A 55,668-nucleotide genomic window follows, 5' to 3' on the forward strand; every position below is an offset into this window, starting at 1 on the left:
GGAGGGGCGCACCGGCACCTCGCCGATGTAGACGCTCCCGGTGGTGCCGTCGATCGAGATGACCTCCCCCTCGGCGATCACCCGACCGTCCACAGTGAACTTCTTGCCACGAGTGTCCACTTCGAGCGTGTCGGCACCACACACGCACGTCTTTCCCATGCCGCGTGCCACCACCGCCGCGTGGCTCGTCTTGCCGCCGCGCGAGGTGAGGATGCCCTGCGCCGCGATCATGCCGGGCAGGTCGTCGGGGTTGGTCTCCCGGCGTACCAGGATGACCGGCTCGCCCTCCTTGGCCAGCTCGACGGCCCGCTTGGCGTCGAAGACCGCCTTGCCCACGGCCGCTCCCGGCGAGGCGCCCACGCCCTTGGCCAACGCCTTCGGCTCGTCGGAGAGGTCGAAGCGGGGGAACATGAGCTGCCCGAGCTGCGCCCCGTTGACCCGCCGCACAGCCTCGTCGAGGTCGATGAGCCCTTCGTCGACCAGTTGGCCGGCGATGATGAACGCCGCCGCCGCGGTGCGCTTGCCCACTCGGGTCTGGAGCATCCACAGCTTGCCCTGCTCGATCGTGAACTCGATGTCGCAGAGGTCGCGGTAGTGACTCTCCAGTTTGGACATGATGCCGAGCAGCTCGTCGTACGACTTCTTGTCCAGCCGCTCCAGCTCCTGCAACGGGATCGTGTTGCGGATGCCGGCGACCACGTCCTCGCCCTGCGCGTTGGCGAGGTAGTCGCCGTAGATGCCCTGCGTGCCCGAGGCGGGGTCGCGGGTGAAGGCGACACCGGTGCCGGAGTCGGGGCCGAGGTTGCCGAAGACCATGGCGACCACGTTCACCGCCGTGCCGAGGTCGGCGGGGATCCGCTCCTGGCGGCGGTAGAGGATCGCGCGCTCGGCGTGCCAGGACTCGAAGACCGCGCAGATCGCGAGGTTCAACTGCTCGCGGGCGTCCTGGGGGAACTCCCGCCCGGTGTGCTTGGTGAAGATCTTCTTGTACGAGTCGACCAGCGCCCGCAGGTCGTCCGCGCCGAGATCGAGGTCGTTGTGGGTGTCTCGGGCCCGCTTGGCCTCTTCGAGCGCGTGCTCGAACTCCTCGCCCGGCACCTCGCACACCGTCTTGCCGAACATCTGGATGAGCCGCCGGTACGAGTCCCACGCGAAGCGCTCGTCACCGCCCGCCTGCGCGGCGAGCCCGCTCACGCTCTCGTCGTTGAGCCCGACGTTGAGGACGGTCTCCATCATGCCCGGCATCGAGAAGCGGGCGCCCGACCGTACCGACACCAGCAGCGGGTCGGCGGCGTCGCCGAGGCGCTTGCCCCGCGCCTCTTCGAGGGCCGCCAGGTGCGCGTCGATCTGCTCGGCCAGCCCGTCCGGCTCCCGCCCCGTGGCCAGGTACGCCCGGCACGCCTCCGTGGTGATCGTGAAGCCCGGTGGTACGGGCAGTCCGAGGTTCGTCATCTCGGCGAGGTTGGCACCCTTGCCGCCGAGGAGGTCCGCCATGTCCTTGTTGCCTTCGGCGAAGTCGTACACGTAGACGTCATTCGCTGCCACCTGAGGCCTCCTGACCACCGCGTTCACCGTTGAACGAGGGTTTAGTACCCAATGGTGGGCGAAGGTTAAGCGAGATCCGCCACGTCTCGGGAGGGTTCGGTGACGATACGCACACCCCGCGGCCATGTGAGGTTCGTTGCGTTGCCTGGGAACGGTCCCATGCGCAGCTTCGCGCGCTCAGCCGCCGGAGTCGTCGTGCTCGGCGTCATCCGGCACGGATTCGGAGTCTCGATCGGCGAGCCAGCCGTAGGGCAGCACCACCTTGGCAGGGGCATTGGTGCGGCCGCGGGGCTGGCCGAGGATGTCGGTGGGAAAGGGCGTGTCGCCGTCGAGCTTGCCGAGCAGGTCGTCCAGCTCGGCCAGTGACGAGGACATCGCCATCGCCCGGCGCAGCTCGGCGCCGACCGGAAAGCCCTTGAGGTACCAGGCGACGTGCTTGCGGAAGTCGGTGACCGCCTCGCGCTCCGCGCCCCACCAGTCGACCAGCAGCTCGGCGTGGCGGCGCATGATCCGGGCCACATCGCCGAGCGGGGGCAGCACGCGCTCGGGCCGCCCCGCGAAACCGGCCGCCAGGTCGGCGAAGAGCCACGGCCGCCCCAGGCAGCCGCGTCCCACCACGACCCCGTCACAGCCGGTCTCGGCCACCATGCGCAGGGCGTCGTCGGCCTCCCAGATGTCTCCGTTGCCCAGTACCGGGATGTCCAATGCCCGCTTGAGCGCCGCGATGGCGGCCCAGTCGGCGGCGCCGGAGTAGCGCTGCGCGGCGGTGCGGGCGTGCAGGGCGACCCAGGCGACGCCGGCCTCCTGCGCGATCAGCCCGGCCTCGATGTAGGTCAGGTGGTCGTCGTCGATGCCCTTGCGCATCTTGACAGTGACTGGCAGGCCGGCGGCGTTGTCGACGGCGGCGCGCACGATCGCCCCGAAAAGGCGGCGCTTCCACGGGATCGCCGACCCGCCGCCCTTGCTGGTGATCTTCTTTACGCTGCAACCGAAGTTGAGGTCGATGTGGTCGGCCAGCCCCTCGTCGACCACGCGCCGCACAGCCTTCGCGGTGATCTCCGGGTCGACGCCGTAGAGCTGCATGCTGCGCGGGTACTCGTTGGCGCCGAACTGGATCAGCCGCTCGGTCTTCGGGTTGCGGTGGTGCAGGGCCACCGTCGTGATCATCTCGCAGACGTAGAGGCCGGCGCCGTACTCCCGGCAGAGCTGGCGGAACGCCACATTGGTGATGCCGGCCATCGGGGCCAGCACCACCGGCGGGTCGATCCCGTGCCGACCCAGCATCAACGTCCCACTCACGGCAACCAGAGTAGTTTGGGGTGGTGACCACATCCGATCCGGCGTGCGACACGGCCCACGGCGGCCACTCGCCCGATCACGGCCCGCGCACGCTCGTCGTCGTCTTCGAGACGCCCGTCGCCGAGCATCTGATCCGCTTCGCCGCCGACGTGGGCTATCGCACCGTGCTGGTGGAGCCCCAGCCGAGGCTGCTGGCCGGCACGCCCAAGCCCCACGGCGACCAGACGGTCTCCAGCGTGGGCGCCGCGGGTCCGGACGAGCACACCGACCTCGTCGTCACCGACCACAACCGTCCCGAGCTCGGCTCGATGCTGCGCGACGCGCTCGACAGCGAGGCACGCTGGATCGGCGTGATGGGCGCGAAGCGGCACACCGCGCCACACATCGAGGCCCTGCGCAAGCTGGGGGTCGACGACGCCACGATCGCCCGCGTGCACCGGCCGATCGGGCTCAACATCGGCTCCCGCACCCCCGCCGAGATCGCCCTGGCCACTCTCGCCGGCCTGATCGCCGACCGCAACGGCCGCCCCGGCGGCTTCGTCTTCTAACCGCCGCGGGCCGATCCTCGGCGTCCGAGAGGCTTTGGCTCCAACATCCAGAGATCTTTCGCGGTCGAAGTCCGCGACGGAAACGCGAACCTCGACCGCGAATGATCTCTAGATCTCGAATCTCTCCGCGCCTTGGCGCGACCAAGTCGAGCGGCACCGAGGTGCCCGGCGGCCTTCGACCGCCGGGCAGTGGTCGCGGAGCTGGATCGGGTCAGCAGCCGGGCAGGCGGTCGATCAGGTAGCGCTCGACCTCGGCCAGCGGGACGCGCTCCTGCTGCATCGTGTCGCGGTCGCGCACGGTCACGGCGTCGTCCTGCAAGGTGTCGAAGTCGACCGTCACGCAGAAGGGCGTGCCGATCTCGTCCTGCCGGCGGTAGCGGCGGCCGATCGCCTGCGAGTCGTCAAACTCGACGATCCACCGCTTGCGCAGCGTCGCGGCCAGCTCGCGAGCCTTGGGCGACAGCTCCGGGTTGCGGGAGAGCGGCAGCACCGCCACCTTGATCGGCGCCAACCGCGGGTCGAAGCGCATGACCGTCCGCTTGTCGACGCCGCCCTTGGTGTTGGGCGCCTCGTCCTCGTCGTACGCCTCGAGCAGGAAGGCCAGCACCGCACGCGTGAGGCCGGCTGCCGGCTCGATCACGTACGGTACCCAGCGCTCCTTTTTCTCCTGGTCGAAGAAGGACAGGTCGACGCCGGAGTGCTTGCTGTGCGTGGTGAGGTCGAAGTCGGTGCGGTTGGCGATGCCCTCGAGCTCGGAAAACTCGGTGCCGCCGAACTGGAAGCGGTATTCGATGTCGACCGTCCGCTTCGAGTAGTGCGACAGCTTCTCCTTGGGGTGCTCGTAGAAGCGCAGGTTTTCCGGCGAGAGACCAAGGTCGATGTACCAGTTCCAGCGCTCCTGGAGCCAGTACTCGTGCCACTCCTCGTCGGTGCCCGGCTCGACGAAAAACTCCATCTCCATCTGCTCGAACTCGCGCGTGCGGAAGATGAAGTTGCCCGGCGTGATCTCGTTGCGGAACGACTTGCCGACCTGCGCGATGCCGAACGGCGGCTTCTTGCGGGCGGAACTCTCGACGTTGCGGTAGTTGACGAAGATGCCCTGCGCGGTCTCGGGCCGCAGGTAGTGCAGGCCCTCCTCGCTCTCGACCGGGCCGAGGTAGGTCTTCATCAGGCCGTTGAACATGCGCGGCGCGGTGAAGGTGCCCTTGTTGCCGCAGTTGGGGCAGTTGATCTCGGAGAGGTCGGCCGGCGGGCGGTTGTGCTTCGCCTCGAACGCCTCCTCCAGGTGGTCGGCGCGGAAGCGCTTGTGGCAGGAGAGGCACTCGGTCAGCGGGTCGACGAACGCGTCGAGGTGGCCCGAGGCGGCCCACACGTCCTTGGCCAGGATCACCGCGGAGTCGATGCCCACGATGTCGTCACGCTGCTGCACCATCGTGCGCCACCACTGGCGGCGGACGTTTTCCTTCAGCTCCACGCCGAGGGGGCCGTAGTCCCAGGCCGACCGGGTGCCTCCGTAGATCTCGCTGGAGGGGAAGACGAAGCCTCGGCGCTTGGCGAGGCTGACAACGGCGTCGATGCGGTCGGCTGGCATGATTTTTCCTCCTGCGCCGGCTGGCGGTCGGCGGGGACCAAAAGCGACTGGTGACTACGGACGGGATTTACAACGGCTACCGCCACCGTACGGTTACCGGCGGCCCAAACCCCAGCAGATTACCCTGCGATGCCACACACCTCGAACTGGCCGGTGCTCGAATCCTGGGCCAAGCTGATCTCCAGCCGATCCTGCCCACCGCCCGCGTACGTCACGTCGGCCGGCACGGTGAGGCGGGTCAACGAGACCTCCCCGACGCGGTACGACGTGATCCGCGGCTCGGCGGCGACCCGGGCGGCGAACTCGTTGGGCGACTCGTCCTCCCGCACGTCGTCGCAGAGCAGGTTGTACGCGTCCTGGTACTTCCCCTCGGCGATCGAGTCGAAGTAGTCGCCGACGACCGTCCGCGCCTGCTCGTTGAACGCCTCCGTCTGGGTCACCACCAGCCCGAACAGGGCCGCGCCGCCGGCACCGCAGCAGAGCACCACGGCGAGGCCGGCCACGCCCAGCCCCAGCCACAGACGTGCGTTTCGCCCCTCCACGGGCGGCGCGGCGAAGGGCGGCGTCACGCCCGGGCCCGGAGGCGGCGGTGGCACGTCGGTCGGCGAGGGGGCGCCGGCTGCCAGCGTCATGACGGCAAGGGTAGTGCGCGCTCGCCCCTCATCGCCCAGGATCGGCCGCACGGTCGCTGGCCGAGGTGCTGACCTGGCCACCGGGAGCCGCCTCGGCCAGCGCCTCGTACGCCGACGGCTCGTCCAGCGACTCGGCCAGCAGCGGCGTGGCGTACACCTTCACGTCGAAGTCGCCGAGCGCCCGCCGGTACGTGCCGACCGACTCCCACTCGGTGACCAGGCACCAGTGCGAGGGCTCGTCGAGCGAGCGGGTGAGCTGCCCTCGCTGGTAGCCGGGGCGGGCGGCCAGAGCGGCGAGCGCGGCGTGGGCCCGGCCGGTGAACGACTCGGCCGCGTCCTCCTCGACCACGAACCGGTTCATGACCAGCACGCGCGCCTCCTTAGAGTGGAATCCCATGAAGGGTACGCGTGACGCCCGGCTGGCCCGGGTCAACCCGACCGCGGCGTTCCTGGGGGCGCTGGCCGTCGTGCTCGTGGGCCTCTTCGCGCCCGGTGTGATCGGCGGAGCGGTGCTGCTGGCGCTGGCCGCGGGCATGATCTACCTGATGCGTCGCACGTGGCCGGTGACCGCGCCGCGGACCCGGGCGATCCGCGTGATCATGCTCGGCCTCCTGGTCATGGCGGCCCTCATCAAGATCATGTAGACGCATGCGCTTTTGACAATCATTGTCATCTCGGCGGAGAGTGGGGCTATGCGTAACCGCCCCACCCCTCGGGCTCTCCTCGCCGCAGTCGCCGGCGCCCTCGCGGTCGGTGCCCTGACCGCCTGCGGCGACGACGCTCCGAGCGCCGGCGCCGGCCCGGACCAGTTGGACATCGTGGCCGCTTTCTACCCGCTCCAGTTCGTCGCCGAGAAGGTCGGCGGTGAGGCGGTGCACGTCACCAACCTCGCCAAGCCCGGCGCCGAGCCACACGACCTCGAACTCAACGCCGACCAGGTGGCGCGGATCGTGGACGCCAAGGTCATCGTCTACCTCGCGGGCTTCCAGCCGGCCGTCGACGAGGCGATCGAGCAGCAGGGCGGCGATCGCGCGTTCGACGTGGCGACAGCCGTGCCGCTGCTGGACGCCACCGACGCCGGCCACTCGCACGAGGGCGAGGAGGCCCCCGACGAGCACGAGGAGGAGGCGGGCGCCAAGGACCCGCACGTCTGGCTCGACGCCACGCGCCTGGCCACCGTCGGCGACAAGCTCGCCGAGCGGCTCGGGCAGGCCGACCCGGACAACGCCGCGGGCTACACGAGCCGCGCGGCCAGCCTCCGGTCCGAGTTGGACGCGCTCGACAAGGAGTACGCCGCCGGCCTCCAGAACTGCGAACGGCGGGAGATCGTGACCAGCCACTCCGCGTTCGGATACCTCGCCGACCGGTACGACCTGGAGCAGATCGGCATCACCGGCCTGACCCCCGAGGACGAGCCCTCGCCGCAGCGGCTGGCCGAGGTGGCGACCGAGGCGCGCGAGCACAAGGCGACCACGATCTTCTTCGAGACGCTGGTCAGCCCCAAGGTCGCCGAGACCATCGCGAGCGAGGTGGGCGCCAAGACGGCTGTTCTCGATCCCATCGAAGGGCTACAACCAGGGACTTCGGACGACTACTTTTCGGTGATGCGGAAGAATCTTGCCGTCCTGAAGCCCGCGCTCGGCTGCACATGAGCGCATGTGGAGCCGCCCGCCCACCCGCGGCGAAGCGAGGAGGGGCGTGAGCGACAGCACCGTCGTGGAGATGGCGCACGGGGTGGTCGCGTACGGCGACCGCCCCGTCCTGCGTGACGTCTCCCTCCGCGTCGCGTCCGGCGAGGTCGTGGCGATCCTGGGCGCCAACGGCTCGGGCAAGTCCACGCTGATCCGCGCGGTCCTCGGGCTCAACCCGCTCCGCGCCGGGAGCATCGCGCTCTTCGGTACGCCGCTGCGGCGCTTCCGGCAGTGGCACCGGATCGGGTACGTGCCGCAGCGGATCGGGGCCGGCAGCGGCGTACCCGCCACCGTGCGCGAGGTGGTCGCCTCCGGCCGCCTGGCCCGGCGCGGGCTGTTCCGCCCGCCGGGCGCGACCGACCGGGCGGTCGTGATGGCCGCCCTGCACGCGGTGGGCCTCGCCGACCGGGCCGGCGACCCGGTGGCCACGCTGTCGGGCGGGCAGCAGCAGCGCACGCTCATCGCCCGCGCGCTGGCCGGCCAGCCCGAGCTGCTGGTGCTGGACGAGCCGACGGCCGGGGTCGACGCCGCCAGCCAGGACGCGTTCGCGGAGGCACTGCACGGCTTCGTGACCGGCGGCGGCACCGTGCTGCTCGTCGCGCACGAGCTGGGGCCGCTCCAGCCGCTGGTGGGGCGGGCCGTGGTCGTACACGATGGACGGATCGCGCACGACGGCGCGTGCCCGCCGCCGGCGGGCCATCATGCCCTTCCGGGCCATGACCACGTCCATCCGCACGAGCATTCGGCACCGGGCGGGGTCCTCCACTCATGAGCATGTTCGAGTACGACTTCATGATCCGCGCGCTGATCGGCGCACTGGTGATCGGGCTGTCCGCGCCCGCGCTCGGCATCTACCTGGTGCAGCGGCGGATGTCCCTGATCGGCGACGGCATCGGCCACGTGGCGCTCACCGGCGTCGGCGTGGGGCTGCTGCTCGACCGCTCCCCCGTGCTCACCGCCGTGATCGTCGCCACCGCCGGCGCGGTCGCCATCGAGCTGCTCCGCGAGCGCGGCCGCACCTCCGGCGACCAGGCGCTCGCCCTCCTCTTCTACGGCGGCATCGCGGGCGGCGTCATGCTCGTCGGCCTCTCCAGCAACCGCAGCAACGCCAACCTAATGGCGTACCTCTTCGGCTCGCTCACCACCACCTCGCGCGACGACCTCGTGGTGATCGTCGTGCTGGGCGCGGCCGTGGTCGCCGCCATGCTCCTGCTGCGGCCGGCGCTCTTCGCGATCTGCCACGACGAGGAGTACGCCCGCGTCTCCGGCCTGCCCGTACGCACCCTCAACGTGCTGATCGCGGTGACCGCCGCGGTGACCGTCACGATCGCCATGCGCACGGTCGGGCTGCTGCTGGTCAGCGCGCTCATGGTCGTACCGGTGGCGGCCGCGCAGCAGGTGACCCGGGGCTTCCGCGCCACGATGACGCTGGCGATGGGGCTGGGCCTGCTGGCCGCCGGCTCCGGCGTGTGGCTGGCCGGCACGGTGAACACCGCGGCCGGCGCCACCATCGTCGTACTCGCCATCGGGGCCTTCATCGCGATCTCCACCGGGGCTGCGGTCTGGCGCCTCCTGCGCCGCCGGGTCCAGGCGTTCCCCCACACCGCCGACGTCGAACCACCGGACGTGGTCCTCGAGCGCTGACCGCCTCCCGATTTGGTCTACGGTTGCGGGGTGACCACGACGACCGGATACGAGGCGTACGAAGGTGCGGGCGAGTTGCTCCGCGCCCTCTCCGCGCCCATCCGCGTCGCGATCGTCACCGAGCTGGCCGGCGGCGAGCGCTGCGTGCACGAGCTGGTCGACAAGCTCGGTGCCCCGCAGCCGCTCGTCTCGCAGCATCTGCGCGTCCTTCGGGGCGCCGGCGTGGTGCGCGGCGCCCGGCGCGGCCGTGAGATCGCTTACACGCTGGTCGACGAGCACATCGCGCACATCGTGGCCGACGCCGTCAGCCACGCACGGGAGGTACACGTGAGGGAGCGTGGCCCGGCGGCGTCGGCACACGGCGACGGTGAGCGAGCGATCAAGGAGACACGGTGAGCATCGACGAGGGGACCGGGGCGGCGGTCCGCAACACGCGCCAGCGCACCGCCGTGAGCGCGCTGCTCGGCGAGGTGGAAGGCTTCCACAGCGCCCAGGAGCTGCACGCCATGCTCCGCGATCGGGGTGAGCGGGTCGGCCTGACCACGGTCTACCGCACGCTCCAGGGCCTGGCCGACTCCGGCGAGGTCGACGTCATGCGACCGCCGGGCGGCGAGCACCTCTACCGCCGGTGCAGCGAGGGCCACCATCACCACCTGGTCTGCCGCTCCTGCGGCCGCACGGTCGAGGTGGAGGGTCCGGCGGTGGAGAGCTGGGCCGACCGGGTCGCCGCGCAGCACGGCTACGTGAGTGTGAGCCACACGCTGGAAATCTTCGGCACCTGCCCGGAGTGCGCCCGCCGCGTGGGCTGAGGCCACCACACGGGCTGACCTCGCACGGGCCGAGGCCACCACACCAGCCGACCTCGCGCGGGCTGACGCCACCACACGGGCTGACCTGGCACAGGCTGGGGCGACCATGCCCGCTGAGCCCGCCGCGGGCTGAGGCGCCGCCGCGCGGGCGCGACCCCTACCGCGTGATCTTGGTCATCCTGGGGGACGCTGATCCGCGTGAGAATCTACGCCGACCGCGCCCCCGTCGCCGCCCGCCAGCTCATCACCGACCTGCTCGTCGTCGCCTGGGTGTACGTCGCCATCCGGGCCGCGATGTGGCTGCACGACCTGGTCCAGAAGCTCGCCATACCGGGCCAGCGCCTGGAGGGGGCGGGCAACGGGCTCGCCGACGGCCTGTCCGACGTGGGCGGTCGCATCGACGGCGTACCGGGCGTGGGCGACGAGCTGGCCGCCCCCTTCCAGGGCGCCGCCGACGCCGCCCGCTCGCTCGCCGGCGCCGGCCAGGAGCAGCAGGACGTGGTGGGCGACCTCGCGCTGGTGCTCTCCCTCGGCCTGCTGGTGTTTCCGCTGGGGCTCGTGCTCTTCGTGTGGCTGCCGTTGCGGCTGCGCTGGATGCGCCGTGCCGGTGCGGCGGCCAGCCTCCGCGACGCGCCGGCCGGCCGCGACCTGCTCGCCCTGCGCGCACTCGCCACGCAGCCGCTGCGCAAGCTGGCCCGCATCGACCCGGACGTCGCCCAGGCCTGGCGCCGCGGCGACGAGGAGGCGGTCGACGCCCTGGCCGCGCTCGAACTGCGCGCGCTCGGCCTGCGCGGCTGACCCACACCCTCTCGGGTGAGGGGGTCGTGCGTGGCGAAAAATTGCCCCAATAGAGCCTGTTGCAAAATCGTCAGATTCGCGCGAACTGAGGGTCGCGCTAACCCTCGCTGGCCGCCGTTCGACGGCCAGCGACCGATACAGCCGTGTTCTTCTCGACACCCACTGCGATCGAGCAATTTTGCAACAGGCTCAATAGGAGCAAGAAATCGCCACGGACGCACAGCGCCCTCCCGCCAACGGCCGCGAGCGGGATCGCGGAGGGCGAGGCTGCGGGAGCAACGGTCTGGACCACGACGGGCGTCGCGGTAGCCCAGATACTGGAGCCCTGGGCGTGTGGGCGCGTTGGCACCGACCCGGGCTGTCGCGGGGCGGCGCAACCGCCCGGACCAGGGCGCGTCAGGCCGGAGGTGGGATGCGGCGGCGGACGTCTTCCGCGGTGGACGGGCCCGGCTCCCATGTGGAGACCCACGCCGCGTCCGACGGCGGGGTCACGACGCCCTCCTCCAGGAAGGTGTAGCGGCCCTCCAGCACACGGCGGGCCACCTTCGCGTCGAGCGTGTCGGTGTTGTCCCACAGTGCGGCGAAAAGCGCCTCCGCGCGCAGCCGCGCCTGGCGGCAGAAGAGGTCGGCCAGCTCTACGCCCTCCGGCCGGGACGAGCGCTCGGCGCGGGCCCGCACGCACACCGCCGACATCGCGAAGAGTTCCGCTCCGATGTCGACGATCCGCCCGAGGAAGCCCTGCTTGCGCTCCAGCTTTCCCTGCCAGCGGGACATCGCGTAGAACGTCGAGCGGGCCAGCTTGCGGGAGGCGCGCTCGACGTACCGCAGGTGGCTGGCGAGCGGGCCGAACTCGCCGTATCCGGTCGGCACCTGCCCGCGCCCCACGGCGAGCGTGGGCAGCCACTTGGCGTAGAAGGCGCCCGCCTTCGCGCCCGCGCGGGCCTTGCGGCCGAGCCCGGCCTCCGGGTCTATGATGTCGCCGGCGACCGAGAGGTGGGCGTCGACCGCCTCGCGGGCAATCAGCAGGTGCATGATCTCGGTGGAGCCCTCGAAGATGCGGTTGATCCGCAGGTCACGGAGGATCTGCTCGACCTCCACCGCGCGCTCGCCCCGGGCGGCCAGCGAGTCGGCCGTCTCGTAGCCCCGGCCGCCGCGGATCTGCACCAGCTCGTCGGCCACCTGCCACGCCATCTCGCTGGCGAAGAGCTTGACCAGCGCCGCCTCGATGCGGATGTCGTTGCGGTCGTCGTCGGCGATGAGGCAGCAGAGGTCCAACATGGACTCCATCGCGTACGTGGTCGCGGCGATGAACGCGATCTTCTTGGCGACCGCCTCGTGCTGCCCGACCGGCCGCCCCCACTGGACCCGCTCGGCGGACCACTGCCGGGCCACGTTGAGCGACCACTTGCCGGCGCCGACACACATGGCCGGGAGCGAGAGCCGGCCGGTGTTGAGCGTGGTGAGCGCGATCTTCAGCCCTTTGCCGAGGCCGCCGATGACGTTCTCCTCCGGCACGAACACGCCGTGGAAGCGGGTCACGCTGTTTTCCAGCCCGCGCAGCCCGAGGAACGCGTTGCGCCGCTCGATCGTGATGCCCTCGGCGTCGCCCTCCACCACGAACGCGGTGATGCCCTTCTCCGGCACGCGCGCCATCACGACGAGCAGCGTGGCGACGGTGCCGTTGGTGGCCCACAGCTTGACGCCGTTGAGCTTGTAGCCGCCCTCGACCGGCTCGGCGATGGTGCCGAGGCGGGCCGGGTCGGAGCCGACGTCCGGCTCGGTGAGCAGGAACGCGGAGACCTCGCCGCCGGCGAGCCGGGGCAGGTACTTCCGCTTCTGATCCTCGGTGCCGAAGATCTTGAGTGGCTGCGGCACGCCGATCGACTGGTGCGCGGAGAGGAGCGCGCCGATCGAGGGGTTGACCGAGCCGGCGAGCGTGAGCGCCTTGCAGTAGTGCAAATTGGACAGCCCGAGCCCGCCGTACTTCTTGTCGATCTTCATGCCGAAGGCGCCGAGCCTGGCCAGCCCGTGGAAGACCTCGTCGGGGATGCTCGCCTCCCGCTCGATCCGCGCACCGTCTACATCAGACCGCACGTACGCGTCGAGCCTCGCCATGAACTCCTCGGCGTCGGCCACGGACTCCGGCGACGCGGCCGGCCACGGATCGATCAGATCGAGCCGGAACCGCCCCAGGAACAACTCCTTGCCGAAGCTCGGCTTGCGCCACTCCGACTCGCGCGCGGCCTCGGCGACCTGCCTGGCCTGCTTTTCCGAAACGGTCGCGGTCACGGCATACCCCCTTGACGAGGACGGCTTACTGCCACGCTACCCGTAGGTATTACCCGACGGTAGGGTTCTCGTCCGGCCCGTCCCGGTCGTCCCGTCGCAGCAGAGGGAACAGGCCCCACAGCATCAGGAACCACACGGCGGTGATGCCGCTCAACAGCCACGCGACCCAGCGTTCGAGGATGAAGTCGGTGATCAGCAGCACCGCGCTCACCATCGCCACCAGCATGAACGCCAGCCCGCCGGTGGCCATGCGGTGCGCCGAGCGGACCAACTCGGGCTTGCGGCCGCGCTGGAAGAGCATCCGGTGGTACGCCACGGGCGCGATGAGCATCGCGGCCGCACCGGCTGCGGCGAGCAGCGCGACGACGTACACGTCCTTCTGGAACTGGCTCACCTTCTCGAAGCCGACGCTGAACGGCAGGGTCAGCAGGAAGGCGAACAGGATCTGCACACCGGTCTGCGCGACGCGAAGCTCCTGTAGCAGATCGGCGAAGTTACGCTCGTAGCGTTCCTTGTCGGTCTCCGGCACGCCGCCGACAGTGCCCGCCCGGCTTCAAGATCAAACCCAGCTACGCGCCGCGCCGGATCCGCCCCGCGTATCGGGCTTCCAGCGCGTGGTTGTGCTCGTCGCCGCCGGGGATGTTGGCGGAGAGATAGACCGGCGGCACCTCGCCCGCGTCGACCATCCGCCGCACCACCTCGGCCACGACCTGCTGGGCCAGCAACGCCGCGGTGATCGAGGAGATCGCGCCGACCGCGCCGCCGCCGGGCAGCGGGAGGGTCGCGTCGCCGTACGGCGCGCCGTTGTCGAGCACCACGTCGGCGATGTCGGCCAGCTTGCGCCCGGACGGATGGCGCGAGTCGACGCCCGCCGAGTGGGCCAGCGAGGTGACCGCCACCAGCCCGTGCCCGCGCTCCTTGACCAGCGTCGCGAACTCCACGATGGAGCCGTTGACGCCCGAGTTGGAGGCGAGGACGAAGACGTCGGCGGGCTGGACCGGCGCCAGCGCGTACAGCCGGTGCGCCACCGACGGGTCGCGCTCCAGCATCGGCCCGAGCACGCTGGGCGGCTCGCCGCCGAAGAGCACCAGGTCGCGCAGCGCGATCCGGTTGGTGGGCACCAGCCCGCCGGCCCGCCCGGCGACCTCCATCGCGAAGGCCTCGGAGTGCCCACTGCCGAACGCGTGCACCACTCCCCCGGCCCGCACCGCCGCCACGATCAGCTCGGCGGCCCGATCGACTCCCGCACGCTGGCCGGCCGCCACGCGCTCCATCGTGGACACCGCCACGCGCAGGTAGCTCTCCGCGCTCAGCTCACTCATACTGCTGCTTCGGCGGGTCGATCTCGGTCCATGTCTCCACCTCGATGAAGGGGATCGTCTCCTCGTTGACCGGGTCGCTCATGGTCTGCTCGGTGTACTTGCCGACCACCTCGACCCAGGCGTCGTTGGCCAGCGCGGCCGGCGCGTTGCCGGACATGCCCAGCTTGATCGGGCGGCCGTCGGCGGCGCAGCAGCTCAGGATGATCCGGGCCAGGATCGGCTCGCCGTTGGGCCCACGCGCGATGAAGCCGGTCAGCTGCACCCTGCGGTCGCCGAGCGAGACGCCCTTGTCGAACACCGCCCGGGAGGCGTAGTCGAGCACGCTGATCTTGGCGGGATCGCCGGCCGGGAGCGGCGGGTAGTCGGAGATCTGCTGGCTGGAGAGGGCGGTGCCGGACTGTCCCGCCGCGTACGACCCGAGCGCCGGCGGGGCGACCAGCAGCAGCCCCAGCACCGGCAGGAGGAGCAGCCAGCCGACCCACGGCTCGCGGTGCGGCTTGCCGTCACCGTGGTCGTGGCCGTGGTCGTGCGCGCCGGCGTGGGCCTCGGGGTCGTGCTGGCCGCCCCCCGCTCCCCCCGCGAGGCGCCCAGCGAGCCGGCGCCATCCGCCCTCGCCGCCCCGCTCCTCGGCTTGGCCGTTGCCTCCCGAGGGGCGCAGCACCTCGTGGACGAGCGTCATCACCGCCGCCGCGATCAGCGCGACTCCGGCCGCGATGAGGAACGGCTGGAGCGACTCCTTCACGTACCGCAGGTACATGTCGGTCACGCTGGCCCGCACGATCGCGCCGCCGAGCAGCAGCATCACGACAGCCTGAGCCTGCCGGTTCACCGGACCACCGCCCCTCGCGTCGCCAAGAACCCGAACGCGCCAACTCGTTCGTTCACAGTGCTTGCTGGGTTCGCTCGCTCGTGCGGCGCCAAAGGCGACGCCTTCCCTCGCAGGCCCGAAACCCCGACTCCGTCGGCGGGCCCGCTCAGTCCAGACGCCGCCGCGCCAACTCGCTCGCTCACAGGATCACCGCCCCCACACCGACGGCGACGAGGATCGCGATCGCGAACGTCGCCGGCGCGAACCGGAACGCGAACCGGCGGCCGAACACGCCGGTCTGCATCGAGATCAGCTTGAGGTCGACCATCGGGCCGACGACCAGGAAGACCAGCCGAGAGGTGAGCGAGAACTGGGAGAGCGAGGCGGCCACGAACGCGTCCGCCTCGGAGCAGATCGAGAGCAGCACGGCGAGCACGGCCAGCGCCAGCACCGAGAGCACCGGATTGTCGGCGAGGGTCTGGAGCCACCGCTCGGGCACCACGACGTTGATGGTGGCGGCGGCCATCGCACCGATGACGAGAAAGCCGCCGGCGTGCACCACGTCATGGCGCACCGAAGCCCAGAAGGCCCGCCCCTTGGGCATGCCGTCGACGTCGGGGCGGTGCGGCAGCCGGATCCACTCGGCCTTGCCCAGCCGCAGCCAGAGCCAGCCCATGATCATGGCGACGACCAGGCTGGCCACGCCGCGGGCGACCACCATCTCGGGGTTGTTGGGGAAGGCGACCGCCGTGGCGGCCAGCACGATCGGGTTGATCGCCGGGGCGGCGAGCAGGAACGCCAGCGCCGCCGCCGGCGTGACCCCGCGGCGCATCAGCGAGCCCGCGATCGGCACCGCGCCGCACTCGCAGCCCGGCAGCACGACACCGGCGCAGCTCGCCACCGGTACGGCGAGCGCGGGATGGCGGGGCAGCGCGCGGGCCCAGAAGGAGCGGGGCACGTACACGGCGATGATGGCGGAGAGCATCACGCCGAACACCAGGAACGGCACCGCCTGCACCATCACCGACACGAAGACGGTGGTCCAGGTCTGGAGGCGGGGGTCGGAGATGGCGTCGGCGACCGGCCCCCGGAAGACCACGAGGAGCACGAGCAGCACCGCGAGGATCTCGACCGATCCGATGCGGTCGCCGAAGATCCGCCGGCGAGGCTCGGTGGGCGGTGGCTCGTCCGGGGCGGCTGGCGAGGTCCAGTCGATCTCGTCGCCGTCCGGCTGCGCGTTACGCGCGGTAGCGCGGTCTGCGGCGGTCACAGCAGGCGAATCCCTTCGGTGCGGCATCCGGCGAAAACGCTCCGCAGCGCTCCACGTCTCCGCGGTGCCCCCACGCACGGCGCCGCCTCAGGGTAGCCCATGTGTGAGCTGCAAACCATTTTCAATCACCTCTTGACGTCTGTCTTGGCAGGTGACAGGCGCCACCGCGCCATTCAAATCGAGAAACCTTCGGTGTTAACGTGAGCGGAAACAACCGACAGGGGAGCGCACAGCGCTGAGAGTGTGGTTGCCGCGAGGCGGTCGCAGACCCTCGAACCTGATCTGGGTAATGCCAGCGCAGGGAGTCGATTCTCAGGCTCGCCGATGGCCGGCGTGCGTCTTCTCCTGGTTCGCGAGGACTGGGAGGTTCCACATGAACAACAACCGTTGGCGCACCGTCGACGTCGTGGTCGCGGCCGTGCTGGGCGTCGCGTTCGGCGTCATCTTCTGGGCGTGGAGCCTGCTGTGGGATGGTCCGGCCAGTGCCATCCCGCTGCCCGGGCGGGCGCTCATCTACGGCATCTGGCTGGTGCCGGCGGTGCTCGGCCCGCTGGTCATCCGCAAGCCGGGCGCGGGCGTGTTCACCGAGTTCGTGGCGGCGACCGTCTCCACCTTCTTCGGCTCGCCGTGGGGCCTGATCACGCTGCTGTACGGCCTGTTCCAGGGCATCGCCGGCGAGTTCGCGTTCGCCGCGACCGGCTACCGCCAGTGGCGCCTGCCCACCGCGATCGTCGGCGGCGCGCTGGCCGGCGGCGCGGCCACGCTGCTCGACCTGATCAACTACTACCCCGAGACGAGCGCCGGCTGGAAGTGGGGGTACACCGGTCTCCTGGTGCTCAGCTCCGCCATCATCGCCGGCGTCGGCGGCTGGCTGCTCACCCGCGCGCTCGCCCAGACCGGTGTGCTCGACCGGTTCCCGGCCGGCCGCGACCGGGTCGCGGTGTGAGCCGGGTCGCTTGATCCGGGCGAAGGGCTTCGGCTGGCGGCACGCGGGCCGCAAGGCGTGGGCGGTCCGCGGCCTCGACCTGCGCGTCGAGCGGGGCGAGCGGGTCCTGCTGCTCGGCCCGTCCGGCGCGGGCAAGAGCACGCTGCTCGCCGGGCTGGCCGGGCTGCTCGCCGCCGACTCCGGCGAGCGGGAGGGCACGGTCGAGGTCGACGGCCGGGTCGGCATCGTCTTCCAGGACCCGGAGACCCAGCTGGTGATGGCGCGGGCCGGCGACGACGTGGCGTTCGGGCTGGAAAACCACGGCGTGCCGGCCGCCGAGATCTGGCCGAGGGTCGACGCGGCGCTGGCCAGGGTCGGCTTCCCGTACGGCCGGGACCGCTCCACCGCCGCCCTCTCCGGGGGCGAGCAGCAGCGCCTGGCGCTGGCCGGCGCGCTCGCCCTCCGCCCGGAGGTGCTGCTGCTCGACGAGCCCACCGCCAACCTCGACCCCGCCGGCGCCGACCTCGTACGCACCGCGCTCCGCGAGGCGGTCGACCCCGGCACCACCGTCGTCCTCGTCGAACACCGCGTCGCCGAGGCACTCCCGCTCGTCGACCGGGTCGTCGTGCTCGATCCGGGCGGCGGCCTCCGCGCCGACGGACCGCCCGACGAGGTGTTCGCCGCGCACGGCGACCGGCTCGCCGAGGAGGGCGTGTGGGTCCCGGGCCGCGAGGTGCCGCCCCGGCGCGCGAGCGCGCCGCCGGGAGACGCACTGCTCTCCGCCGAACGGGCCACCATCCGCGACCGGTTGGCCGCCGTCGATCTTCTGGTACGAGCCGGGGAGGCACTCGCCATCCTCGGTCCGAACGGCACGGGGAAATCCACGCTGGCGCTGCTGCTCGGCGGACTGCTCAAACCGGACGGTGGGCGGATCACCGCCACGCCAGCGCTCGCCGGTGCCGACGCCGCCACTCCCCCGCACCGCTGGCGGGCACCGGCGCTCGCCCGGCGGATCGGGTCGGTCTTCCAGGACCCGGAGCACCAGTTCGTGACCTCCACTGTGTACGACGAGCTGGCGCTCGGCCCCCGCCGCACCGGCGTGCCCGAGGCGGCGGTCGCCTCCACAGTGGATGAGCTGCTGGCGCGGCTGCGGCTGGACCGGCTGGCCGGCGCCAACCCGTACACCCTCTCCGGTGGCGAGGCGCGGCGGCTGAGCGTGGCGACGGCGCTGGCGGCAGCCCCGGCGCTGCTGGTCCTGGACGAGCCGACGTTCGGGCAGGACCGGCGCACGTGGATCGAGCTGGTCGACCTGCTCGCCGGCCTGCGCGAGGAGGGGCGCGGCATCGTCACCGTGACCCACGACCCCGCCTTCGTCACGGCCCTCGCCGACCGGACGGTGCACCTGTGAACGAGCGAGCCGACGCCCCCGGCGCCGCAGTGCGCGCGCCCTTCGCGCGGCGCAATCCGGTCGCGAAGCTGGCCGCCGCGCTGGTCTTCACGGTCGCGCTGGTCACCACGCTCGACCCGGTGCCGCCCGCCGTGGCGATCGCGGTCGAGCTGGCCCTGGCGCCGCTCTTCGGTGTCCGGTACGGCACGCTCGCCCGCCGGGCCTGGCCGCTGCTGATCAGCGCCGCCGGCGTCGCGCTGACGATGGTGCTCTTCGCCGCCAACCGCACCGGCGACCTGCTCCTGAGCATCGGGCCGGTCGACCTCACCACGAGCGTGCTCAGCAGCGCGCTCGGGCTGTCGTTGCGGGTGATCGCGATCGCACTTCCCGGCGTGCTCGTCTTCGCCTCCACCGACCCGACCGACCTCGCGGACGCGCTGGTTCAGAACGTACGCGCGCCGTACCGCTTCGCGATCGGCACGCTCGCCGCGTTCCGGCTCGTACCGCTGCTCAGCCAGGAGTGGCAACTGCTCCGGCTCGCCCGGCGGGCCCGCGGTGTGGATGCCGGCGGCAATCCGGTCGCCGCGCTGCGGATCTTCGTCTCCACCGCGTTCGGGTTGCTGGTGGGGGCGATCCGGCGGGGTACCCGACTGGCGGTGGCGATGGACGCGCGCGGCTTCGACCGGACCGGGCCGCGCACGCGCGCCCGCGAGCAACGCTTCCGCCCCGCCGACGCGGTCTTCGTGGCCGGCGCGCTGCTGCTCGCCGCGGCCGTGCTGCTGACGGGCGCCGCGACATAGGCACCAACCATGCTGGATCGAGAGTTCCCCAACCCCACGCCCTGCTGTGGCGGCGCACACTGACGGTCGCCCCGCCGCCTGGCACCATCGACTGATGCGCCTGGTCATGTGGGACATCGACTACACGCTGCTGTCCGCCGGGAGCGTCGCCCGGCTGGCGTACGCTCCCGCCTTCACCGCGGTCACCGGCGTCACCTGGCGGCAGATGGCACAGCCGGGCGGGCGCACCGACCGCGACATCGCGGTGGAGACCTTCGCGATGCACGGCATCGACGACTGCGAGCCGCATCTGGAGCGGTTCTTCACGATGTTCGCGGCCGAGTTCGCCGCCCGCCGCGAGCTGCTGCTCCAGGAGGGCCGCGTGCTGCCCGGCGCCCGCGAGATCCTGGTCGAGCTGAGCACGCGCCCGCACATCGTGCAGACGCTGGTGACCGGCAACATCCGCGCGGTGGCGCTGGACAAGCTCTCGGCCTTCGACCTGGCCGGGCTGGTCGACTTCGACATCGGCGGCTTCGGCACCGAAGACGTCGTGCGCGCGACACTGGTGCGGCGCTCGCTCGAGCGGGCCGCGGCCAAGCACGGCCGCCCGTTCGAGCCGTCCGAGGTGCTGGTGGTCGGCGACACCGTGCACGACGTCAACGCCGCGCTGGCCAACGGGGTGACCGCGGTGGCCGTGGCGACCGGCGGCACCGACGCGGCGACGCTGGCGGCGGCCGGGGCCCACGTGGTGCTCGACGACATGAGCGACATCGACGCTGTGGTCGCGCTACTCGCTGGCGTGCACTGACCGGAGAGGCCTCGGGTCGGAAACCCCTTGGGGGGCCTGTGCGCCCTGTGGGAGCGGTTCCAGAATCTGGTAGCAATCCAGGTTGGCCGATATATGGCCCGTTCTCACAACGCTCCGGCAAGGCGGCACCCCGTTCTTCGGCTTCATCTTCGATCCGGCCGGCGAAGGACAGGCCGACCCCGTGGACCTACGCGGTGGTGCCCGCGCTCCGCGCAGGTTCGTGGGCTGGCAGACGTTCTTCGACTTCGGCGACGACCAGACCCAGCACGTACGCCCCAACAAGCGGATCGACACCAAGATCTCGACTCCGCTCTTCAACCTGCCGCTCGGCGCCATCGCCAGCGGTGACCCGCCGACCTCGCTGGCGACCCGCAACCTGTTGCGCACCATGACCTGGGGCGTACCGGCCGGGCAGCTCATCGCCCAGCGGATGGGGTATCCGCAGCTCATGCTCCAGGAGCTGGCCGGCTACGGCGTAGCGTTGGAAAACCACACCCCGCTCTGGTACTACGTGCTGGCCGAGGCGGAGCGGACCACCAACGGTGTCACGCTCGGCCTCTGCGGCGGGCGGATCGTGGCCGAGGTCTTCATCGGCCTGCTCCAGCTCGACTCCGCCGGCTACCTGCGACTCCAGCCCAACTGGACGCCTACGCTGCCGTCCGCCACGCCCGGCACGTTCCGGATGGCCGACCTGCTCAGGTGGGCGCGGGTCGACCCGGCGAGTCGGGGCCAGTAGCTCGCGCCCCCCGGCGGGGCGCGGGGCACAGGAAACGTGGGTGCGCTCGGCGTGGGGCCGGGCGCACCCGCCTCCAGCCCATCAGCCGAGCAGCCGCCGCACGTGGGCGTCGAGAAGATCTCCGCCGTAGCGGACAACCCCGTCCCGATGCACCACCCCGCAGGTCGCCCGGTCGAACTGGACCACCATGGTCTCGCTGCCGCCCATCAGCACAAGCTCCAGAAACGGCCCTCGCTCAGACCCGCAGTCGCCGGTCGACTTCGTCGCCGGGAGTGAGTTGAGCCGTTCGACGAGTGCGGCGGACGAGTCGCCGTCGAGGACCCGCGCTGGTCCCCGGCCGTCCTTCTCGACGGCCTCGCCGCAGAGTCGCACCGTCAGGTATCTCGTCTCCGGCACCAGCGGACCCGACCGCGTGCCCTCCACAATCGCGGGCATGGCTGATGAAGGTGGACACGGGACAGTGCCCGTGTCCACCTCGCCCAACCGGCCCGGTCTCGGCAACCACGCGGTCACCGCGACCACGGCGACCACACCCAGTGCCGTAATCGCCACAGCGCCTGCGATCATCCAGCGTCCACGCGCACCCGACACCGCATGAGGCTTGACCTTCGTCGCCGGTTTGCGCATTTACTCAGCTTACCTCCTACTAACTTCCTACGAAACAATGAGCGATCCACCAAAGGCGCTCAGGATCCGTGGCGTCTCCGTCCAGTAGACATATTCGTAGCCACCGTCCACTTCGCCCGATGCGGCGCTCAAAATGCCTCGGCTCTCCAGCACTCCGTCACTACCGGTACGCCATACCGGCCCGCCGCTGTCACCGTGGTCACCGATGGCGCAGCCATCGCAACGCCAACCGACCGCGCCTCGCCGCAAATTTCCCTCGAGCGTGTACTCGAAGTCGTCCTCGACGACCTGCCACTATTTGTGCGGCTGCTTCATATCCGTCGCGTACACCACGAGTGCATTTTTCGCCGGATACACCTGCAGCCCGGCGAAGGTGTCCTGGTAGCTTGTCCGGCCCAGCTCTCCGACCGCCGCTGCCAATTGGTCAACGGCAGGTCCAGCCGGGAAGTTGTGCCCAGTTGGCACCTTGGGATCCTCAGCCCAGGCCGGAGCGACCGGGACAAGGACACTGGCGCCTACAACAAAGACCGAAAGTGCGACCGAGATCTTAAGGCGTAATCTCACGAAAAGCCTTTCCCTCGATCGATTGTCTGGCCCCGCGTCGATGCGGAACCTAGGACGAGAATCCAGCTCGGGCACCCGCGCGTCGTCCCTCAATCAGCCATATTCCGCACAGCGGACCTCAATCGAAGGACTTATTCAAGTATCCGGCTGCCACTTACGCTCGTGAATCCGCCCACGCGGAGTGCGCAGCATCTGAAGAACGCCTTTCGCCCCCTTGCTGAACCTTGCGTCCCGCGGTAGTGGGCCCTCCGAACATTCACGATGCCCGGCGGTCGATGTCCCCCGGTATCACCCGGTACCAGGGGCCTGTCGCGGCTCTACACCACGCGGATAAGGCACCCCTCGCGAGTCCTGGGTGTCGATCATGTTTGGATGGGTGTATGCCCAACCCCGAGCGCCGTGACCTGCCGGCTCGTCGTCGTGGGGCACGCGACCGGTGGGTGCCGGTGGCGGAGCTCTCGACGATGGCGCGCGCGTTGCTCAGCGACGATCTCGGCGGCCGCGACGTCGTGCCCGAACACGTCGCCGACCGGGTCACCGAGCGGGCCGACGAGTGGCTCGCGCACGGGTTCACCGTCGAGACCGTCCGGGCCTGGCAGGACCTGCCGCCGGCCGCCGCTGCGTACCTGGCCGAGCGAGGCGTCGAGCCCCGCGTGCTCGACCTGCCGGTGGACGCCTTCCCCGGCGCCGCCGCCCCCGTGCCGCTGCGGATCGCGATCAGCACCGAGCGGATCCCGGTCGAGCGGGCGTACGAGTTGCTTGTCCTCACCGGCGAGCACCAACCCGCGGCACCACCGCCGGCGCCACCACCCCCACCTCCCCCGCCCCCGTCCGACCGGCCAGCGCCGCGCCCGGTCGCGCCGGTCCTCTTCTCCCACGCCCGTCCAGAGGAGGACCATAAACGACCGTGAGTATCGTCGATGCCCTGCTGCGTTCGGAGGAGCCCACCATCCGGTGGAAGGTGCGCACGCGGGTGCTCGGTGAGGCCACGGACGGCCCGACCGCGCGCAAGCTGCGCGAGGCGATCCGCCAGTCACCGCGCGTGCGGCGCCTGCTCGCCGCCCGCGACGCGGATGGGCGGATCACCAACCCCAAGCAGGTGTACGCCAAGTGGCACGGCGCCCACTGGGTCCTCGCCGCCCTGGCCGACCTCGGCTACCCGCCCGGCGACGAGTCCCTGTACCCGCTGCGCGACCAGGTGCTGCGCCGGTGGCTGCGCGACGTCGAGGTGCCCCAGGTCCAGGGGCGCTACCGCCACTGCGCCTCCCAGCAGGGCAACGCGCTGCGCTACCTGACCGCGCTCGGGATCCTCGACGGCGGCGACGCCCGTACGCTCACCGAGCGCCTCGTGCGGTGGCAGTGGCCCGACGGCGGATGGAACTGCGACCGCAACCCCACCGCGCAGACCTCGTCGTTCATGGAGACGCTGCTGCCGATGCGCGGCCTGGCCCGGCACGACCGCGCCGCCGCCACGCGCGCCGCCGAGGTCTTCCTGCTTCGCAGGCTGGCCTGGCGGCGGGCCGACGGCGCGCTCGTCCATCCCGACTTCGCCCGGCTGCACCATCCGCTGTACTGGCACTACGACGCGCTCGGCGGCCTGGTGGGCATGGTCGAGGCGGGCACGATCGGCGATCCCCGGTGCGCCGACGCGCTCGACCTGCTCGAGTCGAAGCGACTGCCCGACGGCGGCTGGCCGGCCGAGAAGGCGTTCACCACCAAGGCCGGCGACCCGCTCGACTGGGGTCCCACCGGCACCGGCCGCGCCAACGAGTGGGTCACCGCCGACGCGCTCGCGGTGCTGGCCGCCGCCGGCCGCTTCAGACCGTAGGGGCGACCGGGTTGGGCAGCGCACCGCCGAAGCGCCGGTCGCGCTGGGCGTAGAGCTCGCAGGCGTACCAGAGGTGGCGCCGGTCGAAGTCGGGCCAGAGCGTGTCGAGGAAGACCATCTCCGCGTACGCCGACTGCCACAGCAGGAAGTTGGACGTGCGCTGCTCGCCGGAAGGGCGCAGGAAGAGGTCTACCTCGGGCACCTCGGGGTGGTAGAGGTATCGCGCGATGGTCTTCTCGTTGACCTTGTCGGGCGAGATCTTGCCGGCCGCGACGTCACGGGCGATCGCGGCGGCCGCGTCGGCGATCTCCGCCTGCCCCCCGTAGTTGACGCAGAACTGGAGCGTCAGCGTCGAGTTGCCCCGGGACATCTCCTCGGCGGTGACCAGCTCGGAGATCACGCTCTTCCACAGCCGGCCGGCCCGACCGGACCACACCACGCGGACGCCCAGGTCGACGAGCTGGTCGCGACGCCGGCGGATCACATCGCGGTTGAAGCCCATGAGGAAGCGGATCTCCTCGGGCGAGCGCCGCCAGTTTTCGGTCGAGAAGGCGTACGCCGAGAGGTACGGGATGCCCAGCTCGATCGCGCCCTCGACCGTGTCGAAGAGCGAGTATTCGCCCTGCTCGTGCCCCTTTGTCCGAGCCAGGCCGCGCTCCTTGGCCCACCGCCCGTTGCCGTCCATCACGATCGCGATGTGCCGCGGCAGGCTCTCCTTGGGCAGCGCGGGCGGGCGCGCCCCGGAAGGATGCGGCGTCGGCGCCATCGGCGGCCGGCGTCGAAACGATCGAACCACTGTCATTAACCCCTATCCACCAGCGGCAGCGAGCGTAGCGCGCGCTCGAGGTGCCACTGCAAATGCGCCGCGACCAGCCCACTGCACTCGCGGCGGCTGGCCGTCTCCGCGGCGTCCGCCACGCGCCAGTCACCCGACGTGAGGGCGGACATCAGGTCGAGCGTGGCCGGCGCCGGATGGGCCGATCCTGGCGGTCGGCAGTCCGGGCACACACAACCCCCGGCGGGTACGGAGAACGCGCCGTGCCGCCCCGGCGTGCCGCACACCGCGCACTCGACCAGGGCCGGCGCCCAGCCGGCGACGCCCATGCCGCGCAGCAGGTAGGCGTCGAGGACCAGCGTGCTGGCGTGCGTCCCCTCGGCCAGCGCGCGCAGGGCTCCGAGCGTGAGCAGGAACAGGCGCAGCGTCGGCTCGTGCTCCACCGGGGTGAGCCGCTCGGCCGTCTCCGCGATCGCGCTCGCGGCGGTGTAGCGCGGGTAGTCGTCGAGGAACCGCTTGCCGTACAACTCGATGCCCTCGACCTGGCTCACCGTGTGCAGCGAGGCGCCCTCGGCGAGTTGGAGGTCGACGTGCCCGAAAGGCTCCAACCGGGCGCCGAAGCGGGACGTGGTGCGGCGGACCCCTCGGGCCACCGCCCGCACGCGGCCGTGGCGGCGGGTCAGCAGCGTGATGATGCGGTCGGACTCGCCCAGCTTCTGCACGCGCAGCACCACCGCGTCATCGCGGTAGAGCGGGCGGCGAAATCCGGGCATCGCCTCATTCTCCCCTACGTTGTAATCAGGGTCGCCTCGGTGACCACTCCTGATGTGTCCCGGATGGTCCCGCCCGTAGCGTTCTCATCATGGATCCCCGAAAGCTGCTCGCCGTGGTCCTGGTCGCCGCCGCCGGTCTGGTCGGCTGCTCCGGCGTAGCGCAGACCCGCCTCGACTACGGCAACACCGAGGAGGTGGCGATCAAGGAGATCGTCATCGAGCCAGGCGCGGGCAACGTCACGATCCGCGCCACCGACACTCAGCAGGTCGACATCCAGCGGGTCGTCCGCTACACCGGCGACGAGCCCGACACGGCGTACCGGATCACCGGCGAGGTGCTCCAGATCGACCTCGAGTGCGGGCGCATGTGCAGCGTCGACTACGAGATCACGGCGCCCAAGGACGTGGCCGTCCGCGGCGAGGTCGGCTCGGGCGACGTCTCCCTCACCGGCGTCTCCACCGTCGACCTGCGGACCGGCTCGGGCGAGGTGGGCATCACGGAGGCGTCCGGCGCGGTGAAGGTGCACACCGGCTCCGGCGACATCACGATCGTCGACGTGGCCGGTGGCCTCGACGTCCGCACCGGCTCGGGCAACATCGACGCGCGCCGCCTGGGCGGGACGAAGAACGCGGTCCGCGCCGGCTCCGGCGACGTGACGCTCACGCTGGCCAGGAGCGGTGCGGTGCAGATCAACACCGGCAGCGGCAACGTCGACGTGTCCGTACCGGCCGGCTCCTACCGCATCGACGCGCGCACCGGCTCCGGCGAGAAGGTGCTCGGCGCGACGAGTTCGCCCTCCGGCGAATTTCTGCTCGACCTGGAGACCGGCAGCGGCGACATCACGCTCCGGGAGGCGTGAGGCAGGCCCCGATCCGTGCGGTGGCGCCCGCCGGGCAGCAGCACCGGGCGCCGCCGCGCGGAGACGTCCTCGACCCAGCCGAAGAGCGCCACCGCGACCCCCACCAGCAGCGTCACCACCGCCAACCGCGCGCTCACCCCGAGCGTGAAGACCGTCGCCACACCGATGACGATCGGCATGTGCCACAGGTAGATGGTGAGCGCGCGGCTGTTGAGCACGGTGATCGCGCGCAGCAGCCCGGCCCGCCGCTCCAGCCACGCCGTGGTCGCCGGCGCGAAGCCGAGCAGCACGAGGATGAACGCGGCCGACCACAGCGCGTTGCCCAGCCGGATGTCGTTCAGGTCGTAGCCGCGCGGCCCGGGATGCGTGATGATCCACGCCGCGCCAGCCGCCGCCAGTACCCCGACGAACGGCGCCAGCACGCGCCACGACAGCCGCCGCAGCATCCCGTCGTGGTGGGCGAAGCCGAGCAGCCACGCGCCGAAGTACAGCCCCACGTCCTTGAGCACGGCGTGCGCCGGCAGGAAGTCGAACTCGACGAGCACCAGCAGCACGTACGGCGCCGCCAGCGTCGGGATCGGAAAGCGCCGGAAGAGCGGCAGCGCGAGCGGCGAGAGCAGTACGAACCAAAGGTAGTCGCGCAGGTACCAGACGGCGCTGAGGACGAGCGCGCCCCAGTGGTTGGCGGGCGGGTCGAGCAGCGGCAGTCCCCAGAGGAGCAGCCGCCAGTTCACCGTGAGGCCGGTCAGCACCATCGCCGGTACGAACACCGCCGCCAGGACCCACAGCGCGGGGAGCAGCCGGCGCAGCCGCCGCCCGACCGCGCGTACGCCGTGACTGTCCAAAGAGGCCGCCATGAGCGATCCGGCCAGCGCGAACATGACCGACATCGCCGGAAACGCGACGGTGAGGAAAGCCCAGTGGGTGGTGTGGTAAACGACTACTCGGACGATGGCCAGTGCGCGCAGCAGATCGACGTATCTGTTTCGCATGGGTCCAATCGGGGGCCGGAGAGCAGGGGGGCGTTACCGCCCTACCCCGCAAACCAACGGATAAACCCGTACGACCGGAAACGTCTGGGTGACATAGCGCACAAAACCATCAGAAGCCGAGCTTGCGCAACTGCTTCGGGTCGCGCTGCCAGTCCTTCGCCACACGTACGTGCAGGTCGAGGTAGACCTTCGTGCCCAGCAGCGCCTCGATCTCGCCCCGGGCGCGCGTGCCGACGTCTTTGAGCCGGCTCCCCCGGGCACCGATCACGATGGCCTTCTGGCTGGTCCGCTCGACGTAGATGTCGGCGTAGACCTTCGTCAGCCCGCCCTCGCGGATCATCTCCTCGACCACCACCGCGATCGAGTGCGGCAGCTCGTCGCGTACGCCCTCCAGCGCCGCCTCGCGGACCAGCTCCGCGATCATCACGTGCTCGGGCTCGTCGGTGAGCATGTCGTCGGGGTAGAGCTGGGGCGACTCCGGCAGGTACGTGGTCATCACGTCGACCAGCGTCTCCACCTGGTATCCGGAGACCGCGCTGACCGGCACCACCTCGGCGAAGTCGGCGAGCTGGCTGACCGCGACGAGCTGCTCGGCGAGGCGCTTCTTGTCGACCAGGTCGGCCTTGGTCACGACGGCGATCACCGCGGCCTTCAGCTCGGCCAGCTCGCCGGTGATGAACCGGTCGCCCCGGCCGATCTCCTCGTCGGCGGGGATGCAGAGGCCGATCACGTCGACCTCGCTCCAGGTCTGCCGCACCAGGTCGTTGAGGCGCTCGCCCAGCAGCGTGCGCGGGCGGTGCAGGCCGGGCGTGTCCACGAGTACGAGCTGCGAGTCCTCCCGGTGCAGCACACCGCGGATGACGTGCCGCGTGGTCTGCGGCTTGTTGGACGTGATCGCGATCTTCTGCCCGACGATCGCGTTCATGAGCGTGGACTTGCCGGCGTTGGGCCGACCCACGAAGCAGGCGAAACCGGCCTTCACTCGGCGACCGTGCCGATGAGCTTGCCATCCGGGCCGGCCACGTGCACCGGCGCGTCGGCGGAGAGGTCGCGGACGGCGGCGTGCCCCGCACCGTCCAGAGTGGACGCCTCGGTCACCACCGCCGCGGCCTCGAGACGGGTCGCGCCCGCCGCCGCGGCCGAGGCGACCGCGAGCTGGAGCGCGGTGACCGTCAGTGAGGGAAGTGAGACGCTCGCCGCCGCGTACGTGCGGCCGTCCTGGTCGCGCACCGCCGCGCCCTCGACCGCCCCGATCCGGGCTCGCGCGCCACGGGCGAGCACGACCAGCTTGGTGTCTTCGGCGTCCAGGTCGGCAGGGGCGCCGACGGGGGCGCCGGCCGGCTCAGGCATCAGCGGTTTGCCTCTCTTGCTCGGGGGTTTCGGCGGGGACGTCACCGGTGGACGTGTCACGCGCCTCCGCGCGGCGGACCAGGACCGAGTCGATCCGGTTGCGCCGGCCGGTCGTGCCCTCGGCCACCATGTGCAGCCCGCTCACCGTAGCCTGTGCGCCCGGGATGGGCACGCGACCCAGCGCCTGGGCGAGCAGGCCGCCGACCGTCTCCACCTCGTCGTCGGGCAGCTCGACGCCGAACAGCTCGCCGAGATCCTCGACCGGCAGGCGGGCGGTGACCCGCACGGCGCCCCCGTCGAGCCGCTCGATCGGCGGGCGCTCCACGTCGTACTCGTCGGTGATCTCCCCGACGATCTCCTCGAGGATGTCTTCGATGGTGACCAGGCCGCCGGTGCCGCCGTACTCGTCGACCACGATCACCACGTGCGTGCGGGCCGCCTGCATCTCGGAGAGCAGGTCGTCGACCGGCTTGGACTCCGGCACGAAGCGCGCCTCGCGCATCACCTCGGCCACGGTGGCGGCCTCGGCGCCCGGGTCGCCGCTCTGAGTGCGCCGGATGACGTCCTTGAGGTAGAGCACGCCCAGCACGTCGTCGACGCTTTCGCCGATCACCGGGATGCGGGAGAAGCCGGAGCGAAGGAAGAGCGCGAGCGCCTGCCGCAGCGACTTGTGCGACTCGATCCAGACCATCTCGGTGCGCGGCACCATCACCTCGCGGGCGATCGTGTCGCCGAGCGCGAAGACCGAGTGGATCATCTGGCGCTCGCCGTGCTCCACCACGCCCCGCTGCTCGGCCAGATCGACCAGCTCGCGCAGCTCGATCTGGGTCGCGAACGGCCCCTCGCGGAAGCCCTTGCCCGGCGTGACCATGTTGCCGATCAGGATCAGCAGCGAGGCGAGCGGGCCGAGTGCCCGGCCCAGCCAGCGCACCAGCGGCGCGGTCGCGCGCCCCACCGCGTAGGCGTGCTGGCGGCCGATCGTACGGGGGCCGACGCCCACGACGACGAAGCTGACCACGGTCATCGCGCCGGCGGTGACCAGCGCGGCGGTCCAGCCGGCGCTGAACGTGTCGACCGCCACCAGCGCGACCAGCGTGGTGGCGGTCAGCTCGCAGAGGAGGCGCAGCAGCAGGAGAAGGTTGAGGTGGCGGACGACGTCGGAGGCGACGATCTGGAGCGCTCTCGCCCCGCGTACCCCCTCGCGGGCGAGCTCGGCGGCGCGGGCGGGCGAGACGGCGGCGAGCGCGGCATCGGTCATCGCCACGATGCCGGCCAGCACCACCAGGCCGGCCGCGAAGATCAGCAGTTGCAGGTCGGGTAGGCCACCGCCCCCGGCGGCGGCCGCGGCTAACGGCACGGCACTCACGGTCTCCCCTGGTTGGCTTGCGCGCGCGGCGCTGGAGGAGACGCCATCCCGGGCGGCCCCGAAGGACCACCCCGGACCCGGGCTCCGCCGGTGTGGCCGCTCACTTGACTCGGGAGGCGCGCCAGCTGGACAGCAGTCGGGCCTGTAGCGCGAACATCTCCCGCTCCTCCTCCGGCTCGGCATGGTCGTAGCCGAGCAGGTGCAGCGCACCGTGGACGGTCAGCAGGTGCAGCTCGTCGGCGGCCGAGTGGCCGGCGGTGGCCGCCTGCTTGGCCGCCACCTCCGGGCACAGCACGATGTCGCCGAGCAGCGCCGGCTCACCGGCACCGGCCTCGCCCGGGCCGTGGTCGACGCTCCCCTCGTCCATCGGGAACGCGAGCACGTCGGTCGGGCCGTCGCTGCCCATCCAACGGTGGTTGAGCTCCGTCATGTACTCGATGTCGACGAGCAGGACGGAGAGCTCGGCGAGAGGGTTTACGCCCATCTCGTCGAGCGCGTGTCGGGCCACCGCCATCACGGCGTCGGTATCGACGTTGACGCCGGACTCGTTGGCGATCTCTATGGACAACGTGCTTTCCCCCAGGGAACCTTCGGACTAGCGGCGCCGGCCGGCGCGGGCGGTGCGGCCGGGCACGGCGTGCACGCCCTGGCCATTTTGCGTCTCGCGCTCGGCATCCCACCGGGCGTAGGCGTCGACGATGTCACTGACCAGCCGGTGGCGCACCACGTCGGAGCTGGAGAGCTGGGCGAAGTGCACGTCTTCCACGCCCTCCAGGATCTCCCGCACGACCTTGAGGCCGCTCGTGGTGCCGCCGGGCAGGTCGACCTGCGTGATGTCACCGGTGACCACGATCTTGGAGCCGAAGCCGAGCCGGGTCAAGAACATCTTCATCTGCTCGGGCGTGGTGTTCTGCGCCTCGTCCAGGATGATGAACGCGTCGTTGAGCGTGCGCCCCCGCATGTACGCCAGCGGGGCGACCTCGATCGTGCCGGCCTGCATCAGCCGCGGGATCGAGTCGGGGTCGAGCATGTCGTGCAGCGCGTCGTAGAGCGGCCGCAGGTATGGGTCGATCTTCTCGTAGAGCGTGCCGGGCAGGAAGCCCAGCCGCTCGCCCGCCTCGACCGCCGGCCGGGTCAGGATGATGCGGTTGACCTGCTTGGCCTGGAGCGCCTGCACGGCCTTCGCCATGGCCAGGTACGTCTTACCCGTGCCGGCCGGACCGATGCCGAAGACGATGGTGTGCCCGTCGATCGCGTCGACGTAGCGCTTTTGCCCGAGCGTCTTGGGACGGATGGTGCGCCCGCGCCGGGAGAGGATGTTGAGCGTGAGGACCTCGGCGGGCCGCTCGGTCGTGCCCTGCTCGAGCATGCCGACGGTACGCCGGACAGCATCGGTGGTCAGTGTCTCACCTTTCTCGATCAACTCGAGCAGCTCAGTGAATAGGCGCTCGGCCAGCGCGTTGTCGGCCGGCGCCCCGGTTACGGTGATCTCGTTACCCCGCACGTGCACGTCGCTCGTGAGTGAACGCTCGATGAGCCGGAGAATCTCATCCCCGGCACCGAGCAGGTTCACCATGATCTGCGAGTTAGGAACCGTGATCTTGGTCTGCACGTGGGTCTGCCCGGAGGGGGATGTCGTGGTCATAGATCGGCCCGTGGGCCAACGCCACCTGCTCTCGGTCTCAGTGTCGCGCCCGGTGGCACGACGTGCGGAACTGCTCCATCGTATCGGCTCAACGCCCTGACCACCGCGCCCATTTCCGCGCGGGAACGCGGTGGTCAGGGAATTTTCGAACCGGACAAAACCATCGATACCCCACCTTGACCGGGGCGGGCACCGTCAGTCGCCGGAGAAGGTCTGCTGGTCGCGGGTGAAGCGGTAGGTCGCCCAGTGCATCCGGACCACGGTGCCGTCGGCCGCGCGGGTGAGGCGCAGCAGCTCGCCGACCTCCCGCCCGGAGACGCCACGCAGCACGTCGGGGTGGCCCGGCTCGGGCGCGAAGACGGCCGGCGGGCGGGTCGGCGGGTCGTCCGCGCCCCGGGCCCGCAGCACGCCGTCGCGCCAGAAGAAGACGTACTCGAAGCCCTCTCCCCACCAGCGGCCCAGCACCGACCGGTACGCCTCCGGGGCCGGCTCGCCCGGCGTCCACGGCGGGACCTCCGCCGGGTCCTCCTCCACGGCGGCGGACAGCAGCCGGTGGGCGAGCTCGATGGTGGCGACCGCCGTGCCGGAGGAGCCCAGCACGGCACAGCCCATCGCGCGGGGCGTGCCGTCGCCGAGCCCGGCCGGTGCGGGGCGGCGGCCGTACACACCGGCGAGGAAGCCCGGCATCGCGCCGTCGTGTCCGACGTGGACGATCCGCTCGCCCTGCGGCACCAGGATCAGGCCGAGCCCGAAGCCGGCACTCCACAGCGTCTCGTCGGTCGTCGTGAGCGGCCAGCGCATCTCGTCCAGAGTCGAGGCGGCGAGCACCGCGCCGTCCGGGTCGAGCGCGGTCGGGTCGGCGAGGAACGCGCCCCACCGGGCCATGTCGCCGGCGGTGCTCCACAGCTGCCCGGCCGGCCCCACGCCGGCGAAGTCGGTGGGCGGCTCGGGCTTGGCGTGGTCGCTGTACGCCTCCACGAGGTAGCCGGTCACCGCCCGGTCGGTGGGCTGGACGGTCGTGGCGGAGAGGCCGAGCGGGCGCAGGACGCGGTCTTCGAGCACCTCGCCCCACGTACCCCCGCGCAGCCGGGCCACCGCGTGCCCGAGCAGCGACATGCCCAGGTTGGAGTAGTGGAAGCGCCGGGCCGTCGGCAGCACGCGCTCGGCCCGGTCGAGCTCGGCGAGCAGCCGGTCGGCGTCCGGCGCGAGCAGCGTGTCCCACACGTCGCCGAACGGCTCGCGCTGGAGCCCCGACGTGTGCGAGAGCAGGCGGCGCAGCGGCAGGTCGCCGTACGCGGGCAGGTCGAGGTGGCGGCCGATCGGGTCGTCGAGGTCGAGCAGGCCGTCGTCCCGGGCCTGGAGCACGAGTACGGCGGTGAAGGTCTTCGTCACCGACCCGATGCGAAACTGGCTCTCCGCCCCGGCCGGGCCGACCTGGTGCTCCCACAGCGGCCGGTCGGCGCGGTGCAGGGCCGCCGCCAGCGCCGGTACGCGCGCCTCGGCCTGCACGCGCCGCACCATCGTGGCCAGCTTCTTCGACATCTGGGCTCCCTCGGCGCTCACTTCGCGATCATCGGGCCCAGCGGCTCACCGCCGAGCACGTGCGCGTGCACGTGGAAGACCTCCTGGCCGGCGTACGGCCCGGTGTTGAAGATGACCCGGAAGCCGCCGTCGAGCAGCCCTTCGGCCTCGGCCACAGCGCCGGCCGCGGCCAGCACCTCGCCGGCGAGCGCCGGGTCCGCCTTGCCGAGCGCGGGGAGGTCGGCGTGGTGTGCCTTCGGGATCACGAGCACGTGCACGGCAGCCTTCGGACCGATGTCACGGAAGGCGAGCGTGGTGTCGGTCTCGTACACCTTCGCGGCGGGAATGTCGCCAGCGACGATCTTGCAGAAGAGGCAGTCGGTAGTGGTCACGTCCGCCGATCGTAGTCCCGGCACTTCCTGGCCGGGATGACCCGGAAGGTATGACGTAGCTGGGATGCCATCGACTCATTGCCATCTCTAAATTGCTGTCCGTACGCTCCCCGCATCCGTGACATGCGCGCGCTCACAAGGTGCGCCATCCGTGTGGGGAGGATTCATGGTTCACTGGCGCAAAGCAGTGGGGGCGATCGCCGCGGCGCTGGCGGTGGGCAGCTTCACCGTCGCCGTACCGGCCGCGCCGGCCGCCGCGACGGACATCACGCCGTTCGTGGTCGGTGGCACGCGAGCCGCGCAGGGCGAGTTCCCGTTCATGGTGCGGCTGTCGATGGGCTGTGGCGGGGCGCTCTACAGCCCGCGCCTGGTGCTCACCGCCGCGCACTGCGTGGGCCGCACCGGCACCAACACCAGCATCACGGCGACGCTCGGCGTCGTCGACCTCCAGTCGTCGAGCCGCATCCAGGTGCGCTCCAACTACGTCTACCGGGCGCCGGGCTACAACGGCGTCGGCCGCGACTGGGCGCTGATCCGGCTGGCCAGCCCGGTCACCGGCCTGGCCACGCTGCCGATCGCGACCACGACCGCGAACAACAGCGGCACCTTCACCGTCGCCGGCTGGGGCGCGACCCGCGAGGGCGGGGCGCAGCAGCGCTACCTGATGAAAGCGCAGGTGCCGTTCGTCAGCGACGCCAGCTGCGACGCCATGTACGGCGGCGACGTCATCGTGGCCGAGGAGATCTGCGCCGGCTACACCGCCGGTGGCATCGACACCTGCCAGGGCGACTCGGGCGGCCCGATGTTCCGCCGGGACGCCAGCAACGCGTGGATCCAGGTCGGCATCACCAGTTGGGGCAACGGCTGCGCGCGCCCCAACTTCCCCGGCGTGTACACCGAGGTGAGCACGTTCGCCTCGGCGATCCAGTCGGCGGCGGCGAGCCTCGGCGGATGACATGAGGGCCGAGCGGGCGGCCGATGTGGGTAGGCCGGACCGGGCGGCGGCAGTGGGCGGCTGACCCCCACCGCCCGAGCGGGGCGTCCCAATGCGGGACGCCCCGCTCGCCGTTTCCCCAGGGGCGAACTCCGCGCCGCCGCCCTAAGATCGAGCGATGCGGGTCATCGAGGAAGCTCTGCGGGCCCTTGACCTCGAGACCAAGGTCAAGCTCCTCTCCGGCCAGGATTTCTGGACCCTCCCCGCCATCCCCGAGATCGGCCTGGCCTCGCTGGTCATGTCCGACGGGCCGATCGGGCTGCGCGGCATCGGCTGGCGTCCCGACGACCCGTCCGTCGCGCTGCCCAGCCCCACCGCGCTCGCCGCCACCTGGGATCCGGCGCTGGCCCGCACGGCCGGGCGGCTGCTCGGGCAGGAGGCCCGCCGCAAGGGCGTACACGTGCTGCTCGCCCCGACCGTCAACCTGCACCGCAGCCCGCTCGGCGGCCGCCACTTCGAGTGCTACTCCGAAGACCCGCTGCTGACCGGCGAGATCGGCGCGGCGTACGTGGCCGGCGTGCAGGATCAGGGCGTCGGCACCACCGTCAAGCACTTCGTGGCCAACGACGCCGAGACCGACCGGTTCACAGTGGACGTTCGGGTCGGCGAGCGCGCCCTCCGCGAGCTGTACCTGGCCCCGTTCGAGCGGATCGTGGCGGCCGGGGCGTGGGGCGCGATGGCGGCGTACAACACGGTCAACGGCACCACCATGACCGAGCACCGCGAGTTGCAGATCGGCGTGCTGAAGGGCGAGTGGGGCTTCGACGGCGTGATCGTCTCGGACTGGACCGCGGCCCGCTCCACCGCGCCGGCCGCCAACGGCGGGCTCGACGTGGTGATGCCCGCGGTCGGCGACCCCTGGGGCGAGGCGCTGGTCGCCGCGGTCCGCTCCGGCGCCGTCCCGGAGGAGGCGATCGACGACAAGGTACGCCGAGTGCTGCGCCTCGCCGCCCGGGTCGGCATCCTCGACGGCGCGCCGCCCGCGGTCGACGAGGCCGATCGGCCCTCCACACTCGACGGTGCGGAGGTCGCGCGGGAGATCGCCAGCCGCTCGTTCGTACTGGCACGCAACGAGGGCGGCCTGCTCCCCCTCGACGCGGCGCGGCTGCGTACGGTCGCCGTCTCCGGCGCGCTCGCCGCCGACGCCCGCGTGCAGGGCGGCGGGAGCGCGCTGGTGCGGCCGGCCGGCGTCGTCTCCCCGCTCGACGGGCTGACCGCGGCGCTCGTCGCCGCCTCGACGCCTTCCGCGACGCTGGCGGCGGGCGAGGCCACCGCGTACGCCACGATGATGAACCTCCCCACGGTCACCTACTCGGTCGGCGCCGACCCGCGCCGCCGGGTCCCGGTCGCCACCGCTCCACAGTGGTGTGACATCACCGCCGTGCTCCGCGCCGCCGACGGCCGGGAGCTGCACCGCGCCTCGCTGCCGACCGCCACGGTGCGCTGGATGGGCGCCCCGCCGCCCGGCGTGGCGCCGGAGGAGATCGCCGAGATCTCGCTCTCGGCCCGGCTCACCCCGGCCGCGGGCGGGGTGCACGAGCTGGCGACCGTCGGCTTCGGCGACTTCGTGTTCACGGCCGGCGGCCGCGTCCTCTTCGACGGCCCGATCTACCGCGACCACGACGAGTCCGACGTGTTCCGCGGCGCCGACGAGCGCCGCTTTCCGGTGGAGCTGGCCGAGGGCGAGCCGGTCGACGTGGTGCTGACCCAGCGGGGCGGCAATCCGGGCTTCGTGTGGTTCGCGATCGGCCACGCCCCGCCGGCGCCCGGTCCGGAGGCGCTGCTCGACGAGGCGGCCCGCGCCGCGGCGGAGGCCGACGTCGCCGTGGTGGTCGTGGGCACGACCGAGGAGGTCGAGTCGGAGGGCTTCGACCGCACCACGCTCGCGCTGCCCGGCCGGCAGGACGAGCTGGTCTCCCGGGTCGCCGCCGCCAACCCGCGTACCGTCGTCGTGGTCAACGCCGGCTCCCCCGTGCTGATGCCGTGGGCGGGCGAGGTCGCCGCGATCCTGCTCACCTGGTTTCCGGGGCAGGAGGCGGGCCGGGCGCTCGCCGACGTCCTGCTCGGGCTGGCCGAGCCGGGCGGTCGCCTGCCCACCACCTGGCCCCGCCGCGACGCCGACGCGCTGCCGGTCACGCCGGTCGGCGGCGCGTTGCCGTACGACGAGGGCGTCTTCGTGGGCTACCGGGCCGAGCCGGCCGACCCGCTCTTCCCGTTCGGGCACGGGCTGGGCTACACCGAGTGGGCGTACGAGTCACTCTCCATCGAAGCCGGCGTAGCGGTGGTGACGGTGCGAAACTCCGGCGTGCGGCCGGGCCGCGAGGTCGTGCAGCTCTACGCCGGGCCGTCCACGCCAGACCCCGAGCGCCCGCGCCGCTGGCTCGCCGGCTTCGCGGCGGTCGAGGCGGAGCCGGGCGAGACGGTCACGGCCCGGATCCCGCTGCCCGAGCGGGCATTCCAGGTGTGGGACGCCGGCTGGCGCACGGTGCCCGGCACCTACCTGATCGAGGCTGGGCACAGCGTGGCCGACCGCCGCCGCACCGTAGAGCTGACCGTCGCGCCCTAGCCAGGGCCTGTCCTACCAGCGCCCCAGCCGGTCCTACCAGCGCCCCAGCCGGGTCGCGAGCACGGCGAGGGCGGCCACGCCGGCGGTGGAGGTGCGCAGCACCGCGTCGCCGAGGCGCACCGCGCGGGCGCCGGCCGCCTCGAAGGTGGCCAGCTCCTCCGGCGCGATGCCGCCCTCGGGGCCCACCACCAGGGTGATCTCGCCGGCGGGCGGCAGCTCGACCGAGGTCAGCCGCTCCTTGGCCTCCTCGTGCAGCACCAGCGTGGCGCGGGCGGCCGCCTCGCGGGTCGTGGCGGCGGGGGCCACCACCGGAAGCCACGGGCGGCGGGCCTGCTTGGCGGCCTCGCGGGCGGTGGCGACCCAGCGCTCGCGGGCCCGGTCGCCCCGCTCGCCGCGCCACCGCACCACCGAGCGGGCGGCGGCCCAGGGCACGATCTCGTCGACACCGGCCTCGGTCATCGCCTGTACTGCCAGCTCGCCCCGCTCCCCCTTGGCGATGCCCTGGATCACCACCACGCGGGGGTCGGGCGGCTCAACGTACTCCCGGCTTTTGATCTGGAGGTCGAGGCTGCCCCGGCCGGCGGCGGTGACCACGGCGGTGGCCGTGCCGCCCCGCCCGTCGGCGAGCAGCAGCTCCTCGCCGGCGCGCAACCGCTGGACGGTGGCCGCGTGGTGCCCCTCCGGGCCGTCGAGGACGCACGTGGGCCCGGACGGCAGCTCGGCGACCAGGAAGAGCGGGACCGTCACGTCGCCGCCATTGATCGCTCGCTCACCGCCGTCGCGGGTGAGCGCCGCGCGCCGCGCTCACTCACGCGTGGCCGTTGAAGGCGTCTCGCATGCGCGAGAAGAAGCCGCCCTGCTTGGTCAGCTCGGCGACCTCCTCGCCCCGGGTCTTGGCGAACTCGCGCAGGATCCGCTCCTGCTCCGGGTCGAGCTTCGTCGGCGTACGCACGTCGAGGTGGACGAAGAGGTCGCCCCGCCCGGTGCCACGCAGGTGGGGCACGCCGCGGGCGCGCAGCCGCAGTGTGGCGCCGGGCTGCGTGCCGGGCTTGACGTCGAGCTGCTCCTCGCTGTCGAGCGTCTTGATCGTCAGGCGCGTGCCGAGGGCGGCGGCGGTCATCGGGACCGTGACCCGGCAGTGCAGGTCGTCGCCCTTGCGGGAGTAGACGTCGTGCGGCCGCTCGTGGATCTCCACGTAGAGGTCGCCGGCCGTGCCGCCACCGGGGCCGACCTCGCCCTGCTGGGCCAGGCGGATGCGCATGCCGTCTTCGACCCCGGCCGGGATCTTCACGGTCAGTGAGCGGCGGGTGCGGACCCGGCCATCCCCGCCGCACGTGGCGCAGGGGTGCGGGATCACCGTGCCGTAGCCCTGGCAGACCGTGCAGGGGCGGGACGAGACGACCTGGCCGAGGAACGTGCGCTGCACCGACTGCACCTCGCCGCGCCCACCGCACGCCTCACAGGTGGCGAGGTGTGTGCCCGCCGCGGTGCCCGCACCGGAACATGTGGTGCAGAGCACAGCGGTGTCGACCGTGATCGGCGCCTCGACCCCGAACGCGGTCTCGGTCAGGTCGAGCTCCAGCCGCAGGACCGCGTCGGCCCCCGGCCGTGTACGCGAACGCGGCCCGCGCGCCCCGGCAGCCGTGCCGAAGAACGCGTCCATGATGTCCTGGAATCCGACGAACGGACCCGCGCCGGGGGCACCGCCAGGCCCACCGCCGCCGGGCGCGAGAGGGTCGCCGCCCAGGTCGACGATCTGCCGCTTCTGGTCGTCGGAAAGCACCTCGTAGGCGGCGTTGATGTCCTTGAACTTCTCGTGCGCATCCGGATCCGGGTTGACGTCCGGGTGGTACTGGCGGGCCAGCTTCCGGTAGGCGCGCTTGATCTCATCGTCGGATGCCTCTCGGCTCACACCGAGAATCCCGTAGTAGTCCTTGGCCACTGCGTTCCGTGTCCTCATGTTCTCGCGCTGTCCCGGGCTAATTGTTTCCCAACAGATCGCCTACGTAGCGTGCCACGGCGCGCACCGTGGCGATGGTGCCGGGGTAATCCATCCTCGTCGGCCCGAGGACACCGAGACCACCCACGATTGTGGCGCCTGGACCGTATCCAGTGCTGACAACCGAGGTGGACCGCAGGTTGTCGATCTCATTTTCGTCGCCGATGCGGACCCGGAGGGTGTCCGCGTCAGCCTCCCCGAGGAGCTTGAGCAGGATGACCTCCTCCTCGAGGGCCTCGAGGATCGGGCGCAGCGAGCCCTGGAAGTCGAGCAGCCCACCCCGGGTGAGGTTGGCCCGGCCGGCGAGCGCGATCCGCTCGTCGTGCCGCTCGACCAGCGCCTCCAGCAGCACTGAGGCGAGGGTGGCCATGGTGGCGCGGTCGTCCGGCGCGACCTCCTCGACAAGCGCCTGGACCAGCGGCGGCGTCTCCGACAGCCGCTTGCCCACGAGCTTTTCGTTGACCATCCGACGCAGGTCGGTGATGGCGTCGTCCTGCACGGGCGCGGGCAGCTCGACCAGCCGCTGCTCGACCCGGCCGGTGTCGGCGATCATCACGAGCATGAGCCGTGTGGTGGAGATCGGCACCAGCTCCAGATGGCGCACCGAGGAGCGGGTCAGGCTCGGGTATTGCACCACGGCGACCTGCCGGGTCAGCTGAGCCAGCAACCGCACCGTGCGATGCACCACATCGTCGAGATCGAGCGCCCCGGCGAGGAACCGCTCGATCGCCCGCCGCTCCGCCGGGCTCAGCGGCTTGACCCGGGAGAGCCGGTCGACGAAGAGCCGGTAGCCACGGTCGGTGGGGACCCGACCGGCACTGGTGTGCGGCTGTCGGATGTAGCCCTCCTCCTCCAGCACGGCCATGTCGTTGCGCACAGTCGCGGGCGAGACGCCCAACTGGTGTCGCTCGACCAGAGCCTTGCTGCCGACCGGCTCCTGAGTGGCGACGTAGTCCTCGACGATCGCACGGAGCACGTCGAGCTTGCGGTCATCGAGACTCACTGTCACCCCCTGCCGCACCAGATGAGAGGACTGGCACTCGACTGTAGCGAGTGCCAGTCTACGTCGCATCCCCCGGCCACCGCGATGATCTCTTTGGGCGCTATGAACCTTTTTCCGCCCCACCTCGCGGCGCGTCATCGCCCCGCGCGGAGAGCCTTGCCACAGGACGATGCTGGTCGAAATGGGTTCATCCGGGACTTCTTGAGAGTGTTGTGTGGCGCGGCTTGAGCCGTACCCCTACCGTGACCCCCATGACTGAACCACCTCGCCCTCCCGGAGAGAGCGAGCCGGGCGCCACGCCACCGGACCCGCACTCTCCGCCGACACCCCCAGCGTCCTACTCGATGCCGGGCGAGGCTCCCTCTCCCGGTTACGCACCCCCACCGAGTGAACCGCCACTTTCGGGCGGCACCGGCTACCCGCCGCCGGGGGGCTACCCCCCGCCCGGTGGTTCCTACCCGCCGCCCGGCTATCCGCCGCAGGGCCCGCCCGGCGGCTATTACGGGGCTGGCCCGGCGCCGGCCGGCTACGCCACCAACGACGAGAAGACCTGGGCGCTGGTCGCCCACTTCGGCGGCGCGGCCGGTGCGTTCGTCGGCGGCGGCACGCTGGGCTGGGTCGGCCCGCTCGTCGCGCTCCTGGCGAAGGGCAACCAGTCGCCGACCGTACGCGCGCACGCGGTCGCGGCGCTCAACTTCCAGCTACTCTGGTCGATCATCACGGTGATCAGCTGGATCCTGGTCTGCGCGCTGATCGGCTTCATCCTCGCCCCGATCGCCATGATCATCGCGATCGTCTTCGGCATCATCGGCGGCGTGAAGGCCAACGACGGGCAGTTGTACAGCTACCCGATGAGCATCTCGATGATCAAGTAACAGACAGCGAGACCACGACCCCGGAGACCACCTGGTCTCCGGGGTCTTCGCTGTCACCAAGGGCCTTGGACGATTCGAGCTACCGCGACGTCCGCCGTGGTCCATACCGCTGCTCCCGCAGCCTCACCCGCCGCGATTCACGACCACGCCCCGGCCCGTGCGTGGCGAAAAGTGACCCCACAGAGCCTGTTGCAAAATCGTCAGATTCGCGCGAACTGAGGGTCGCGCTAACCTCGCTGGCCGCCGTTCGACGGCCAGCGACCGATACAGCCGTGTTCTTCTTAGGTCAGCAGGTCGCGCACCACCGCGTCGGCGAGCAGCCGGCCACGGAGTGTCAGCACCGCGTGCCCCGCGCGGATCTCCAGCAGCCTGCTCGCCGCCGCCCGTGCGGCCGCCTCCCGGCCCGCTTCGTCGAGCGCGGCGAGCGGCAGGCCGGATGCCAGCCGCAGCCGCAGCATCACGTCTTCCATGTGCCGCTCGTCCGCCGACAGCACCTCGCGCGCGTGACCGGGCGACTCGCCGGCGGCCAGGCGGGACGCGTACGCCGAGGGGTGCTTGACGTTCCACCAGCGCACGCCGCCGACGTGGCTGTGCGCCCCCGGCCCGAGGCCCCACCAGTCGCCGCCGGTCCAGTAGAGGAGGTTGTGCCGGCACCGCGCAGCCGGGCCCGCCGCCCAGTTGGAGACCTCGTACCAGGTGAGGCCGGCCGCGCCGAGGGCGGCCTCCGCGGCCAGGTAGCGGTCGGCGGCGACATCGTCATCGGGGTACGGCAGGTCGCCTCGGCGCATCCGGGCGGCCAGCCGCGTGCCGTCCTCCACGATCAGCGAGTACGCGCTCACGTGGTCGACGCCCGCCCCCACCGCCGCCGCGAGCGAGGCGGCGAAGTCGTCTGCGGTCTCGCCCGGCGTGCCGTAGATCAGGTCGAGGTTGACGTGGTCGAACCCGGCTTCGCGGGCGTCGATCGCCGCGGCCGGCGCACGGCCCGCGGTGTGGCGCCGCTCCAGCACCTGGAGTACGCCCGGCGCGACCGACTGCATGCCCAGCGAGACCCGGGTGAAGCCGGCCTTGCGCAGGCGCTGGAGCGAGGCGGGCGTGACCGACTCGGGGTTGGCCTCGGTGGTGACCTCGGCATCCGCGGCAAGCCCCCAGGTGCGGTCGACGGCGTCGAGGATGCGGGCGAGGTCGTCCGGGTCGAGGAGCGTGGGCGTGCCGCCGCCGACGAAGACCGTGTCGACCCGGGGCGGCGCCACGATCCGGCCCGCCAGGGCCAGCTCGGCGAGCACGGTGTCCGCGTACTCGTCGCGGCTCGCGCCCCCGCCCAGCTCAGTCGCCGTGTACGTGTTGAAGTCGCAGTAGCCGCACCGGCTGGCGCAGAAGGGCACGTGCACGTAGACGCCGAAGCCGCGCCCGCCCAGCCTGGTGCCGGGCGGCAACGCGCCGTCGCGGGGCACGGCCTCGCCTTCTGGGAGCGGTCCTGGCATGCCCTCTAGTCTGCCCGCATGAGCGAGCGCAGCGAACGATCCAACAGGCTGGTCCGTGTCGAGATCGGGCAGGGCGTGGCGACCCTCACGCTGGACAGCCCGCACAACCGCAACGCCCTCTCCACTCCCCTGATGACCGAGTTGCTGGAGGCGCTGGCGGCGGCCGAGGGCGACGAGTCGGTACGCGTGGTGGTGCTCTCCCACACCGGGCCGGTCTTCTGCTCCGGCGCCGACCTCAAGGAGACCGCCGAGGCTACGGCCCCGGAGGCTGGCGACCACCAGGATGGACCAAGCCGGCCGCCGGGGCCCGCGCGAGCGGAGCGAGCGCCAACTGGCACGGCGAGCGGGCGGATCCCGGTGGGGATGCTCGGCGACGTACTCGCGGCGATCTGGGAGTGCCCCAAGCCGGTGGTGGCCCGCGTTGGCGGACCGGCGCGGGCCGGTGGCCTCGGCCTGGTGGCCGCCGCCGACATCGCGATCTGCGCGGAGGAGGCCACCTTCGCCTTCTCCGAGGTACGGCTGGGCGTGGTGCCCGCGGTGATCTCGGCGACCGTGCTACCCCGCCTCACCCCGCGGGCAGCGGCCGAGCTCTTCCTGACCGGGGACACGTTCGACGGACGGCGGGCCGCGCAGATCGGCCTGGTCAGCGCGGCCGCGCCGGCGGAGGCGCTGGACGCCACCGTCGCCTCCTACTGCGGCGCGCTGGTGCTCGGCGGCCCGGAGGCGCTCGCCGGTACGAAAGGCATCCTGCACCGGAGATCGACCGCTACCGTACGTGAAGAGCTTGCCGAGCTGTCGGCCCTCTCGGTGGGCTACTTCCAATCCGAGGAGGGGCGGGAAGGCGTTCGAGCGTTTCGGGAGAAACGCCACGCGTCGTGGGTGCCTGAGGGCTCCAGGCGGGGTTGAGTCCCCCTTCCGCGCCAAAACGGCCACGGGTACGGTCGCCGTCAGAATCAGGTCGTACCCTGGACGGACAACTCAGTGAGGGGTGACGGTGCGTATTCGGGCAGGGGTAGTGGCCGCCGTCGGCCTGATGCTTGTGGCAGTGCTCGGTCTAATCGTCGGCAAGCATGACTGGTCCCCCAACCTGAGCCTTCCCCGCCCGCACAGCCGGGCCTGCACTGTGCAGGCCGACGGCGAGGTGACGCTCAACCCCGAGCAGATGGCGCACGCGGCCACGATCGCGGCGATCGGCATGCAGCGAAAGATGCCCGAGCGGGCGGTCGTGGTGGCGTTGGCCACCGCGTTTCAGGAGTCGAAGCTGGAAAACCTGGCCGGCGGCGACCGCGACTCGATCGGCCTCTTCCAGCAGCGTCCCAGCCAGGGGTGGGGCACTCCCGAGCAGATCAGCGATCCGCGCTACGCGGCCAACAAGTTCTACGCCGCGCTGAAGAAGGTGCGCGGCTGGGAGGACATGCGGGTCACCGACGCGGCGCAGCGGGTGCAGCGCTCGGCCTACCCGGAGGCATACCAGAAGTGGGCCGACGAGTCGACGGTGCTGACCAAGGCGCTGCTCGGCAACGCGACCGGCGCGGTGGCGTGCACGGTCGACGGTGAGCCGGCGATGCGCGGCGCGGCGGCGACCGAGGCGCTGGGCAACGGGCTGCGCCTCGACTGGGGTCGCCTAGAGGCGTCGGCGCAGATCACCGGCTTGACGGTGCCGGCGGCCAGCCCGCAGGCCGGCTGGCGCTACGCGCACTGGCTGGTCTCGCACGCCACCGATCACGGTGTGAAGCGGGTGCGGTTCGGCGGTCTGGAGTGGACGGCCGACGAGGGCGCCTGGTCCAAGATCGACGCGCCGGGACAGGCCGATCATGTGACCGCCGAGGTCTTCGGCGACGCCGCCTCGTAGGGCTCGCAAACAGCACCGCCCGGGTCGCGCGACCCGGGCGGTGCTTCGCTCAGGACGGAACCGGCGTCAGTACCTACTGACGCCGCGGCGTCCGCCCACTCCCACCACCAGGGCCACGCCGATCGCGGCGAGCACGACCTGGATGAACAGCTCGATCCAGTCCACGCCGGACGTCGCGGCCACGCCGGCGGCGCGGGCGATCACGCTGCCCAGCAGGGCCGCGGCAACGCCGATCAGCATGGTGAGCCAGATGGGGATGTTCTGGCGGCCGGGAACCACCAGCCGCCCGAGCGCGCCGATGATTAGCCCGATGATGAGCGCGGAGATAATGCCCGTTGCGGTCACGGTCGTCCTCCTTCGGGGGTTCGTCCTCACCGCAAAAGGTGCCCGTCGTTTCAACGCCCTAAACGCGACGCAGCGTCACTTAAAGCCCGGTCCATCGTCTCGAACGCGAGCGGTGGCGGTCGCTCCAGATCGAACCAGGCGAGGTCCGCCGACTCCCGAGGATCGAGCCTGACCTGTGCACCGTCGAGCGTGGCCAGGAAAAAGCAGTCGAGTACGGGCAGGCGCTCACCCTGGTAGTCGTAGCTGCCCACGTACATGCCGACGAACTCACCGAGTGTGACCTCGACGCCAAGCTCCTCGCGGCCCTCGCGCACGGCGGCGGTGGCCGGATCCTCCCATCCGTCACAGAAGCCGCCCGGCGTCTCCCACAGCCCCGCCCTCGGCTCCATCGCCCGCTTGAGCGCGAGGAAGCGGTGTCCATCGTGGACGATGAGGTTGGCCGTCGGGCGGGCGTTGACGAAGAGCGCGTAGCCGCACGCGGCGCACGTGGTGGGCGGCTTCGCGCGGAGCCCGGCACCACAGCGCGGGCAGAACCGCGCCTCCACCGTCACTTCTTCGCCTTGCCGCCGTCTCCACCGTCCGAGGTGGACAGTGCCGCGATGAACGCCTCCTGGGGCACCTCGACGCGGCCCACCATCTTCATCCGCTTCTTGCCTTCCTTCTGCTTCTCCAGCAGCTTGCGCTTACGCGAGATGTCACCGCCGTAGCACTTGGCGAGCACGTCCTTGCGGATCGCCCGGATCGTCTCGCGGGCGATCACGCGGTTGCCGATCGCCGCCTGGATCGGCACCTCGAACTGCTGCCGCGGGATCAGGCTGCGCAGCTTGGCGGCGATGGTGACGCCGTAGTTGTACGCCTTGTCCTTGTGCACGATCGCGGAGAACGCGTCGACCGCCTCGCCGTGCAGCAGGATGTCGACCTTGACCAGATCGGCCTTCTGCTCGCCGCTGGGCTCGTAGTCGAGGCTCGCGTAGCCCTTGGTGCGGCTCTTGAGCTGGTCGAAAAAGTCGAAGATGATCTCGGCGAGCGGCAGCGTGTAGCGCAGCTCGACCCGGTCGGCCGAGAGGTAGTCCATGCCGAGCAGCGTGCCGCGCCGCCCCTGGCACAGCTCCATCACCGCGCCGACGTAGTCGTTGGGCGTGAGCACGGTCGCGCGCACCACCGGCTCGTACACCTCGCCGATCTTGCCGTTGGGGTATTCACTCGGGTTGGTGACCGTGTGCTCGGTGCCGTCTTCCATGATCACGCGGTAGACCACGTTGGGCGCGGTGGAGATCAGGTCGAGGCCGAACTCGCGCTCCAGCCGCTCTCGAATGATCTCCAGGTGGAGCAGGCCGAGGAAGCCGCAGCGGAAGCCGAAGCCGAGCGCGGCGCTGGTCTCCGGCTCGTAGCTGAGCGCGGCGTCGTTGAGCTTGAGCTTGTCGAGCGCGTCGCGCAGGTCGGGGTAGTCGGAGCCGTCGATCGGGTAGAGCCCCGAGTAGACCATCGGCTTGGGATCCTTGTAGCCGCCGAGGGCCTCGCTCGCGGGGCGCGTGTTGATCGTGACGGTGTCGCCGACCCGGGACTGGCGCACGTCCTTCACGCCGGTGATGAGGTAGCCCACCTCGCCGACGCCGAGCGCCTGCGACTTTTGCATCTCGGGCGAGATGACGCCGATCTCGAGCAGCTCGTGCACCGCGCCGGTGGACATCATCTTGATCTTGTCGCGAGCCTCGATGCGCCCGTCGATGACCCGCACGTAGGTGACCACGCCCCGGTACACGTCGTAGACCGAGTCGAAGATCATCGCGCGCGCGGGCGCCCCGGCCGCCCCCACCGGTGGGGTGAACTGGCGCACGATCTCGTCGAGCAGGTGGGGCACGCCCTCGCCGGTCTTGCCGGAGACGCGCAGGCAGTCGTCCGGGCTGCCGCCGATGAGGTGAGCCAGCTCCTCGGCGTACTTGTCGGGCTGGGCGGCCGGCAGGTCGATCTTGTTGAGCACCGGGATGACGTGCAGGTCGTTTTCCAGCGCCAGGTAGAGGTTGGCGAGCGTCTGCGCCTCGATGCCCTGAGCGGCGTCGACCAGCAGCACGGCGCCCTCACAGGCGGCGAGGCTGCGGGACACCTCGTAGGTGAAGTCGACGTGCCCGGGCGTGTCGATCATGTTGAGCACGGCCGACTCGCCTTGGAGATCACCCTCCCGCACCGTCCAGGGCATGCGCACGGCCTGGCTCTTGATCGTGATGCCGCGCTCGCGCTCGATGTCCATGCGATCGAGGTACTGATCGCGCATCTGCCGGGCGTCGACCACCCCGGTGAGCTGCAACATCCGGTCGGCCAGCGTCGACTTGCCGTGGTCGATGTGGGCGATGATGCAGAAGTTACGGATGCGGCCGGGGTCGGTCGCGCCCGGGCTGTTCGCGCTCATCGGTGGCACAGTCGTCCGTTCTCGTTCAACCTGCGGGAACGGCCGGCGAGGAGCCGGCCGCTCTCTATGGTCCCACGTCGCGGTCGGTGCCCTACTCCAGTGGGGCTTCGTTGAAGAGCGCGGCCAGGCGCGGGAGGCGTCGACGCACCTCGTCTTCGTTGTCGAAATCCCAGAAGTCGTCCGTGTTGGGTCGTTTTGCGGCGGGCTCCTCGGGCAGCTCCGTGCCCGTCGCGGTGCGGTGTGCCGTGGCCGCGACGGCCAGCATCTTCTCCGAGCCGAGCTCCTCGCCGGTGAGCGCCGCCCGGCGCACCGCGGGCAGCTCGGCGAGCGAGTCGGGCTCGCCGACCGCCCGCGCGTAGGCATCTCGCCCCTGCGCCATCAGCCAGCCCCGGAACGCGTCGAAGCCCTCGTCGGAACAGCCGCCGTTGACCAGGTAGGCCGCGCCGAAGAGATCGACCTTGTAGGAGGCGTCGAGGACCCGCCGCAGGTGCTGCTCGAAGCCGACGATCTCGCTCGTGTCGCGGGAGGCAAGCGTGGTCGCCGCCCGATCCGCCACGGTGTCCGGGGTGCCGCCGTCGCGTGCCGCGTCGCCGATCAGCGCCCAGAACTCGTTGGTGTTCATGGGGTCCGACTGTGCCAGACCGGTATGACATCAAGGCAATATGGGTGCATGCCCAGGATGCCGATGCCGGCGGTCTCGTACGCGTCCACCGCTGCGCGCCCTTCCTGGGCCGACCTGCCCGGTGACCTGCGCACCGCGATCAGCGCCCGGCTCGGCTCCCAGGTCACCTGGGCCACCACCGCGGGCGGCGGGTTCACGCGGGGGTTCGCGGCCGTGGTCGACACGGCCGACGGGCAGCGGGTCTTCGTCAAGGCGGCGTCGCTGAGCACGCAGCGCCACCTCACCGACTGGTACGCCCGGGAGGTGGCGGTCACCGCCGCGCTGCCCGCCGCCGTCCCAGCCGCCCGACCGAAGTGGACGCTGACCGCCGCCGGCCACTACGTGATCTGCCTGGAGGCGATCGAGGGGCGGATGCCCGGCCTGCCGTGGCAGCCGGCCGAGCTCGACGCCGCGCTCGCCGCCTGGGCGGTCGCCGCCGAGGCACTCCGCGAGCCGCCCGCCGAGCTGGTCGCGGTCGGCATGCCCACCCTGTCGGAGCTGATCCGCCACGACCTCTCCTGGTGGCGGGAGATCGCGACCGGGCGGGAGGCCATGCCGCCGGTGCCACCCTGGGTCGAAAAGCAGCTCGACGAGCTCGTGGCGCTGGAGGCGGCCCTCCCCGAGCTGGTCCGCACCGGCTCGGCGACCCACTGTGACCTGCGCCTCGACAACGTACTCATCGACGGGAGCGGCGCCGCCTGGCTCTGCGACTGGAACTGGATCTGCTTCGGCCCGGCCTGGTTCGACACGGTCTCGCTGCTCATGACCGCGTACGCGAGCGACCTCGACGCGGACGCCCTCTTCGCCGAGCATCCGACCGCGCGAGACGCGCCGCCGGACGGTCTGGACGCGGCGCTGGCGGCGCTGGGCGGCTACCTGCTGACCCGGGCGGAGGCGGGCCCGACCAGCGCCTCGCCACACCTGGTGGGGCACCAGCGGTGGACCGGCGAGGTGGCGCTGGCCTGGCTGGCGTCCCGCCGCGGCTGGGCCTGAGGCTGGTCCCGCTAGGGCCTGTTTCTTGAGGGCGGGTCGAGTTTCATGAGGGTCGGTCTGAGTCGAGGCGGAGTCCGGTGCCGCAGGCCGGCGATGCCCGTGTGAAACAGGCCCTAGCTGCCCGTTTTGGCTGGGCGCGGGGCTGGCTGGTAATCTGGTGCGTCGCGCATGGTGATGTGGAGATGTCGCGTGCGCTCAGATGCCCGAAAACCCTGAACGACAAGGACGAGGCTGTCGCGTGGCGAACATCAAGTCCCAAATCAAGCGCAACCGGCAGAACGAAAAGCGCCGGCTGCGTAACAAGTCGGTCAAGTCGTCGCTGAAGACCGCCATCCGCAAGTTCCACGAGGCGACTGCGGCGGGCGACGTCGAGAACGCGACCGCGCTCATGCGTGACGCCTCGCGCAAGCTCGACCAGGCTGTCAGCAAGGGCGTGATCCACAAAAACCAGGCCGCCAACCGCAAGTCGGCAATCGCCAAGCGCCTGCACTCGCAGGCCGCCTGACACACGCCGCACCACCTTCGGGCACCGCCGGAGCCACGTCGCTCCGTACGCGGTGCCCGTCGTTTTGCCGAGGCATGACCGGTTTGACCGCTTTTGCGTAGCTGACGCTGGTTGACCGTTGTATTCGGCTTTTCGCGGCCGGCGGCCCGTCCCTTTGGGCGGCTGAGGCCCGTCGTCTGGTGTGCCTTCCTGGCTGCCGTCGCTAGATGATCTGTTCCAAGGGCTGACATGACCCGTTAGCGTCGCCGCACCCCGGGGCCGGTTCGACCGCGGGCCTCCAGACCAAGGGGGCCGGGTCCGTGCGTGGCGAGAAGTTGCCCCTCTGGAGCCTGTTGCAAAATCGTCAGATTCGCGCGAACTGAGGGTCGCGCTAACCCTCGCTGGCCGCCGTTCGACGGCCAGCGACCGATACAGCCGTGTTCTTCTCGACACTCACTGTGATCGAGCAATTTTGCAACAGGCTCTATGGGGTCAAGAAATCGCCACGGACGCGCGGCGGGCGACAGGAAACGGACGCCCCGGTGTTCCTGGAGGGAAGACCGCTCACCGGCGGGGCTTGAAACCGCGGAGGGTGAGGCTGCGGGAGCAGCGGCCTGGACCACGACGAGCATCGCGGCAGCCCAAATCTGTCCCTTGGAACGGATCATCTAGGTGTGGCTGGCGGCTTTCTTCCGCGGCTTGCGCCCGTCGCTTGGGCGTGGTTGGTGGCCTTCGCTTTGGGCGGCTGATCACTCGTAGCGGCGGCTCGCCGACTGGCGCTCCCGCTGGCTGGGCTGATCGGCGCTGTCGGCGTGATGCGCCATCGCGTATGCGTGCTGCCGCCACGCCGCGTCGAGGTAGCGACCCGCGGCGGCGTACCGCCCGCTCGTGTCGCGCCGCCCCGCCTCGGCCGGATCGAACGGCTGCCGGGGCATCTCGGCGGTGGCCCGATCGTCGGCCGCCGGCACGTCGGTCTCAGCCTCAGCGGTGATGGTCTCCCCAGCGCCGGCAGGCGTCACGGCCACGGGCTCGGCGGCGGCGGGCTCGGCGGCGGCGTGCTGGGCGAGCCGGCCCGAGCGCGGGGTGATGGTGGCCAGGAGGAGCGTCGGCATGAACGCACCCACCTCGCGGCGCAGCCGCTCCCGCTCGATCTCGGGCATGCGCGCGGCCGAACGGGCCACCGCGCCCGCCACCAGGTCGTTTACCTTCACCATCGCCGCGACCGACAGCGGCAGGATGAGAACCACCCACCAGCTCAGCAGCTCGGCGAGGGCGATCAGCAGGCCGAGCGCGATCGTCCCCTCGAAGAACACGAAGCAGAGCATGCCGCCCGGATGGAGGTAGCGCAGGCCCAGCGCGCGGGCGTACATCGGGCGGTAGCGCACCGCCGCGTCGCTCTGTGTCGGCCGCCGGACCGTCCGCTTGGTCATCGCACGCCACTCCCTCGCCGCGCCCCATCGGAAGCGCCCGTGCCCTGCCGTGCTGCCGCCACCGCGAAGATGGCGCGCTCCAGCGCGTACCCCCGGTCGTCTGAGCCGCCCTTGACCTCGGCGTTGCACTCGGCGGCCGCGCGCATCGCGTCGACCAGCCCTTCCGGGCTCCAACCGCGACCCTGGCGCTGCGCGCGCTCGATCTTCCAGGCGGGCATGCCGAGGCTGCTCGCCAACTGGTACGCGCTGCCCCGCCCGGCCGACGCGACCCGCGCCACCGTACGCACGCCGTCGGCGATCGCATCGGCGATCGGCACCGGGTCGACGCCCACGTGCAGCGCCCACCGCAGCGCCTCCAGTGCGCCCGGCACGTCACCGACCATCGCCGCGTCGGCGACCGTGAAGCCGCTGACCTCGGCCCGCCCGCGGTAGTAGCGGGCCACCGTGTCGGCGCCGATCCGCCCGTCGGTGTCGGCGACGAGCTGTGAACAGGCGGCGGCCAGCTCGCGCAGGTCGTTGCCGACCGCGGCGAGCAGCGCCTCGGCCGCGTCGTCGGTGCACCGGCCGCCCAGCCGCCGGAACTCGTCACGCACGAACGCGACCCGCTCGCGGTTGCCCTTCAGCTTCATCGCCTGGACCACGGTGGCACCGGCCGACTTCAGACCGTCGGCGAGCGCCTTGCCCTTCGCCCCGCCGGGATGCGTAATCACCAGCGTGACGTCGGGGTCGGGCTGCTTCGCGTACGACAGAAGGGCCGCGGTCAGGTCCTTCTTGGCGTCCTGGCCGTTGCGGATCACCAGGACCCGGCGCCCGCCGAAGAGGGACGGGCTGACCATCTCCGCGATCTCGCCGGCGCCGAGCGTGCCACCCTCGTACTCCCGCAGGTCGGCACCGGGATCGGCGGCGCGGGCGGTCTCGACGGCGTGGGCCACGGCTCGCGTGACCAACAGTTCCTCGTCGCCGGAGACGAGCACAATCGAGTCGGTGGCTCCTTTTGTCACGCAGCCCATACTTGCACGGCTGCTCGCCGGGGTATCACGTTCGCTCACTCGATCGGGTTGCTGACGGATCGCCGACTGCAAAAGCGGACAAATCACCGTGGTTTGAGGAGGTGTCGACCATCATCGCCGCGCGAACGCGCGGAAAGAGTTCGCGATGAGGTACGGCACGTCCGGACCGTCCACAACATTCGACCTACGTGGACAGTCCCCACCGTCCTGCGCGGCGGCCTTGTCGTCGCCCGCGAGCATGCCAGGGCTCGATCGCCGTTCGTCATAGCAGATCCCGGGCTTGATCAGGGTGTTTTCCACAGGACCACAGGTTGTCCACAGGGGAGGTTGGCGGCGCTGTTCCGGCCGGTTTCGCGGGCTTAGCGTCGCGGCGTGCACGGGGCATCCAAGGACGATCAGATGGCGGTTCGGCAACGCCTCCACCGCTTGGCGGCGGGCTTTCCAGACGGACAAGCGGCCCATCAGGCAGCGGGCGGCCCGCCCGCTGTGCCCTCCTCGGAGCCGGACGACCCGCTGCCCCCTCCTGCCGCCCACGGCCCGCGGTTCGCGCCGGAGCGTGCGCTGCCCTCGCCGGCCGCCCGCGCACTGCCGCCACCGGCACCTCATGGCCTGCCGCCGCTGGCGGACGTCGAGCCGTCCTTCATGGCGCTGCCGCCCCCGGTCGCCCACGGCATCTGGCCCACGCCAGACCGCGCCCTGCTCTCTCCCGCCGCCGACGACGGCCCGCCGGGCCCGGTCAGCGATGTCGGGCGGCCCGTCCTGCCGCTCGGCGTCGGTGCGCAGGTCCAGCCCGGTGCCCTTCAGCGCCAGAGCACCACCGCGCCCGGAGCCGGCGTCGTCCGCCCACGCCGTCCCGCGACGGCCGAGGGGACGGATGACGAGCGTCCCAGCCGCGCCGGCGGCGGCTCGGCGTTCGACCCGGGGCGCCGAGGCGTGCGCGCCCTCGCCGTGCTCGCGGCGGTCGTGGTGCTCGTGGCGGGGGTCATCGCGTGGCGGTCCCGCCCGCGTGCCGAGCCGGTGGTGGCCGAGCCCGCCCCGGCCGCCGCGCAGCAGGATCCGCTCCACGACCAGCAGGATCCGCGCGGCGCCCCGCCGGATTCGCCCACAGCCTCGCCGAGCGGTGCCGAGGTCGTGGTCGCGGTGGCAGGCAAGGTCCGCAATCCCGGCCTCGTGCGGCTGCCCGCCGGCAGCCGGGTGGCCGACGCCCTCGCCGCGGCCGGCGGCGCGCTGCCCGGCACCGACGTCGCCCTGCTCAACCTCGCCCGCAAGGTGAGCGACGGCGAGCTGATCCTGGTCGGTGTCACCGCACCGCCCGGCGCGGTCGCCGGCCCGGCCGGTCCCGCCCCGCCCGGCGGTGCGAGCGGTGGCGCCGCCGCCGGCGAAATGGTCAACCTCAACACCGCGACGCTCAGCCAGCTCGACGGGCTGCCCGGCGTCGGCCCGGTGCTCGCTCAGCGCATCCTCGACCACCGCGAGAAGAGCGGTCCCTTCCGCACCGTCAGCGACCTGCGGCAGGTCGACGGCATCGGCGACACGCGATACGAGCAGCTCAAGGATCTGGTGACGGTGTGAGCAGCACCGACGCGCGGGCGGCGGTGACCAGCGCGAAGCCGCCCGATCTGCGGCTGGCGGGGCTGGCCGTCGCGACCTGGCTCTCCGCCCTCGCCACGCTGTATTTCCCGGTGCGCGCCGCCATCGCGATGTGCACGATCGCCGCACTGGTCGCGGCGCTGGTGGCGCTGGGCGTGCGGCGGCGGGCGATCCCGCACGGCTGGGTCGTGCTCAGCGTGCTGCTCGGTGTGGTGTGCGGTGGCGCCGCGACGGCCGCACGAGTGTCCACTCGCGACGCTGAGCCGCTCGCCGCGCTGGTCCGCGAGCATGCCCGCGTCGACGTCGAGCTGGTCGTGCGCGACGACCCCCGACCGGTCCGGTCCCTCGCCGGCCGGCCGCAGACCTACCTGGTGGCCGCCCATCTCCGGGGCGTACGGAGCGAGGAGGGCGCGATCGGGATACGGGGGCGCGTCCTCGTGCTCGCCAGCGCCCCGGAGTGGCGCGGTCTGCTGCCCGGCCAGCGACTCACCGCCAACGGCCGCCTCCTGCCGGCGGGGCGCGGCGACCTCAGCGCGGCGATGGTCTCGGCCACCGGCCCGCCCGTCCTGCACGGCGAGCCGTCGTGGGCACAGCGGGCCGCCGGGGTGCTCCGCACGGGGTTGCAGCGCGCCTGCGAGCCGCTCCCGGACGAGCCCGGCGGGCTGCTTCCCGGCCTCGTCGTCGGAGACACGAGCCGGCTGGATCCGGCGGTCGACGACGACTTTCGCGCCACGGGCATGACGCATCTGGTGGCGGTGAGCGGCGCCAACGTGGCAATCGTGATCGGCGCGGTGCTGCTGCTGGCACGCTGGGCACGCGCCGGCCCATGGCTCTCGGCGGGGCTGTGCGCGGTGGCCCTGGCGGGATTCGTGATCCTGGCCCGCCCGTCGCCCAGCGTCGTGCGCGCGGGAGCCATGGGCGCCATCGGGCTCATCGCGCTGGCCGGCGGGCGACCGCGCGCGGCCGTGCCTGCCCTGGCCACGGCGGTGACGGTGCTGGTGCTGTGGGATCCGGAGCTGGCCGGCAACGCGGGGTTCGCGCTGTCCGCCCTGGCCACCGCCGGCCTCCTGCTGCTCGCCCCGCGCTGGCGCGACGCGCTCCGGCGCCGGGGCGTCCCGGCCGGTGCCGCCGAGGCGCTGGCCGTGCCGGCTGCGGCGCAGTTCGCGTGCGGGCCGGTGGTGGCTGGGCTCTCGGGCAGCGTGAGCCTCGTGGCCATACCGGCAAACCTGCTCGCGGTGCCCGCCATCGCGCCCGCCACCCTACTCGGCGTGGGCGCGGCGATCGCCTCGCCGATCTGGCCGGCCGGCGCCGAGTTCGCCGCTTGGCTCGGCGGATGGCCGGCTTGGTGGCTGGTCCTGGTCGCCCGCTACGGCGCGCGCGTACCCTCCGGCAACCTCCCGTGGCCTGACGGCGTGCTCGGCGCGCTTCTGCTCGGCGGGCTCTCGGTGGTGTTCCTGGTCGCCGCGCGCCGCCGCCTCGTCCGCCGGCTCACCGCGATCTTTGCCGTGGCGGTGGTGATCGGCGCGCTGCCGGTGCGGCTCGTGGCGCCGGGTTGGCCGCCCGCCGGATGGTTCGTGGCGGTGTGCTCGGTGGGGCAGGGCGACACCGTGCTCGTGCCCGTGGCGCCCGGGCAGGCGGTGGTGGTCGACGCGGGCCCGGAGCCGGCGGCGGCCGACCGCTGCCTGCGGCGGCACAAAGTGCGCACCGTACCCCTGCTGGCGATTACCCACTTCCACGCCGATCACATGGGCGGGCTCGACGGTGTCCTACGTGGACGGTCGGTGGGCGCGGTGGTGACCACGTCCTGGCCCGAGCCGGCATACGGGCGGGAGCTCGTGCTCCGCGCCGCCACCGCCCGCCGAGTGCCGGTCGCCGAGGTGGCGGCTGGCTGGTCACGCGTGCTCGGCCAGGTGCGCGTCGAGGTGGTCGGGCCACCGCACGAGCTGCGCGGCACGCGCTCGGATCCCAACAACAACTCGCTCGTCGTGCGCATCTCGGTCGGCGGGCTGAGCGTGCTCCTGACCGGCGACGCGGAGAGCGAGGAGCAGCGCGCGCTGCTGGAGCGGGTCGGCCCGGCCGGCCTCCGCGCCCACGTTCTGAAAGTCGCCCATCACGGGAGCGCCTACCAAGATGGCGAGTTCCTCGACGCGGTGGATCCGGCGCTGGCGTTGGTCTCGGTCGGCGTCGACAACGGCTACGGCCATCCGAGCGCCTCGGTGCTCGGGCGGCTGACCCGCGGCGGCGCCCAGGTGCTGCGGACCGACCTCGACGGCGACCTGGCGGCCGTGCGCACCGCCAGCGGCCAGCTCGCCGTCGCCACGAAGGGCGCCGACCCACACTGACCACGACACCAACAACACGCCGTCGCCGCATAGGACGCCGACCCCGCGCTGACACGACACCA

General features: G+C 71.7%; 54 protein-coding genes, 3 pseudogenes and 1 riboswitch (1 of these 58 only partly in view). Of the genes and pseudogenes, 25 read left to right on the forward strand and 32 right to left on the reverse strand.

What is annotated here, in order from left to right; translation table 11 throughout:
* Positions 1-1,545 carry the 5' portion of a pyruvate, phosphate dikinase gene (gene ppdK / locus ACFFIA_RS33655; protein WP_377258913.1) on the reverse strand. 1,140 nt of this gene lie to the left of the window's left edge, so 1,545 of the gene's 2,685 nt are visible here — the first part of the coding sequence; the start codon lies at positions 1,543-1,545; its stop codon lies off the left edge, out of view.
* A gap of 177 nt (positions 1,546-1,722) precedes the next feature.
* On the reverse strand, positions 1,723-2,877 hold the full coding sequence (gene dusB / locus ACFFIA_RS33660; RefSeq protein WP_377258916.1) for a tRNA dihydrouridine synthase DusB: 1,155 nt from the start codon (positions 2,875-2,877) through the stop codon (positions 1,723-1,725).
* On the opposite strand from dusB, the gene ACFFIA_RS33665 reads away from it, so the two are divergent.
* Positions 2,868-3,392, forward strand: a complete 525-nt coding sequence (locus ACFFIA_RS33665; RefSeq protein ID WP_377258919.1) for an XdhC family protein — start codon at positions 2,868-2,870, stop codon at positions 3,390-3,392. The genes dusB and ACFFIA_RS33665 overlap by 10 nt on opposite strands.
* A gap of 211 nt (positions 3,393-3,603) precedes the next feature.
* Here the strand turns inward: ACFFIA_RS33665 and ACFFIA_RS33670 are convergent, their stop codons facing one another.
* From ACFFIA_RS33670 to ACFFIA_RS33680, 3 genes are all read right to left on the reverse strand, one after another.
* Positions 3,604-4,983, reverse strand: coding sequence for a glycine--tRNA ligase (locus ACFFIA_RS33670; protein ID WP_377258922.1), 1,380 nt, complete (start codon positions 4,981-4,983; stop codon positions 3,604-3,606).
* A 119-nt stretch (positions 4,984-5,102) separates the two neighbouring features.
* Positions 5,103-5,579, reverse strand: a complete 477-nt coding sequence (locus ACFFIA_RS33675) for an Rv0361 family membrane protein (RefSeq protein ID WP_377259130.1) — start codon at positions 5,577-5,579, stop codon at positions 5,103-5,105.
* A gap of 64 nt (positions 5,580-5,643) precedes the next feature.
* Entirely contained in the window at positions 5,644-5,985 is a 342-nt protein-coding gene (locus ACFFIA_RS33680; RefSeq protein ID WP_377258925.1) for an antibiotic biosynthesis monooxygenase family protein, read from the reverse strand.
* 25 nt (positions 5,986-6,010) lie between these two features.
* Here ACFFIA_RS33680 and ACFFIA_RS33685 point away from each other — a divergent pair, with 25 nt between their 5' ends.
* The 7 genes and pseudogenes from ACFFIA_RS33685 to ACFFIA_RS33715 all read left to right on the forward strand — a co-directional run bounded on the left by ACFFIA_RS33685 (position 6,011) and on the right by ACFFIA_RS33715 (position 10,557).
* Positions 6,011-6,259: a DUF6703 family protein gene (locus ACFFIA_RS33685; RefSeq protein ID WP_377258928.1), complete on the forward strand. Its 249-nt coding sequence runs from the start codon at positions 6,011-6,013 to the stop codon at positions 6,257-6,259.
* A gap of 48 nt (positions 6,260-6,307) precedes the next feature.
* The gene (locus tag ACFFIA_RS33690; RefSeq protein WP_377258931.1) at positions 6,308-7,267 is read left to right on the forward strand and encodes a metal ABC transporter substrate-binding protein; all 960 of its coding nucleotides are present in this window, start codon (positions 6,308-6,310) and stop codon (positions 7,265-7,267) included.
* A gap of 70 nt (positions 7,268-7,337) precedes the next feature.
* Complete coding sequence (locus ACFFIA_RS33695; protein WP_377259133.1) at positions 7,338-8,078, forward strand: metal ABC transporter ATP-binding protein; 741 nt, start codon at positions 7,338-7,340, stop codon at positions 8,076-8,078.
* Positions 8,075-8,950 carry a metal ABC transporter permease gene (locus tag ACFFIA_RS33700; protein ID WP_377258934.1) on the forward strand — a complete coding sequence of 292 codons (876 nt, stop codon included), beginning with the start codon at positions 8,075-8,077 and terminating at the stop codon, positions 8,948-8,950. Before ACFFIA_RS33695 ends, ACFFIA_RS33700 begins: the two co-directional genes overlap by 4 nt.
* 30 nt (positions 8,951-8,980) lie before the next feature.
* Positions 8,981-9,271, forward strand: a pseudogene (locus tag ACFFIA_RS33705) (ArsR/SmtB family transcription factor); the annotation flags it as partial.
* Between the two features lie 77 nt (positions 9,272-9,348).
* The gene (locus tag ACFFIA_RS33710; RefSeq protein ID WP_377259136.1) at positions 9,349-9,759 is read left to right on the forward strand and encodes a Fur family transcriptional regulator; all 411 of its coding nucleotides are present in this window, start codon (positions 9,349-9,351) and stop codon (positions 9,757-9,759) included.
* 198 nt (positions 9,760-9,957) lie between these two features.
* The gene (locus ACFFIA_RS33715; RefSeq protein WP_377258937.1) at positions 9,958-10,557 is read left to right on the forward strand and encodes a hypothetical protein; all 600 of its coding nucleotides are present in this window, start codon (positions 9,958-9,960) and stop codon (positions 10,555-10,557) included.
* A gap of 396 nt (positions 10,558-10,953) precedes the next feature.
* Here the strand turns inward: ACFFIA_RS33715 and ACFFIA_RS33720 are convergent, their stop codons facing one another.
* The 5 genes from ACFFIA_RS33720 to ACFFIA_RS33740 all read right to left on the reverse strand — a co-directional run bounded on the left by ACFFIA_RS33720 (position 10,954) and on the right by ACFFIA_RS33740 (position 16,132).
* The gene (locus ACFFIA_RS33720; protein ID WP_377258940.1) at positions 10,954-12,846 is read right to left on the reverse strand and encodes an acyl-CoA dehydrogenase family protein; all 1,893 of its coding nucleotides are present in this window, start codon (positions 12,844-12,846) and stop codon (positions 10,954-10,956) included.
* 49 nt (positions 12,847-12,895) lie between these two features.
* On the reverse strand, positions 12,896-13,375 hold the full coding sequence (locus ACFFIA_RS33725; protein WP_377258943.1) for a DUF6328 family protein: 480 nt from the start codon (positions 13,373-13,375) through the stop codon (positions 12,896-12,898).
* Between the two features lie 40 nt (positions 13,376-13,415).
* Positions 13,416-14,168: a sugar isomerase domain-containing protein gene (locus tag ACFFIA_RS33730; protein WP_377258946.1), complete on the reverse strand. Its 753-nt coding sequence runs from the start codon at positions 14,166-14,168 to the stop codon at positions 13,416-13,418.
* Complete coding sequence (locus ACFFIA_RS33735; protein WP_377258949.1) at positions 14,161-14,997, reverse strand: TIGR03943 family putative permease subunit; 837 nt, start codon at positions 14,995-14,997, stop codon at positions 14,161-14,163. The genes ACFFIA_RS33730 and ACFFIA_RS33735 overlap by 8 nt, the downstream gene beginning before the upstream one ends.
* Positions 14,998-15,175: 178 nt before the next feature.
* A complete protein-coding gene (locus ACFFIA_RS33740) occupies positions 15,176-16,132 on the reverse strand; it encodes a permease (protein ID WP_377259139.1) in 957 nt (318 codons plus the stop codon).
* 323 nt (positions 16,133-16,455) lie between these two features.
* A riboswitch (TPP riboswitch) is annotated at positions 16,456-16,567 on the forward strand.
* 52 nt (positions 16,568-16,619) lie between these two features.
* Between ACFFIA_RS33740 and ACFFIA_RS33745 the strand changes: the two genes are divergently transcribed.
* From ACFFIA_RS33745 to ACFFIA_RS33765, 5 genes are all read left to right on the forward strand, one after another.
* Positions 16,620-17,192, forward strand: a complete 573-nt coding sequence (locus ACFFIA_RS33745; RefSeq protein WP_377258951.1) for an ECF transporter S component — start codon at positions 16,620-16,622, stop codon at positions 17,190-17,192.
* A gap of 10 nt (positions 17,193-17,202) precedes the next feature.
* The gene (locus ACFFIA_RS33750) at positions 17,203-18,579 is read left to right on the forward strand and encodes an ABC transporter ATP-binding protein (protein WP_377258953.1); all 1,377 of its coding nucleotides are present in this window, start codon (positions 17,203-17,205) and stop codon (positions 18,577-18,579) included.
* The gene (locus tag ACFFIA_RS33755; RefSeq protein ID WP_377258955.1) at positions 18,576-19,358 is read left to right on the forward strand and encodes an energy-coupling factor transporter transmembrane component T family protein; all 783 of its coding nucleotides are present in this window, start codon (positions 18,576-18,578) and stop codon (positions 19,356-19,358) included. Before ACFFIA_RS33750 ends, ACFFIA_RS33755 begins: the two co-directional genes overlap by 4 nt.
* Positions 19,359-19,452: 94 nt before the next feature.
* A complete protein-coding gene (locus ACFFIA_RS33760; RefSeq protein ID WP_377258958.1) occupies positions 19,453-20,145 on the forward strand; it encodes an HAD family hydrolase in 693 nt (230 codons plus the stop codon).
* Between the two features lie 82 nt (positions 20,146-20,227).
* Positions 20,228-20,881 carry a peroxidase family protein gene (locus tag ACFFIA_RS33765; protein ID WP_377258960.1) on the forward strand — a complete coding sequence of 218 codons (654 nt, stop codon included), beginning with the start codon at positions 20,228-20,230 and terminating at the stop codon, positions 20,879-20,881.
* An 81-nt stretch (positions 20,882-20,962) separates the two neighbouring features.
* Here the strand turns inward: ACFFIA_RS33765 and ACFFIA_RS33770 are convergent, their stop codons facing one another.
* Complete coding sequence (locus ACFFIA_RS33770; RefSeq protein ID WP_377258963.1) at positions 20,963-21,316, reverse strand: hypothetical protein; 354 nt, start codon at positions 21,314-21,316, stop codon at positions 20,963-20,965.
* Between the two features lie 1,136 nt (positions 21,317-22,452).
* On the opposite strand from ACFFIA_RS33770, the gene ACFFIA_RS33775 reads away from it, so the two are divergent.
* Both ACFFIA_RS33775 and ACFFIA_RS33780 read left to right on the forward strand, forming a co-directional pair.
* Positions 22,453-22,983: a hypothetical protein gene (locus tag ACFFIA_RS33775; RefSeq protein ID WP_377258966.1), complete on the forward strand. Its 531-nt coding sequence runs from the start codon at positions 22,453-22,455 to the stop codon at positions 22,981-22,983.
* Complete coding sequence (locus tag ACFFIA_RS33780) at positions 22,980-23,900, forward strand: hypothetical protein (RefSeq protein ID WP_377258969.1); 921 nt, start codon at positions 22,980-22,982, stop codon at positions 23,898-23,900. Before ACFFIA_RS33775 ends, ACFFIA_RS33780 begins: the two co-directional genes overlap by 4 nt.
* On the opposite strand, the gene ACFFIA_RS33785 is transcribed toward ACFFIA_RS33780, so the two are convergent.
* Positions 23,890-24,666: an isoprenyl transferase gene (locus ACFFIA_RS33785; RefSeq protein WP_377259142.1), complete on the reverse strand. Its 777-nt coding sequence runs from the start codon at positions 24,664-24,666 to the stop codon at positions 23,890-23,892. The two genes, ACFFIA_RS33780 and ACFFIA_RS33785, sit on opposite strands and share 11 nt — an antisense overlap.
* 35 nt (positions 24,667-24,701) lie before the next feature.
* Positions 24,702-25,448, reverse strand: a complete 747-nt coding sequence (gene recO, locus ACFFIA_RS33790; RefSeq protein WP_377258972.1) for a DNA repair protein RecO — start codon at positions 25,446-25,448, stop codon at positions 24,702-24,704.
* 89 nt (positions 25,449-25,537) lie between these two features.
* Between recO and ACFFIA_RS33795 the strand changes: the two are divergent.
* Positions 25,538-26,233: pseudogene (locus ACFFIA_RS33795) on the forward strand (DUF4097 family beta strand repeat-containing protein); the annotation flags it as partial.
* Here the strand turns inward: ACFFIA_RS33795 and ACFFIA_RS33800 are convergent.
* The 8 genes from ACFFIA_RS33800 to ACFFIA_RS33835 form a co-directional block, all read right to left on the reverse strand.
* On the reverse strand, positions 26,185-27,300 hold the full coding sequence (locus tag ACFFIA_RS33800; protein WP_377258975.1) for an acyltransferase family protein: 1,116 nt from the start codon (positions 27,298-27,300) through the stop codon (positions 26,185-26,187). The pseudogene ACFFIA_RS33795 and the gene ACFFIA_RS33800 overlap by 49 nt on opposite strands.
* Before the next feature lie 109 nt (positions 27,301-27,409).
* Positions 27,410-28,282 carry a GTPase Era gene (gene era, locus ACFFIA_RS33805; RefSeq protein WP_377258978.1) on the reverse strand — a complete coding sequence of 291 codons (873 nt, stop codon included), beginning with the start codon at positions 28,280-28,282 and terminating at the stop codon, positions 27,410-27,412.
* A complete protein-coding gene (locus ACFFIA_RS33810; protein WP_377258981.1) occupies positions 28,279-28,650 on the reverse strand; it encodes a cytidine deaminase-like protein in 372 nt (123 codons plus the stop codon). The genes era and ACFFIA_RS33810 overlap by 4 nt, the downstream gene beginning before the upstream one ends.
* Positions 28,643-30,007, reverse strand: a complete 1,365-nt coding sequence (locus ACFFIA_RS33815) for a hemolysin family protein (protein ID WP_377258984.1) — start codon at positions 30,005-30,007, stop codon at positions 28,643-28,645. The genes ACFFIA_RS33810 and ACFFIA_RS33815 overlap by 8 nt, the downstream gene beginning before the upstream one ends.
* Before the next feature lie 109 nt (positions 30,008-30,116).
* Positions 30,117-30,584, reverse strand: coding sequence for an rRNA maturation RNase YbeY (gene ybeY, locus ACFFIA_RS33820; RefSeq protein ID WP_377258987.1), 468 nt, complete (start codon positions 30,582-30,584; stop codon positions 30,117-30,119).
* Between the two features lie 27 nt (positions 30,585-30,611).
* Positions 30,612-31,661: a PhoH family protein gene (locus ACFFIA_RS33825; protein WP_377258990.1), complete on the reverse strand. Its 1,050-nt coding sequence runs from the start codon at positions 31,659-31,661 to the stop codon at positions 30,612-30,614.
* A 195-nt stretch (positions 31,662-31,856) separates the two neighbouring features.
* Positions 31,857-33,203 carry a serine hydrolase domain-containing protein gene (locus tag ACFFIA_RS33830; RefSeq protein ID WP_377259145.1) on the reverse strand — a complete coding sequence of 449 codons (1,347 nt, stop codon included), beginning with the start codon at positions 33,201-33,203 and terminating at the stop codon, positions 31,857-31,859.
* Positions 33,204-33,220: 17 nt separating this feature from the next.
* Positions 33,221-33,574 (reverse strand): histidine triad nucleotide-binding protein, encoded by a 354-nt coding sequence (locus ACFFIA_RS33835; RefSeq protein ID WP_377258993.1) that lies wholly within the window; start codon positions 33,572-33,574, stop codon positions 33,221-33,223.
* Positions 33,575-33,740: 166 nt separating this feature from the next.
* On the opposite strand from ACFFIA_RS33835, the gene ACFFIA_RS33840 reads away from it, so the two are divergent.
* Both ACFFIA_RS33840 and ACFFIA_RS33845 read left to right on the forward strand, forming a co-directional pair.
* On the forward strand, positions 33,741-34,529 hold the full coding sequence (locus tag ACFFIA_RS33840; protein WP_377258996.1) for a S1 family peptidase: 789 nt from the start codon (positions 33,741-33,743) through the stop codon (positions 34,527-34,529).
* A 157-nt stretch (positions 34,530-34,686) separates the two neighbouring features.
* Positions 34,687-37,134, forward strand: coding sequence for a beta-glucosidase family protein (locus ACFFIA_RS33845; RefSeq protein WP_377258999.1), 2,448 nt, complete (start codon positions 34,687-34,689; stop codon positions 37,132-37,134).
* Between the two features lie 33 nt (positions 37,135-37,167).
* On the opposite strand, the gene ACFFIA_RS33850 is transcribed toward ACFFIA_RS33845, so the two are convergent.
* From ACFFIA_RS33850 to hrcA, 3 genes are all read right to left on the reverse strand, one after another.
* Entirely contained in the window at positions 37,168-37,881 is a 714-nt protein-coding gene (locus ACFFIA_RS33850; RefSeq protein WP_377259002.1) for a 16S rRNA (uracil(1498)-N(3))-methyltransferase, read from the reverse strand.
* A gap of 61 nt (positions 37,882-37,942) precedes the next feature.
* Positions 37,943-39,076 (reverse strand): molecular chaperone DnaJ, encoded by a 1,134-nt coding sequence (dnaJ, locus tag ACFFIA_RS33855; protein WP_377259148.1) that lies wholly within the window; start codon positions 39,074-39,076, stop codon positions 37,943-37,945.
* A gap of 37 nt (positions 39,077-39,113) precedes the next feature.
* Positions 39,114-40,136: a heat-inducible transcriptional repressor HrcA gene (gene hrcA, locus ACFFIA_RS33860; RefSeq protein ID WP_377259005.1), complete on the reverse strand. Its 1,023-nt coding sequence runs from the start codon at positions 40,134-40,136 to the stop codon at positions 39,114-39,116.
* Between the two features lie 251 nt (positions 40,137-40,387).
* Between hrcA and ACFFIA_RS33865 the strand changes: the two genes are divergently transcribed.
* Entirely contained in the window at positions 40,388-41,011 is a 624-nt protein-coding gene (locus tag ACFFIA_RS33865) for a DUF4870 domain-containing protein (protein WP_377259008.1), read from the forward strand.
* 281 nt (positions 41,012-41,292) lie between these two features.
* On the opposite strand, the gene hemW is transcribed toward ACFFIA_RS33865, so the two are convergent.
* Complete coding sequence (gene hemW / locus ACFFIA_RS33870) at positions 41,293-42,492, reverse strand: radical SAM family heme chaperone HemW (RefSeq protein ID WP_377259011.1); 1,200 nt, start codon at positions 42,490-42,492, stop codon at positions 41,293-41,295.
* A gap of 18 nt (positions 42,493-42,510) precedes the next feature.
* Here hemW and ACFFIA_RS33875 point away from each other — a divergent pair, with 18 nt between their 5' ends.
* Together ACFFIA_RS33875 and ACFFIA_RS33880 are read left to right on the forward strand one after the other, a co-directional pair.
* Entirely contained in the window at positions 42,511-43,398 is an 888-nt protein-coding gene (locus ACFFIA_RS33875) for an enoyl-CoA hydratase-related protein (RefSeq protein ID WP_377259014.1), read from the forward strand.
* Between the two features lie 82 nt (positions 43,399-43,480).
* The gene (locus tag ACFFIA_RS33880) at positions 43,481-44,344 is read left to right on the forward strand and encodes a hypothetical protein (RefSeq protein ID WP_377259017.1); all 864 of its coding nucleotides are present in this window, start codon (positions 43,481-43,483) and stop codon (positions 44,342-44,344) included.
* A 66-nt stretch (positions 44,345-44,410) separates the two neighbouring features.
* On the opposite strand, the gene ACFFIA_RS33885 is transcribed toward ACFFIA_RS33880, so the two are convergent.
* The 4 genes from ACFFIA_RS33885 to ACFFIA_RS33900 form a co-directional block, all read right to left on the reverse strand.
* Positions 44,411-44,689 carry a GlsB/YeaQ/YmgE family stress response membrane protein gene (locus ACFFIA_RS33885; RefSeq protein ID WP_377259020.1) on the reverse strand — a complete coding sequence of 93 codons (279 nt, stop codon included), beginning with the start codon at positions 44,687-44,689 and terminating at the stop codon, positions 44,411-44,413.
* 50 nt (positions 44,690-44,739) lie between these two features.
* On the reverse strand, positions 44,740-45,240 hold the full coding sequence (locus tag ACFFIA_RS33890) for an NUDIX domain-containing protein (RefSeq protein ID WP_377259023.1): 501 nt from the start codon (positions 45,238-45,240) through the stop codon (positions 44,740-44,742).
* Entirely contained in the window at positions 45,237-47,096 is a 1,860-nt protein-coding gene (gene lepA, locus ACFFIA_RS33895) for a translation elongation factor 4 (protein ID WP_377259026.1), read from the reverse strand. The genes ACFFIA_RS33890 and lepA overlap by 4 nt, the downstream gene beginning before the upstream one ends.
* A 91-nt stretch (positions 47,097-47,187) precedes the next feature.
* Positions 47,188-47,718, reverse strand: a complete 531-nt coding sequence (locus ACFFIA_RS33900) for a DUF4240 domain-containing protein (RefSeq protein ID WP_377259029.1) — start codon at positions 47,716-47,718, stop codon at positions 47,188-47,190.
* 48 nt (positions 47,719-47,766) lie between these two features.
* Between ACFFIA_RS33900 and ACFFIA_RS33905 the strand changes: the two genes are divergently transcribed.
* Entirely contained in the window at positions 47,767-48,750 is a 984-nt protein-coding gene (locus ACFFIA_RS33905; RefSeq protein ID WP_377259032.1) for a phosphotransferase family protein, read from the forward strand.
* A 238-nt stretch (positions 48,751-48,988) separates the two neighbouring features.
* Positions 48,989-49,255, forward strand: a complete 267-nt coding sequence (rpsT, locus tag ACFFIA_RS33910) for a 30S ribosomal protein S20 (protein WP_377259035.1) — start codon at positions 48,989-48,991, stop codon at positions 49,253-49,255.
* Between the two features lie 1,109 nt (positions 49,256-50,364).
* Here rpsT and ACFFIA_RS33915 read toward each other — a convergent pair.
* From ACFFIA_RS33915 to ACFFIA_RS33925, 3 genes and pseudogenes are all read right to left on the reverse strand, one after another.
* Positions 50,365-50,664, reverse strand: a pseudogene (locus ACFFIA_RS33915) (hypothetical protein); the annotation flags it as partial.
* Positions 50,661-51,674, reverse strand: a complete 1,014-nt coding sequence (holA, locus tag ACFFIA_RS33920) for a DNA polymerase III subunit delta (protein ID WP_377259038.1) — start codon at positions 51,672-51,674, stop codon at positions 50,661-50,663. The pseudogene ACFFIA_RS33915 and the gene holA, both read right to left, overlap by 4 nt.
* Positions 51,675-51,785: 111 nt before the next feature.
* A complete protein-coding gene (locus ACFFIA_RS33925; RefSeq protein WP_377259041.1) occupies positions 51,786-51,974 on the reverse strand; it encodes a hypothetical protein in 189 nt (62 codons plus the stop codon).
* A 186-nt stretch (positions 51,975-52,160) separates the two neighbouring features.
* On the opposite strand from ACFFIA_RS33925, the gene ACFFIA_RS33930 reads away from it, so the two are divergent.
* Both ACFFIA_RS33930 and ACFFIA_RS33935 read left to right on the forward strand, forming a co-directional pair.
* Positions 52,161-53,246, forward strand: a complete 1,086-nt coding sequence (locus ACFFIA_RS33930; RefSeq protein ID WP_377259044.1) for a ComEA family DNA-binding protein — start codon at positions 52,161-52,163, stop codon at positions 53,244-53,246.
* Complete coding sequence (locus tag ACFFIA_RS33935; RefSeq protein ID WP_377259047.1) at positions 53,243-55,606, forward strand: ComEC/Rec2 family competence protein; 2,364 nt, start codon at positions 53,243-53,245, stop codon at positions 55,604-55,606. Before ACFFIA_RS33930 ends, ACFFIA_RS33935 begins: the two co-directional genes overlap by 4 nt.
* The last annotated feature ends 62 nt before the right edge of the window (positions 55,607-55,668 follow it).

Origin of the sequence: Phytohabitans kaempferiae (assembly GCF_042433955.1) — a bacterium.
Taxonomy (GTDB): domain Bacteria; phylum Actinomycetota; class Actinomycetes; order Mycobacteriales; family Micromonosporaceae; genus Phytohabitans; species Phytohabitans kaempferiae.

What these genes read in the sequence shown, in the direction of transcription:
- dusB (WP_377258916.1), bottom strand. Translation starts at nt 2,877, where the DNA reads ATGTGGTCACCACCCCAAACTACTCTGGTTGCCGTGAGTGGGACGTTG.
- ACFFIA_RS33670 (WP_377258922.1), bottom strand. Translation starts at nt 4,983, where the DNA reads ATGCCAGCCGACCGCATCGACGCCGTTGTCAGCCTCGCCAAGCGCCGA.
- ACFFIA_RS33685 (WP_377258928.1), top strand. Translation starts at nt 6,011, where the DNA reads ATGAAGGGTACGCGTGACGCCCGGCTGGCCCGGGTCAACCCGACCGCG.
- ACFFIA_RS33690 (WP_377258931.1), top strand. Translation starts at nt 6,308, where the DNA reads ATGCGTAACCGCCCCACCCCTCGGGCTCTCCTCGCCGCAGTCGCCGGC.
- ACFFIA_RS33695 (WP_377259133.1), top strand. Translation starts at nt 7,338, where the DNA reads ATGGCGCACGGGGTGGTCGCGTACGGCGACCGCCCCGTCCTGCGTGAC.
- ACFFIA_RS33700 (WP_377258934.1), top strand. Translation starts at nt 8,075, where the DNA reads ATGAGCATGTTCGAGTACGACTTCATGATCCGCGCGCTGATCGGCGCA.
- ACFFIA_RS33730 (WP_377258946.1), bottom strand. Translation starts at nt 14,168, where the DNA reads ATGAGTGAGCTGAGCGCGGAGAGCTACCTGCGCGTGGCGGTGTCCACG.
- ACFFIA_RS33745 (WP_377258951.1), top strand. Translation starts at nt 16,620, where the DNA reads ATGAACAACAACCGTTGGCGCACCGTCGACGTCGTGGTCGCGGCCGTG.
- ACFFIA_RS33760 (WP_377258958.1), top strand. Translation starts at nt 19,453, where the DNA reads ATGCGCCTGGTCATGTGGGACATCGACTACACGCTGCTGTCCGCCGGG.
- ACFFIA_RS33770 (WP_377258963.1), bottom strand. Translation starts at nt 21,316, where the DNA reads ATGCCCGCGATTGTGGAGGGCACGCGGTCGGGTCCGCTGGTGCCGGAG.
- ACFFIA_RS33775 (WP_377258966.1), top strand. Translation starts at nt 22,453, where the DNA reads ATGCCCAACCCCGAGCGCCGTGACCTGCCGGCTCGTCGTCGTGGGGCA.
- ACFFIA_RS33785 (WP_377259142.1), bottom strand. Translation starts at nt 24,666, where the DNA reads ATGGCGCCGACGCCGCATCCTTCCGGGGCGCGCCCGCCCGCGCTGCCC.
- recO (WP_377258972.1), bottom strand. Translation starts at nt 25,448, where the DNA reads ATGCCCGGATTTCGCCGCCCGCTCTACCGCGATGACGCGGTGGTGCTG.
- ACFFIA_RS33800 (WP_377258975.1), bottom strand. Translation starts at nt 27,300, where the DNA reads ATGCGAAACAGATACGTCGATCTGCTGCGCGCACTGGCCATCGTCCGA.
- ACFFIA_RS33810 (WP_377258981.1), bottom strand. Translation starts at nt 28,650, where the DNA reads ATGCCTGAGCCGGCCGGCGCCCCCGTCGGCGCCCCTGCCGACCTGGAC.
- ACFFIA_RS33825 (WP_377258990.1), bottom strand. Translation starts at nt 31,661, where the DNA reads ATGACCACGACATCCCCCTCCGGGCAGACCCACGTGCAGACCAAGATC.
- ACFFIA_RS33830 (WP_377259145.1), bottom strand. Translation starts at nt 33,203, where the DNA reads ATGTCGAAGAAGCTGGCCACGATGGTGCGGCGCGTGCAGGCCGAGGCG.
- ACFFIA_RS33840 (WP_377258996.1), top strand. Translation starts at nt 33,741, where the DNA reads ATGGTTCACTGGCGCAAAGCAGTGGGGGCGATCGCCGCGGCGCTGGCG.
- ACFFIA_RS33845 (WP_377258999.1), top strand. Translation starts at nt 34,687, where the DNA reads ATGCGGGTCATCGAGGAAGCTCTGCGGGCCCTTGACCTCGAGACCAAG.
- ACFFIA_RS33865 (WP_377259008.1), top strand. Translation starts at nt 40,388, where the DNA reads ATGACTGAACCACCTCGCCCTCCCGGAGAGAGCGAGCCGGGCGCCACG.
- hemW (WP_377259011.1), bottom strand. Translation starts at nt 42,492, where the DNA reads ATGCCAGGACCGCTCCCAGAAGGCGAGGCCGTGCCCCGCGACGGCGCG.
- ACFFIA_RS33875 (WP_377259014.1), top strand. Translation starts at nt 42,511, where the DNA reads ATGAGCGAGCGCAGCGAACGATCCAACAGGCTGGTCCGTGTCGAGATC.
- lepA (WP_377259026.1), bottom strand. Translation starts at nt 47,096, where the DNA reads ATGAGCGCGAACAGCCCGGGCGCGACCGACCCCGGCCGCATCCGTAAC.
- ACFFIA_RS33900 (WP_377259029.1), bottom strand. Translation starts at nt 47,718, where the DNA reads ATGAACACCAACGAGTTCTGGGCGCTGATCGGCGACGCGGCACGCGAC.
- ACFFIA_RS33905 (WP_377259032.1), top strand. Translation starts at nt 47,767, where the DNA reads ATGCCCAGGATGCCGATGCCGGCGGTCTCGTACGCGTCCACCGCTGCG.
- holA (WP_377259038.1), bottom strand. Translation starts at nt 51,674, where the DNA reads ATGGGCTGCGTGACAAAAGGAGCCACCGACTCGATTGTGCTCGTCTCC.